We start from the raw sequence: 57671 nt of genomic DNA, 5'->3' as shown, positions 1-57671 counted from the left end.
GATGGAAGGCAACGAGCTGGCCTTCTTCCCGGTCTACCCGATGCTGATCCGGTTCGGCGCGGCGCTCGGCATCGACCCGGGCACCGCCGCCCTGACGGTGGCCTGGCTGGCCTCGATCGGCGCCGCGATCGCCCTGCACCTGCTCGGCACCAGCCTGTACGGCAAGCGGGCCGGCTGGGCGCTGGTGGCGATCTGCTGTTCGGCGCCGGTGTCGGTGGTGCTGTCCATGGGTTACTCGGAGAGCATCTACATCGCCCTGGTCGCCGGCATGTTCGTGGCCGCCCACCGCCGGGTGTGGTGGGCCGCCGGACTGCTGGGTCTGCTGACCGCGCTGTCCCGGCCGACCGGCGCGGCCGCCGCGATCGGCCTGGCGGTGGCCGCCCTGCTGGCCGTCCGGGAGAGCCGCGAGCAGGCCTGGAAACCGCTGACCGCGGCCGCTGTCGCGCTCGCCGGGGTGCCGCTCTACCTGGGCTGGGTCGCCTACCGGGTGGGTGACCTGACCGCCTGGTTCCAGATCCAGACCGCGGGCTGGGGCACCTCGTTCGACTACGGGAAGAGCACTGCCGAGTTCCTCTGGACGACGCTGCGGTCCGGCGACGGCTGGATCCCGGTCAGCATGGCGTTCATGCTGCTCGTGGCGCTTGCCGCGGCCGGGGTGGCGCTGGCCCAGAAGCCGTGGTTGCCGCTCGCCGTCTACGGCGTGGTGGCGATGATCCTGGTCTATGGCCAGGCCGGTTTCTACCACTCCAAACCACGGCTGCTGCTGCCCGTACTGTTGACGCTGCTGCCCGCCGTGGTGGCGGCGTCCAAGGCCCGGCCCAAGGTCGCGATCCTGTCCATCACCGCCTGGGCGCTGTTCGGACTCTGGTTCGGCGCCTACCTCGTCACCGTCTGGCCCTACACGCTCTAGTCACACCCCACCAGGAGGAACGCGTCCAGTGCCTGAGCTTCCCGAGGTCGAGACGGTCCGGATGGGCCTGGCGAAGTGGGTGACCGGCCGCACCATCGCCACCGCCGAAGTGCTGCACCCCCGCGCCATCCGCCGGCACCTGCCCGGCGACGCCCATTTCGCGGCGGTGCTGGCCGGCCGTACCGTGGGTGAGATCTCCCGCCGCGGCAAATACCTGTGGCTGCCGCTCGACTCCGGCGACGCGATCATCGGCCACCTGGGGATGAGCGGCCAGCTGCTGATGCAGCCCGCCGAGGCGCCGGACGAGAAACATCTGCGGGTCCGGTTCACGTTCACCGACGGCGGCCCGCAGCTGCGATTCGTGGACCAGCGCACGTTCGGCGGCCTCTCGGTCTCCGAGGGCGGCGCCGAGCTGCCGACCGAGATCTCGCACATCGCCCGCGACCCGATGGACCCGCTCTTCGACGACACGGCGTTCACGGCCCGGATGCGCGGCCGGCACACCGAGGTCAAACGGGCCCTGCTGGACCAGACACTGATCTCCGGGGTGGGCAACATCTACGCCGACGAGGCGCTGTGGCGGGCGAAACTGCACGGCACCCGCCCCACCGACCAGCTGTCCACACCCGCGGTGAAACGCCTGCTGGCCCACGTCCGAGACGTCCTGGGCGAGGCGATCAAGGTGGGCGGCACCAGTTTCGACGAGCTGTATGTGGACGTGAACGGCGAGAGCGGCTATTTCGACCGCTCCCTCAACGCCTACGGCCGGGAGAACGAGCCCTGCCACCGCTGCGGAGCCATCATCCGCCGCGAGCAGTTCATGAACCGCTCCTCGTTCAGCTGCCCCAAATGCCAACCCAGACCCCGTTTCTAGTACGGGATCAACCCAGAGCCCCGTGGGAATCACGCGAGGCGGTCCCGACCCCGGACCGCCCCGCGACCGCCGGGCCGGACGCGGTGGTGCCGGTCACTGCAAAAAGGACAGCACGCTAGAAGATCATCTATATAAAGTGCCCCGGTGACCCAGCAGGACACCAAGCCCGATCCCGACGGCGAGCCCCTTCCGCCGCCACCCGCAGACAACCCCCCACTCCCACAGCCCACCCCACACCAGCCCCCCATCCCAACCGCCCCACCCGGTCAGCCCCACCCACCCGCTCCAACCAGCCCGACCGCCCCGACCGAGCCCTCTTCGCTGACCGAGCCCTCTTCGCTGACCGAGCCTTCCTCGCTGACCGAGCCTTCCTCGCTGACCGAGCCTTCCTCGCTGACGGAGTTCCCCTCGCGGACCGAGGCAGCTCTGCCGCTCCAGCCGTCCCCACCGGCCCAGCCGGCCGCGCCGGCTGAGCTACCCACGCTGACCACGCCGGGCGAGCCGACCGAGCCGACCGCGTCGGGCGAGCCGACCGAGCCGACCGCGTCGGGCGAGCCGACCGAGCCGACCGCATCGGGCGAGCTGGCCGCGTCGGGCGCGTCGGGTGCGCTGGGCGCGGCGACCGCGTCGGGCGAGTCGACCACGCCGACCACGTCGGGCGAATCGACCACGCCGACCACGTCGGGCGCGTCGGGCGCGTCGGGCGTGGCGACTGCGCCGACCGTGCCGACCGTGCCGATCACGTCGGGCGAGCCGACCATGCTGGCCGCGCCGACCACGTCAGGCGCGCCGACCGCGCCGACCGCGCCGACCACGTCGACCACGTCGGGCGTATCGACCACGCCGACCGCGTCGGGTGCGCTGAGCGTGGCGACTGCGCCGGGCGCGTCGAGCTTGCCGGTTCAGGCGGTTCCGGTGGCCTTTTATGGCCAGGCGCCGCCCGGGTTTGCCGTACCGCCGCAGCCGGGGTTTGCCGTACCTCTGCAGTCTGGGTTCGCCGCGCCGCCGCAGCCCGGTCATGCCGCATCGCCGCAGCCTGGCGCTGGCCTCTATGGTCCGCCGCCGCCCGGCTGGTATGGGCCGCGGCCGGCCCCGCAGTGGGACGGCAAGACCAACAGGTTGTCCATCGCGGGCCTGATCACCGCGGTTCTCGGCTGCCTGTTCGGGGTGGTCGGCCTCGTCCTCGGGATCGCCGGCCTCGTCCAGAGCCGCCGCAACGGTGACCGCCTGGGCCGCAACCTCGGTATCGCCGCGGTGGCCGTAGCCGGCATGTACCTGGTTTTCATCGTCGGCCTCCTCGGCTCCGTGATGTACCAGAAGGCCACCAACCCGGAACGTGACGACACCGGGGCACTGAACGGCCCACGTTCCATCAGCGTCACCGACCTGCGCCCCGGCGACTGCATCGAGGACCTGAACTCACAGAGCGGCTCCAAGATCGACGCGGTGCCGTGTTCCCTGATGCACAGCAGCGAGGTGGTAGGAGTCTTCCAGCTCCCCTCCGGCACCACCGACCGAGATGCCGCCATCGACGCCGGTTGCTCGGACCACTACTGGATGTACACCGGCTCCCCAGCTCCCGAAGACCCGGCAGCCGCCGCACAGCTGTACTGGGTCGAGGTGGAAGACGGCCCCCTGGCCGGCCCGGACGTGATCTGCTTCGCCCACGAGGAGGCCAACGTGACCATGGGTTCCGTCCGAAGGCGCTGACCACCCGGGAGCCCGCGCGAAATGGCACACCCGAGCGGGCTCCCGTTCGTGCATCCGGAACCTGGCCAGGCGAACCGCGACAAGCCGGGTCAGGGCGAGGCTGCCCGGGCAGGGGCGGTTGCGATCCCCGAGCCGGAGGCGGTGGTGATGGTCACTGAGAACCGGACAGCGGTGCGAAGATCGCCTTTATAAGGTGCGCCGGTGGAACAACACGGTCAGCAAAACCGGCCCGGTGGCGAGGATCCGTCGCCGTCGTCGCCCTCCGACATACCACCTCCGTCGGCCTCCGAAGTAACACCTCCGCAGGCTTACCCAGCGCCCCCCGCCGGCTTTGACGGGCCTCCTCCCGCCGGCTTTGACGGGCCTCCTCCCGCCGGCTTTGGTGGGCCTGCTCCTGCGGGTTTTGGCGGGCCGCCGCCCGTGGGCTTTGATGGGCCGCCTCCCGCGGGGTTCGGTGGGACGCCTCCGCCGCCTGCCTACTACGCTCCGCCGCCTGCTGGGCCGCAGTGGAACGGCAAGACCAACGGGCTGTCGATCGCTGGGCTGGTCGCAGCGATGTTCGGCTGTGTGTTCGGCGTGGTCGGGATGGTTCTCGGGATCGTCGGGATCGTGCAGAGTCGCCGTAACGGTGACCGGCGGGGCCGGAACTACGGCATCGCCGCGGTGATCATTTCCGGGCTCTACCTGGTCTTCTTCATCGGGCTTGTCGGGCTTGCCATCTTCCGGGAGGCCACCGATCCGGTGCGTGACGACGCCGGAGTCCTCCGGGGCGAGCGGTCGATCGAGGTCACCGCGCTGAAGGTCGGTGACTGTGTCACGGATCTGGACGCGCAGAAGGGCAGCCGGATCGACGCGGTGCCCTGCTCGGCGGCGCACAGCAGCGAGGTGGTCGGTGTCTTCCAGGTCCCGGCCGGTACCGCCGACCGGCTCACCGCGGCCGATGAGGGCTGCCGGAAGCTCTACCAGACCTACACCGGAACCCCCGCGCCCGAGGACGACAGCGAGCCCAACCTGTACGTGGCCCAGGTGACGGCCACCGGATACGACGAACCGGACGTCCTCTGCTTCTCCCACCGCGACTCCGGCACCAGCACCGGCTCGGTGAAGAAGTAAGGACCGCAAGGCAGGCACGGTCGCGGGGCGAGGGACTCGGGGTGAGCGCCGGCTCCAAGAGCGAGGGGCGCAGGTTGAGGTGCGCGACGCAGGGCACGGCCGTGGGGTGCGGGGTAAGCGGCGGCCCAAAGGCGAGGGGCGCGGGGTGAGGTGCGCGATGCAGGGCACGGCCGTGGGGTGCGGGGTGAGCGGCGGCCCAAAGGCAAGGAGTACAGGCTGAAGTGCGCGATGCGGGGCAAGGGCGCGAGGCCCGGCCGCGGGTGAGCGGCGGCCCAAAGGCGAGGGGGCGCAGGTTGAGGTGCGCGACGGCCGAAATGGCGAGGGGCGCGGCGCGCAAGGCTAGGCCCGTCAAAGAGGTGAGGGCCGCGCGGTGAGCGCCGATCGAAAGTCGAGGGCGCGGGCGAGAGGGCGGGCGCGGGGCGGATCCGGCGCGGGTGGGCGTGCCCGGGCACCCGAGCTGTCGGTGGTGCTGCTGGAGGGGCGGATCCCGCGCGGGTGGGCGTACCCGCGCGGGAAAGGTTTCAGGCCGCGGCCTGGCCGGCGTGTTCGGCGCCGCGCCGGGGGGACGCGTCGGTGGCCAGGCCGAAACCGGCGCCTCTGCGGCCCATCAGGCGGCGGGCGGCGGTGAGCAGCGGTGCGGGCACCCCGTGCACGATGTGGCCGTCGCCGGGGCGTACCCCGTCGCCGTCCCAGCTCTGGTAGGACGACCACGGGCCTTCGAAGGTGCAGATCCGGACGCCCAGGTCCCGGTAGAGGGGATGGGTCGGCACACCGGGATTGATCACCACCCGGTGCAGGCCGCGCCGGGCCGCCAGGCGGACGGTCAGGGCTACCGGGCCGACGCCGCCGGATCCGGCGGGGGCGCGGTCCAGGAAGAGGCCCTCGACGCCGTCGGCGCGCCACGCGTCCACGTCGGCCAGCACGTCGGCGAGGGATCTGCTGCCCCAGTCCAGGTCGATGCGGCCGAGGGCCTGGTGCAGGCTGCGGCGGTCGCCGGGCTGTTGCCTGACGATCCAGGTCTCGGCGTCCAGTTCCAGTTCCTGCGACGGGTGGGCGTACGGGGGGAACAGGGTCTTCACGGCGTCCTCCGGAGGTCGGCGGCGGTCAGGGCGACGATGATCAGGCCGGCCAGGTGGGTGGCGGCGAGCAGCGCGACGGTGGCGGGCAGCAGCCCGGCCGGTGCGGCGAACAGGGCCAGCGCCGTGGCGGCGAGCGGCGGGATGCCGGCCAGGGTCGCGGCGATGCCGTGCCGGGACCGGGCGGCCAGCAGGAAGGTGATCGCGAAGATGCCGCTGAGCAGGGTGCCGGCGGCGAGCGCCAGGACCGCTTCGCGGGCCACGGGCAGGTCGGCCAGCCCGGCGGGCAGCCGGTACGCGGCGACCAGCAGCCCGCATCCGGCGGCGAACGGCGGCACCAGCGCGGCCAGGGTGATCGCGGTGATGTTGCGGACGTGCCTGTCGAACTGCTGGGTGCTCTCGGCCGAGTCCAGCGCGGCGTCGACCCGCGCGGTGTGCCAGCCGATCAGGCCTTCCATCAGCGGTACGGCCAGCAGCAGCGGTGCCACCGGCAGCGGCATCACCGCCGGGCAGCCCTGCCACAGCAGGGTCACGCAGACCGCCTGGGCGGCGCCGACGACCGCGTGCGCCACCCCGCGCCGGTGCTCGGCCGGGGTGAGGCGGGGGACACGGGCGCGGCCGGCGGTGAGCACGGCGGGCCGGAAGGCGCGGACCGCGGTCGCCACGATGGCGGCCGGGAGCATCGTCTCGACCGGCACCAGCGCGGCCTCGGCGAGTCCGGCGGCGTCGGCCATCGCCGCGGCGGCGAGCAGCCAGCACGGGGTGAACCAGCCGGCGACCGAACTCTCCGCCCGGGTGACCAGGGCGACGGTCACGGTGGCGAGGGTGAGCAGCCCGCAGACGCCGACGGTGGCGGCCAGCGCCCGGTCCGGCCCGAGCACCTGTTCGGGGGCGACCCACACCAGCGCGCACCACAGCCCGATCATGGCGGCGAACCCGGCGGCCACCACCCGGGCCGCGGCCGACCGTTTGCCCCGGCCGGCGAGGCTCACCCCGACGCTGGTCAGGCCCTGGGCGGCGGTCCAGCCGAAGAACAGCATCAGCGCGGTCACCGGCCAGGCCACCCGGCCCAGTGGTTCCGCCGCGGCCACCGCGACGCTCAGCGGTCCCAGGTAGAGGGCGCAGCGGACCACCGCGGTCCGCAGGTAGACGCTGTGGGTGCGCCGGGCGTGTGCCCACCGGCCACGGTCCTGGAAACCCCCTTCGGACTGCGCCGGTACGACCGGGTCCTCGTCGAGGCTGGGCAGCGGCTCCTCGTCGGTGGACGTCCGGGACCAGGCGTCCCAGGCCCGTTCGCGTTCCCCGGTGCCGCCCGCCGGGGTGCCCTCGTTCCACGTGGCCGGGCTGTCGTCGTACGGGAAGATCAGGTCGTCGTCGTGTTTTTGAAAGGCCGGCCCGTCCAGCGGATCGGTGCGGCCGTCCGGTGGCCCGGCCTGCCCGGGGTCGGTGGTCCACGGATCCCACACCGGCGCCGGGAACCCGACGTCGGTGAATCCGGCGGCGGCGAACGGCTCCTCGGCGGCGTGTTTCCCGCTGCGCCGGGCCGGCGCCGGATCCGCCTGGTTGACAGGTGTGTGCCGGTTCTCGGGCGAGGCCGAGGAGGAGGCGTTGAGACGCCGCCGGTTGCGGTTGCGGGCGGACCGGGTGACGGCGCCGCCCGTCTCGCGCGGGGGAGTGACGGTCATGAGGTCTCCCGAGTCAGCCAGCGGAGGGTCGCCGGCGGTGTGGTCCGGGGCGCGGGAATGGTCAGCGCCAGGTCGAAGGCCTCGGCCGGGGGCGCCGCGGCGAGGTCGGTGTAGAGAGCGCCGTACACCCGGGTGACCCGGTCGACGGTGTAACGGGTGAGGGCCCGGCGGCGGGCCGCCTCGCCGAGCGACCGTCTCCGCGGCGGGGACCGCAGCAGCGCGACGACCGCTATCGCCAGTTCGGCGGGATCCCCGGCGGGCACCAGGATCCCGGTGTCGCCGAGCGTCTCGCCGGCCGGCCCGATGTCCACGCCGACCACGGCGCGGCCCGACATCATGGCCTCCACCAGGCGGTACGGCGGGTCGGCCGGGCCCGGCACGTGGGCCACCACCTGCCCGACGGTGTACCGGTCCCGGGGGTCGGCGGGCAGCGGGTGCATCCGGACCGCCCGGCCCAGCCCGGTCCGTTCGATCTGCTCGGCGCAGTGCTCCTCGTGGGCGGCGGTCACCCCGACCAGGTGCAGCACGGCACCCGGCAGGGCCGCCGCGACCTCGGTGAACGCGTCCAGCATCAGGTTCAGCCCGCTGTCCGGTGCGCCGCTGCCGGCCCACACCACGGTCGGTGGCCCGTCCGGTTCGGCGGCGCCCGGGTACTCGCGCGGGTCCACCCCGGCGGGCACCTGCACGAGCCGGGCCGGGACCGCGCCGTGCTCCAGCGCCCAGCCGTGGTGGTAGGCGCTGAGCGGCGCGATCAGGGTGGCCTCGGCGTACCCGGTGCGGGTCACCGCCCGGCGGAACCGGCGCAGCACGGTACGGACCCCGGTGGACAGCCGGTCCTCGGCGGGCCGCTGCCGGAGCACCGCCGCGCGCGCCTCGGTGAGCAGCAGCGGTGTCCCGGTGCGCCACTGCCCGGCCAGTGCCGCGAGCAGCGGTGTCGTCCCGCCGACGCAGTGCACCAGGTCGACCTCGGGCAGCGGTACGGCGACCGCGCGCAGGGCGTGCCGGAGCAGGGTGGCCGCGGTCCGGGCGTCGCGCACGCTGAGCCGGGGCAGCGGCGCCCGGTCCGGTCGTTGCCGCCAGGCCTCCAGCAGCGCCTCGGTGAGCGGGAGGGCGGCCAGCGGGGTGGCGTCGACCTCCGGGCCGTCCGGCCGGCACAGTCCGGCGACGCGTCGTAGCCCGTCGGTGAACAGGGCGGCGACCGGGGGATCATCGCTGACCAGGCCCCGGCAGAGCAGGGCCGCGGCGTCGGCGGCGCCGTCCGGGGAGCTGCCGCGGCGGCGGTCGGAGCGGGCCTGGTCGTGGCCCAGCGCGACGGCACGGGCCGAGGCGACGTGGAGGGGCAGGGGGTACGCCGGAGCGGACGGAGGTTCACGGTCCGTGACGGTCAGCAACTCGAAGTGGAAGCGGCGCAGCCCCTCCACCAGGGTCCGGCACCATCCACCGAGGGCGTCCCGCCGGTACGGGTACCCGCCACCGGTGAGCAGGCAGATGCGCTCGCGCGACGGGGTCGGATTCACGCTGGGGGCAACGACACAACCGGCCGAAGTTACCGGAGCATGTCGGCTAGGCGACACAATTACGCACCTTTTCAGCCTATTTGTCAGCCGTCTTTGCCCGTTTATGCCCGAAAGGCCGCGACAGGCGGGCGGGATTCACGACCGGCCGGCGTGATCCGGGCGCGGTGTGGCCGCATCGATGTCGCGCCGATCCTTTGTGTGATCGTCCGGATGCGGTCCGCCGATAGTGCGCCGGACCGTAGCGATCCGGTTGCCGGACGGGAGTGATGCGAAGCGGACACCCGCATCAGATCTTGCAAAAACGGGCTACCCTCGACGAGATCGACATGCCCCCAAAAGTTGTATAAGGCCTGATGAGGTGCCCTGGTGGCGTGATTCACTGAGCTGAAGTGGGCAACCGGCACGGCCTCGGCTTGACGGAGGATGGGTATCAGCGGACTATGGAGTTGTCGCCAGTCGCGCCCACTCATGCCCCTGTTCGATCGGGGTTTGAGCTCTTGCACCTATCAGATTCCCGTGGTTTCTCCGGCGGGTTTCTGCGCTCATGCGTGCCCTTGAGTGTTTGGTGTGCCAGTTCGCACTTGAGATCAACACTGCGTACTGATCAATGCACTGGGCGCCACGTTGGCCGGCTTTTCCGGCAACGCAACACACAAAATACGAGACGCAACGCGTCACAAGGAGTCACGATGGCGAAGGCCCTCTTTGGCCACGTAGGTGCGGCGCCCGACCGGCGCCTCCTCGACGAGGTCACCCGACTGCGTTCCCGGGTCCAGGCCCTGGAGTTCGATGTCACCCGTCTCCAGGCGGAGAACGACCGTCTCGCCGCGGCTGCTGCCGAGGCCGACGAGTTCGCGCGGCTGACCGAGCCCGCCCTGACCTGACAGACGCCCCCCGCCGAATGCCGGAGGGTGCTGCGGGGTGACCAGTCGGCATTCACATCCCCCGTACGGAAGAAATCGCGCGCCTCCACTCACGTGGCGGCGCGCAGCTTTTTGACCACGTGATTCCGCTGCTCGGCAGCATTGACGGGTAGCCTGCGTCCCAGCAGACGTTCCGGCCGACCCACTCGGAGATCCGTGCACCTCAAGAGCCTGACGGTCAAGGGCTTCAAGTCCTTCGCCTCCGCCACCACGTTGCGGCTGGAGCCCGGCATCACCTGCGTGGTGGGCCCGAACGGCTCCGGCAAGTCCAACGTCGTCGACGCCATCGCCTGGGTTCTCGGCGAGCAGGGCGCGAAGGCTCTGCGCGGCGGCAAGATGGAGGACGTCATCTTCGCCGGTACGTCCGGGCGGGCGCCCCTGGGCCGGGCCGAGGTGACCCTCACGATCGACAACAACGACGGTGCTCTGCCGATCGACTACACCGAGGTCTCGATCACCCGCCGGATGTTCCGGGACGGCGCCAGCGAGTACGAGATCAACAACAACTCCTGCCGTCTGCTCGACATCCAGGAACTCCTCAGCGACTCCGGCATCGGCCGGGAGATGCACATCATCGTCGGTCAGGGCCGGCTCGACGCGATGCTGCACGCCAAACCCGAGGACCGCCGCTCGTTCATCGAGGAGGCCGCGGGCGTACTCAAGCATCGCAAACGCAAGGAAAAGGCGATCCGCAAGCTGGACGCCATGCAGGTGAACCTGAACCGCCTGGGTGACCTGACCACCGAGCTGCGGCGCCAGCTCAAGCCGCTCGGCCGGCAGGCCGAGGTGGCCCGCCGGGCCGCCGGCATCCAGTCCGACCTGCGCGACTCCCGGCTCCGGCTGCTCGCCGACGACCTGCACACGCTGCGCACCACGCTGGACAAGGAGATCGCCGACGAGTCGGCGATGCGGGACCGCCGCGGCCAGGTCGAGGAGGAGAACCGCGAGATCCAGCGGATGCTCGCCGACCTGGAGTTCGCGCACGCCGAAGACGCTCCGCTGCTGCAGGCCGCCCAGGACGCCTGGTACAAGCTGTCCACCCTGCAGGAGCGGTTCCGCTCCACCGAGCAGCTCGCCACCGAGCGGCTGCGGCACCTCGCCGCCACCCCCGACGACGAGCGCCCGGGCCGTGACCCGGAGATGCTCGAGGCCGAGGCCGAGCGGGTCCGCGAGCAGGAGGAGGAGCTGCGCGAGGCGCTCACCGAGGACCAGATGCGCCTGGCCGAGGCGGTCGAGAACCGGCAGGACCTGGAACGCCAGCTGGCCGGCGCGGAGGGCGAGCTGCGGGCCGCGGCCAAGGCGATCGCCGATCGGCGCGAGGGCCTGGCCAAGCTCACCGGCAACGTGAACGCCGCCCGGGCCCGCACCACCAGCGCGGCCGAGGAGATCGAGCGCCTGGCCGACGCGCACACCGACGCGCTGATGCGCTCCGAGGCCGCGCAGGAGGAGGTCGACCTGGTGTCGGCCGAGTCCACCGAGGCCGACCGGGACAACGCCGACCTCGACGCCCGGCACGACGAGGCCACCGCCGCACACGACCGGGCCGCCGCCGTGGTCCGCGAGCTGAACGACACCGAGCGCGCCGCCGAGAAGGACGCGGCCAGCTGGAAGGCCCGTGAGGAAGCCCTCGCCATGGGCCTCAAGCGCAAGGACGGCGCGGGCGCCCTGCTGGCCCGGGCCGGTCAGGTGCCCGGCCTGCTCGGCAGCCTCGCCTCGCTGCTGACCGTGCGTCCCGGCCACGAGGTGGCGCTCGCCGCCGCCCTCGGCGGGCTGGCCGACGCGGTCGCGCTGTCCGGCGTGGACGAGACCATCGAGGCGATGCGCACCCTCAAGATCGCCGACGCCGGCCGGGCCGACCTGATGGTCGCCGGCGCCGCCGGTCCCGGCATGCAGGGCTCGCTGGCGAGTCTGCGCCCGGACCTGCCGGACGGCGCGGTCTGGGCGCCCGAGGTGGTCGACTGCCCGGAGCAGATCCGGCCCGCGCTCAACCGGGCGCTGCGCGACGTGGCGATCGTCCCCGACCTGGCCGCGGCGGCCGCGCTGGTCGCCGCGAACCACGAGCTGCGCGCGGTCACCCCCGAGGGCGACGTGCTCGGCGCCTACGCGGCGGCCGGCGGCTCGGCCAAGGCGACCAGCTACATCGAGGTGCAGGCGGCGGTCGACGAGGCCAAGGCGAAACGGGCGGTGGCCGAGCAGACCATCGCCGAGGTCAAGGAACAGCTCGGCGCCGCCCGGGCCGAGGTGGCCGAGCTGAAGCAGACGGTCGCGGTGGCCGCCCAGGCCAAGCGGGCCGCCGAGGGCGAACGCAACGCCGCCGCCCGCCGGCTCGCCGAGCTGGGCGCCGCCGCCCGGTCCGCCAAGGGCGAGACCGAGCGGCTCGGCGCCTCCCTGCAGAAGGCGCAGGCGGCCCGTGAGACCGATCTGATGCGGGTCGCCGAGCTGGAGGAACGGCTGCGGCTCGCCGAGGACACCCCGCTGGACGAGGAGCCGTCCACCGAGGAGCGCGACCGGCTCGCCGCCCTGGTGCCCCAGGCCCGGCAGAACGAGATGGAGGTACGTCTCGCGGTGCGTACCGCCGAGGAACGGGTCTCCTCCATCGCCGGCCGGGCCGACTCGCTGATGCGCCAGGCCAACCAGGAGCGGCAGGCCCGGGAACGGGCCGCCGCCCGCCGGGCCGCCCGGGCCCGCGGCGCCGAGATCGCCCGCGCCGTCGCGCACGGCGCCGCCACCGCGCTGGAGCACGTCGCGGTCTCGCTGGCCGCCGCCGCCGAGCGCCGGGACCAGATCGCCAGCGAGCGGACCAGCCGCGAGGCCGAGCTGCAGGAGGTGCGGGCCAGTGCCAAGCGCCTGGTCACCGAGCTGGAGCGGCTCACCAGCGAGGTGCACCGGGACGAGATGGCCCGCGCCGAGCAGCGGATGCGCATCGAGCAGCTGGAGGCCAAGGCCGCCGAGGACTTCTCGCTCGACGTCGAGACGCTGATCAACGAGTACGGGCCGGAACAGCCGGTGCCGCCGACCCAGGCCGAGGTGGCGCAGGCCGAGAAGGACGGCAAGCCGGTTCCCGAGGCGACCCCGTTCCACCGGCCCACCCAGGAGAAACGGGCCAACAAGGCGGAGCGTGACCTGACCCTGCTGGGCAAGGTCAACCCGCTCGCGCTGGAGGAGTTCGCGGCCCTGGAGGAGCGGTACAAGTTCCTCTCCGACCAGCTGGAGGACCTGCGGGCCACCCGCAAGGACCTGCTCACCGTGGTCAAGGACGTCGACGACCGGATCCTGGAGGTCTTCTCGTCGGCGTTCGAGGACACCGCGCGCGAGTTCCAGACCGTCTTCCAGGTGCTCTTCCCCGGCGGTGAGGGCCGGCTCATCCTCACCGACCCGGACGACATGCTGACCACCGGCGTCGAGGTCGAGGCCCGCCCGCCGGGCAAGAAGATCAAGCGGTTGTCGCTGCTCTCCGGTGGTGAGCGCTCGCTGACCGCGGTGGCCATGCTGTGCGCGATCTTCCGGGCCCGGCCCTCGCCGTTCTACATCATGGACGAGGTGGAGGCGGCCCTCGACGACGTCAACCTGGGCCGGTTGATTACCCTCTTCCGACAGCTCCGTGAGAAGAGCCAGCTGCTCATCATCACGCACCAGAAACGCACTATGGAGGTCGCGGACGCCCTGTACGGCGTCACGATGCGCGCCGGCGTCACCCAGGTGATCAGCCAGCGGCTGGTCCGCGACCCGGACGACGACGAGTAGAGGAACCAGATGCGCGACCGCGCCCAGGCCCTGTTGATCGACCTGGACGGCGTGCTGCGCCGCTGGGATCCGGCCCCGATGATCGCTGTCGAGGTGGAGTACGGCCTGAAACCGGCCTCCTTCCTGGAGACCTCGATGTCGTGGGACATCTACCAGCCCGCGATGGCCGGCGAGATCACCCACGCCGAGTGGATGAAGCTGGTCGCCGACCGGCTGCCGCTGGACGGGCCGGAGGCCGTCGCGGCGGTCGCCGCGTGGCAGGAGTACCGCGGCGAACCCGACCCGGACGTGCTGGCCTTCGTCCGCGAGGTGCGGGCCGGCGGCCGGAAGGTCGGTCTCGCCACCAACGGCACCGACCTGCTGCCCGCCGACCTCGACCGGCTGGGGCTCACCGGCGAGGTCGACCTGGTGATCAACTCGTGGGATCTGAAGGTGCACAAGCCGGCGCCGGAGTACTTCGAGAAGGCCTGCCAGGCGCTCGGTGTCCTGCCGAAACACGCGCTCTTCGTGGACGACGACGACCGGGTGGTGCTCGGTGCCCGGTCCGCGGGGCTGCCCGCTTACCGCTGGACCGGAACCGAGCACCTGCCCTATCTGCGCAAGGTGCTCGACCTGTCCTGAGGGTGGTAGTCCACCGACGCGACGTTCTGCAGGGCGCCCTCTTTCGTGGTGCCCTCGATCAGGGCGGACGCCCGGTGCCCGTCCAGGCGCAGGGTGCCGATGGCGTTGCCGAAGTACGGCTTGGCCATCCGTTTCCAGCGCAGGTCCGGCCGGCGGACCGAGCCGGTCCGGGCCAGCCCCCGGGCCACCTGGGCGACCGCCCGCGACCACGCGATCTTCATCAGCGGCCGCATCGGCAGCGGCACCTCGTTGTGGATCGGTGAGCAGGTGAGCTGGTAGACCGGCGTGGTCATGGCGTGCCCGAAGTCGGCCCTGGCCACGTAGGAGTGGTGCACGTCGCCGGAGAGCACGCTGATCGAGGCGGGTGCGGCGTAGGCGCCACCGGCCCCGATCCGCTTGCCCTCGCCCAGCTGGCCCTCGCCGAGCCGGCGGAACAGCTCGCCCAGGGCCGCGAACGACTTGCCGAACGCGGCCCAGTGCTCCAGGTCGAAGGCCCGGCGCACCTTCTCCCCGAACGCGGCGGCCCGCGGGTTCGGCGATTCGGCGAGCTGCTCGTTCCACGCCTCCAGGTAGTGGATGGCGGGTGGCATCAGCCACGGCAGCGACGACCCGATCACCAGGTGGTCGTAGTCGCCGTGGGCCTGGTCGACGAACCAGTTCCACTCGGCGGCCGGCAGCATCGACCGGGCGCCCGGGGTGAGCACCCGGTTGCAGCGGTTGTCCAGCACCACCAGGCGGGTCCGGCCCATGTCCAGGGCGTAACTCCACTGGTACGGCACGTCGGTGTTCTCCGCGGCCTCCGGATCGTCCACCTGCAGCCCGAACTCGTGCAGCAGGTCGGTGGCGTCCTCGACCGAGGTCACCTTCTGCAGCAGCGGGTCGGCGGCCAGCTCGTCCGGGCTCAGGTTGCCCAGGTGCTGGTAGATCCAGTACGAGGCGAGCCCGGCCGAGATCCGTTCCCGCCACCACGGCTCTTTCGCCATGTCGGCACGCCACGACGACGAGGTGTTCCAGTCGTCGATGATCTCGTGGTCGTCGAAGATCATCACGCTCGGCACGGTGGCGAACAGCCAGCGCACCTCGGGATCCCGCCACGACTCCAGATACAGCTTGGTGTACTCCTCGAACGTGACCACCTGGTCCTCCGGACCCTGGTGACCGGCCTTGCGGCGGCGCTTGAGGAACTTCTGCACCTTCGCCGAGGTCTCGTCCGCGTAGACCTGGTCGCCGAGCAGCACCAGCAGGTCGGGCCGGGCCTCGGGATCGGCCATCAGCCGCCGGGAGTAGGCGTCCAGCGCGTCCGGCGGCAGGTTGCGCCGGCTCGACTGCGGGGTCGCCTCCCGGCACGAGCCGAAGATCAGCGACACCGGCTGGTCCCGGTCGTCGGCGGCCCGGGTGCGGATCACCGGCGGCGGGTACTCCCCGTCCGGTTCCGGCCAGGCCTGCTGGTCATCCAGGAACAGGCGGTACGTGTTGGCCGAGTCGGGAGCGAGTCCCTCGACCGTGACGATCGAGTAGTGGTGGCCGTACGCCGAAAAGGTCCGTGCCGACCCGGCACCCGCCTGGTCGACCTCGACCCGCACCGTCGCCGGCTCGGTGGTCTCCATCCAGAGGGTGGCGCGGTCACCGTCGACGCGCCGCAGCACCGGGCCGATGAGAAGTTGAGCGGTCAATGGGGGGATCCTCTACAGCGTAATCAAGGGGCGACCCATCCTCCGTCAATCCGCACCGGAACCGCCAGTGCGCTACCTCCGCCACATGCGCATCACTCATCTGTCAGGATTCGGGCATGGAATACGTGGTGACCGCAGTGATCCTGCTCGTCGTCCTGATCGTGGGCGCGGTCGGACTCGTGGTGCCGAAGATGCGCCGTCGCGATCTTCCGCCGCCGCCCACGGTGCCGACCGTGCCGCCGGTCGACCAGGAGATCCCGCCGCTCGTCGAGAAACCCGCCCCGCCGGTCGTGGTGGAGGAACCGGTCGTCGAGGCGCCGGTTGTCGAGGCCCCCGTCATCGAGAAGCCGGAGCCCTCGGCCGGCCGTCTGGTCCGGCTCCGGGCCCGGCTGGCCCGATCGCAGACCGCTCTCGGCCGCGGTCTGCTCAGCGTCCTCTCCCGGGACCACCTGGAAGAGGAGGACTGGGAGGAGATCGAGGAGAGCCTGATCACCGCGGACGTCGGGATCGAGGCCACCCAGGTGATCGTCGAGCGGCTGCGCGAGCGGGTCCGGGTGCTCGGCTCCCGCACCGTCGCCGAGGTCCGTGAGCAGCTCGTCGAGGAGCTCGTCGCCGCTCTCGAACCGGAGATGGACCGCAGTCTGAAGACCGCGCCGCACGACGGCCGTCCCGCCGTCGTCCTGGTCGTCGGGGTGAACGGCGCGGGCAAGACCACCACCTGCGGCAAGATCGGCCGGGTGCTGATCGGTGACGGCGGGACCGTGCTGTTCGGCGCGGCCGACACGTTCCGGGCCGCGGCCGCCGACCAGATCCAGACCTGGGGCGAGCGGGTCGGCGCCGAGACCGTGCGTGGCCCGGAGGGCGGCGACCCGGCCAGCGTGGCGTTCGACGCGGTCAAGCGGGGCATCGACTCCGGCGTGGACACCGTGCTGATCGACACCGCCGGGCGACTGCAGAACAAGGTCGGCCTGATGGACGAGCTGGGCAAGGTCAAGCGGGTGGTGGAGAAGCACGGGGCGGTCGACGAGACGCTGCTGGTGCTGGACGCCACCACCGGGCAGAACGGGCTGGAGCAGGCCCGGGTGTTCACCGAGGTGGTGGACGTCACCGGGGTGGTGCTGACCAAGCTGGACGGCACCGCCAAGGGCGGCATCGTCATCGCCGTGCAGCGCAAGCTGGGCATCCCGGTGAAGCTCGTCGGCCTCGGTGAGGGCCCCGACGATCTCGCCCCGTTCGAGCCGAAGGCCTTCGTGGAAGCTCTTATTGGATCTGACGCGTAGGATTTCAGGAGTTCTGGACCCACCGGGAGGCATTTAGTGACGCAGGAGCCGTTGCGGGAGATCCCGCTGCACGGTGGCAACGTCAGTACTGTCTCCCGGATCGGTGACACGGTCCGGCGCAACGCCGGGCCGTGGACACCGGCCGTGCACTCCCTCCTGCTCCACCTGGAGCGGGTCGGGTTCACCGGCTCGCCGCACGCCCTCGGGATGGACGAGAAGGGCCGCGAGGTCCTCTCCTACCTGGACGGCGAGTGCGGGGAGTACCCCCTCGCCCCCCACTGGGTGACCGAGGAGGCGCTGGTCACCGTGGCGACCATGCTGCGGATGTTCCACGACGCGCAGTACGGGTTCGTCCCCCCGCCCGGCTCGGTGTGGCGCTCGTTCGGGCCGCCCCCGCCGGACACCGAGGTGATCTGCCACCACGACGCCGCGCCGCACAACGTGGTCTGGCGGCCGGACGGCACCCTGGCCCTGATCGATTTCGACCTGGCGTCGCCGGGCTCACGGCTCTATGACGTGGCGTACGCGGCCTGGACCTGGGTGCCGCTCTTCAGCGACCGGGACTCGTACACGCTCGGCTGGAAGCGCCCGAACCGCCCGCGCCGGCTGCGGCTGTTCGCCGACGCGTACGGGCTGATCCCCCGGGACCGGCACCGCCTCGTCCGGACGTTGCGCAAACGGATCGTCGACCACGTCGAGGGCATCCGGCGGATGGCCGCGGCCGGTGATCCGGCGTTCGTCCGGATCGTGCACAAGGGCCACCTGCGCCGCCCGATGCGGGATCTGCGGCTGCTCGACTACGAGCGCCACACCCTGGAGTACGCCCTCCGCTAGCTGCTGTCGCGCGATCCGCGCGACAGAAGCCGGGCCCCCGAGGGGCTGTGAGAGTTTCTTCACACGTCGGAAACACGCCGTCACTCACCGGTAATCGCCTCACGCCCGTGTGCGAAACAGGGGACCGGAAAGCTTCCGCGCATCCGGCCAGGGGCGATGTAGCCACGCTGCGCCGCGAGAAGGGGTTCCGACTTTAGGAGGCCGGCGTGCCTGAACCGACTATTGATACCGGCAACACCGCCTGGCTGCTCATCTCCAGCGCGATCGTGTTGCTCATGACCCCTGGCCTGGCGCTGTTCTACGGCGGCCTGAACCGGTCCAAGGGTGTTCTGAACATGATCATGATGAGCTTCAGCGCGATGGGGCTCATCTCCATTCTGTGGTTCTTCTACGGATTCTCTCTCGCCTTCGGGTCCGACGTCGGCAGTGTGATCGGCAACGTCGGTGACTACCTGGGCACCAAGACCTTCCTCGGCGAGGGCGACCTGTGGGGCGCGTCCGCCGAGAACCCGAGCGGCACCGGCATCCCGCTGTACGTCTTCATGGCGTTCCAGATGATGTTCGCCATCATCACCGTCGCCCTGATCAGCGGCGCGATCAGCGACCGGGCCAAGTTCGGCGGCTGGCTGGTCTTCGCCGGCGCCTGGGCCACCCTGGTCTACTTCCCGGTCGCCCACTGGGTCTGGGGCGGTGGCTTCATCGGCGCCGGCCTCGGCGCGCTGGACTTCGCCGGTGGTACCGCGGTGCACATCAACGCCGGTGCGGCCGCGCTGGCTCTGGTCCTGGTCCTGGGCAAGCGGGTCGGCTGGCCGCGTGAGGCGATGAAGCCGCACAACGTGCCGTTCGTCGCGCTCGGCACCGGCCTGCTGTGGTTCGGCTGGTTCGGCTTCAACGCCGGCTCCGAGCTGACCGCCGACGCCGTCACCGGTCTCGCCTTCCTGAACACCCAGCTCGCCACCGCCGCGGCGGTCCTCGGCTGGCTGCTCGTCGAGAAGATCCGCGACGGCAAGCCCACCCTGGTCGGCGCGTCCTCCGGCGCCATCGCCGGTCTGGTCGCCATCACCCCGGCGTGTGCCTTCGTCGCCCCCTGGGCCGCGGCGCTGCTCGGCCTGGTCGCCGGCGCCGTCTGTGCCCTGTCGATCTCGCTGAAGTACAAGCTCGGCTTCGACGACTCGCTCGACGTGGTCGGCGTCCACTTCGTCGGCGGCTGGATCGGCTGCCTCTGGATCGGCCTCTTCGGCACCAGCGAGGTCAACGCGCTGGTCGAGAACCAGGGCCTGTTCTACGGCGGTGGTGTCACCCAGCTCGGTGTCCAGGCGCTCAGCGCCCTGATCGTGACGGTCTACTCGTTCGCCGTCGCCTTCGTCCTGGGCTTCGTGATCAACAAGACCATCGGCTTCCGTCTCGACAAGGACGCCGAGATCGACGGTATCGACCTCGCCGAGCACGCCGAGAGCGCCTACGACCTCACCCCGGCCGGTGGCAGCGGCGGCGGCAGCGCCTTCGCGATGGCGGGCATCAAGCCCGGCGCCGCGAAGACCGGGGACGACGCCCCGGTCGGCGAGAAGATCTCCGGTTAAATTCTGATGGCTGCACCGATGGAAGGACTGAGCATGAAGCTGGTGACCGCAGTCATCAAGCCCTACCAGCTCGACGCGGTGAAGGAGGCTCTGCACGCCCTGGGCGTCGCCGGTCTCACCGTGAGCGAGGTACAGGGATACGGCCGTCAGAAGGGCCACACCGAGGTGTACCGGGGTGCCGAGTACACCGTCGAGTTCCTCCCGAAGATCAAGGTGGAGGTGCTCACCGACGAGATCGACGTCGACAAGATCGTCGACGCGGTGGTGACCGCCTCCCGCACCGGCAAGATCGGCGACGGGAAGGTCTGGGTGACCTCGGTGGACGAGGTCGTCCGGGTCCGTACCGGCGAGCGCGGCCTCGACGCCCTCTGATCCGATGACGAATCCGTTGAGTGAGCCGCCGGCCCCGCCCGCACGCCCGGCAGCGGGCGGCTCACTCGACGAGCTGCAGGGCCACATCGGGTCCGCCGCCCGCGACGAGCGGGCGGCGGCGCTCGACAGCTGGCTGACCACCCTCTTCCCGTCCCACCTGCCCGGCGTCAGCCTGATCGCGGTCGGTGGGCTCGGCCGGCGCGACTGCGCCCCCTACAGCGACCTCGACCTGGTGCTGCTGCACAACGGCACCGCCGGGATCGACCGGATCGCCTCCTCGCTCTGGTACCCGATCTGGGACGCCCGCCTCGGGCTGGACCACTCGGTGCGTACCCTCCCGGAAGCCCTGTCCGTCGCCCACGACGACGTGAAGGTCTCCCTCGGCCTGCTCGACGCCCGGCACGTCGCCGGCGACGCGGCCCTCTCCGCCGAACTGATCGCCGCGGTCGCCGACCAGTGGCGGCGCACCGCCGTCCGGTCCATGCCCCAGCTGCGCGAGATCACCACCAGCCGGTGGACCAGCCACGGCGAGCTGGCCTTCCTGCTCGAGGGCGACCTCAAGGAGGCCAGCGGCGGCCTGCGCGACATCACCCTGCTCCGCGGCATCGGCCGGGCCGGCATCGCCGACACCATGCGCCCCGCGGTCCGGGCCGCCACCCTGCGCCTGCTCGACACCCGCGACGCCCTGCACCTGGCCGTCGGCCGCCGGGTGGACCGGCTGGTCGCCCAGGAGCGCAAGGCCGTCGCCGACCTGCTCGGCATCGAGGACCCGGACACGCTGCTGCGCCGGGTGTCCGGCGACGCCCGGACCATCGCGCACGCCGTGGACGACGCCTGGCGGGCCGTCGACCGGCTGCGCAACCGCCGCCGCACCGGCCCGCCCGGAACCCCGGCCGCCCGCCGCCCGGTCGCCCGCGACGTCGTCGAACAGGACGGTGAGCTGGTCCTGGCCCGGACCGCGATCGGCCCGGTCCCGGACCCCAGCCTCTCGCTGCGGGTGGCCGCCGCGGCCGCCGTCGTCCGGCTGCCGATCGCCCGCGCCACCAGCGAATGGCTCGCCTCGTTCTGCCCGCCGCTGCCCACCCCGTGGCCACCCGCCGCCCGGGCCGCGCTGGTCTCGCTGCTCGGCTCCGGCGCGGGACTGCTGCCCGCCTGGGAGACCTGCGACAGGTACGGGCTGATCGACGCGTGGCTGCCCGAGTGGGCCCGGATGCGCGGCCTCCCGCAGCACCACCCGATCCACCGGTACACCCTGGACCGGCACCTGGTGCAGGCCGCCTACGAGGCCACCGCACACACCCGCGAGGTGGACCGGCCGGACCTGCTGCTGATCGGCGCGTTCCTGCACGACGTCGGCAAGGGCCTGCCCGGCGACCACAGCATCGTGGGCGCCCCGATCGCCGCCGACATCGCCGCCCGGATCGGCCTGCCACCCGCCGACGTGGCCATGATCGAGAAGATGGTCCGGCTGCACCTGCTGCTGCCCGACGTGGCGACCCGCCGCGACCTGAGCGACCCGAAGACCATCTCCGCCGTCGCCGAGGCGGTCGGCGACACGCAGACCCTGCACCTGCTGCACGCCCTGGCCCGCGCCGACTCGCACGCCACCGGACCGGCCGCCTGGTCGGACTGGAAGGGCCGGCTGATGGCCGAACTCGTCGACCGGGTGCACACCCGGCTGGACACCGGCGCCCTGCCGCAACCGCCGGAACCCGACCCGGAGCTGCTCGACGGCACCCTGCCGGTGGTGCACCTGGACGGCGACCGGGTCGCGGTGGCCGCCGCCGACCGGCGCGGACTGCTCGCCGGAGTGGCCGCCTGCCTGGCCATGCACCGGCTCGACGTGGTCGCCGCGAACACCATCACGGTGGACGAGCGGGCGATCGTCGAGTTCTACACCCAGCCGCGGTACGGATCGCCGTACGAGCCGGTCGCTCTCGCCGCCGACCTGCGCCGGGTCGGCGCCGGGGACGTCTCGGTGACCCAGCGGGTCCGGGCCCGCGCGATGAGCGCGCGGGGCGGGACCGCCTCGCCCCGGGTGGTCTGGCAGCGGGACATCGCCACCGACGCGGTGGTGCTGGAACTGCGCGCCGCCGATTCGCCGGGGCTGCTCTACCGGGTCACCCACGCGCTCGACGAGGCCGGCGCGGAGATCCGCGCGGCCCGCATCTCCACCCTCGGCAGCGACGTGGTCGACGCGTTCTACCTGGTCGGCGCCTGGGCGTCGGAGGAGGAGCGGGACCGGGTGGAAGCGGCGGTCCTGGCCGCGGTCTAGCGTCACCGTTGTCGCCGTCCCGGCGTTGATCCGAAAGGACATTGCCGGGTACGGACGGAGAGTCGATGGTTGAGGCGCAGCCGGTCGGGTTGCTGGACGATCATGTCACCCTCGCCGGTGCCGGGGCGGAGCTGTCGCTGCCGAACACGGCGATGCGCAACCGCTCGGTGGCGGCCCGCCGGGTGCTGGCCCGCGCGGCCGGGATCGGCCTGGACGAGGTGCTGGCGGCCGCCCGGCGGGGGGACACCCGCCGGATCCGCCGCCCGGTGAACCCGGCGCTGCTGGCCGGGCTGGCGCAGACCATCGCCCTGCAGGACGAGCTGCCGGAGGACCGGGCCGACGCGCTGGCCCTCTACGCGCTGATCCGAACCGGACGCGGCGCCGGCTCGCTGCCGCCCGCCCACCAGGCCCTGCACGTCCAGCTGGTGCACGCCTGGCAGGGGCCGGCCAACGCCCGGCAGCTGCTCGGCGCCTACCGGAACATCCCGGCCGCGGCCCGGCAGACGCTGGAGATCGACCTGGCCAATCCGCACGCCGGCGGGCTGGTGGCCGAGGAGGCCTGGCTGGCCCGGTTCGCCGAACTCTTCCCGGAGCCGGCGCCGATGCTGCTGGCGGCCCCGGAGCGGGAGCCGTTCGACCGGCTCGCCGGTGCGGCCGGGCACGCGTGCGAGACGGCCGGTGAGCGGGTGTCGGTGGTGGTCACCGCGTACCGGCCGGGGGAGGGTCTGCTCACCGCGGTCCGTTCGATCGCCGCCCAGTCCTGGCCGGACCTGGAGATCGTGCTGGTCGACGACGCGTCGCCGGGCGAGTTCGACGCGGTGCTGGCCGCCGCCGCCGACCTGGACCCGCGGGTGCGGCTGATCCGGATGCCGGTCAACGGCGGCACCTACGCGGCCCGTAACGCCGGGGTGGAGGCGGCCCGCGGCGACTTCGTCACGTTCCAGGACTCCGACGACTGGTCCCACCCGCGCCGGATCGAACTGCAGATGGCGCCGATGCTCACCGACCGGGCGGTGCTCGCCACCACCTCGGAGGGGATCAGCGTCTCGGACCGGCTGGTGATGACCCGGCCGGGCATCCGCCGGAGCCGGGTCAACGTGTCGTCGCTGCTGTTCCGCAAGGACCAGGTGATCCGGCGGATCGGCTGGTTCGACCGGGTCCGCAAGGCCGCCGACTCGGAGTTCCTGGAGCGGATCCAGGCGGCCTTCGGCCCGGGTTCGGTACGCCGGGTCGCCACCCCGCTGGCCCTGATCCGGCTCTCCGAGGGGTCGCTGTCCCGGTCCGAGATCCGCGCCTGGTGGATGCATCCGGCGCGGACCGCGTACATGTCGGCGTACCGCTGCTGGCACGCCTCGTCCGGCTCGCCGCACCTGCCGCCCGGCCCGGACCGCCCGTTCGTGGCCCCGGCCCACCTCAGCGGCCTCGCCGTCCCGCGGCGCTTCGACGTGGTGGTGGCCGCCGACTGGCGGTTCCTGACCGGCACCCAGCGGTCCGCGCTCGCCGAGATCCGGGCGCTGCGCTCGGCCGGGCTGTCGGTGGCGATCCTGCACCTGGAGGCGCTGCGGTCGGTGGACCGGCAGCGCCGCTCGCTCAGCCCGGACGTCCAGCGGCTGATCAACACCGGACAGCTGGACCAGGTGCTGGAGACCGACGAGGTGGACGCCGAGGTGCTGCTGGTCCGCCAGCCGGAGGTGCTCCAGTTCGCGCCCGAGGACGGCTGCCGGATCCGGCCCCGGCGGCTGCTGCTGGTCGCCGACCGGGCGCCGGCCCGCCGGGACGGCAGCGACCGCCGCTACACCGTCGAGGCGGTCGGCGAGGCGGCCCGGCGGCTGTTCGCGGCCGATCCGCTCTGGTGCCCGGCCGACCCCGGGGTGCGCCCGCTGCTGGCCGGCACCGACTTCCCCGGGGCGATGACCCCGTTCGACCTGCCGGCCGTCGTCGAACCGCGGGACGTGGCCCGGCCGATGCCCGCCCGGCGCGGCCCGGCCGTCGTCGGTGTCGACCTGTGCGACGCCGGGGTCTGGCCCGGCGACCTGGAGGCGGCGCTGACCGTGCCGCACCGGTGCCGGAGCGCCGACGTGCGGCTGCGCCTGCCGGAGAGCCCACGGCGCCCGTCCGGGCTGCCCGCCGCCTGGCTGGTCTACGAGCCGGCCGACCTGGACTCCCGGACCTTCGCCGCCCAGCTCGACTTCTACCTGCACTTTCCCCCGGAGCACCTGGCCGAGACCACCTCCCGGCCCGCCCTGGAGGCGGCCGCGACCGGCTGTGTGGTGCTCGTCCCGGACCACCTCGCCGCGGCGTTCGGTGAGACCGCCCTGCCCTGCGCGCCGGAGACGGCGTCCGCGGTGATCGAGGGGCTCCGGCGGGATCCGGTCCGCTACGCCGCGCAGAGCGCCCGGGCCCGCGCCGCGGTGGCCCGCGACCTTCGGCCGGCCGTCTTCGCCGACCGGATCGCCGGACTCGTCCGGGCCACCACCCCGGCACCCGCCCAGCGGGGGCGTAACGGGCCCGGTCCCCGCCCCGTTACCCCGGAGGAAGTGCACCGATGAGGAGTCCCGCATGAACAAGATGAGCCGAGTCCGCCGCCGTCTGCCGCGCCTGACCGGCCGGCAGGCCGCGGTGCTGACGGTCACCGGCGTCCTGTGCGCGGGCACCGCGGCCGCCGCGCTCCTCGGGCACCCCCGGGTCGCCACCACCCTGCTCGCGCTGCTCGGCGGGGTCGTCGTGGCCGGGCTGATGGTCCTGTTCCGGCGCCTCGCCGCCGTGCAGCGGGCCGGCCTGACCGCCCAGCGCGACCTGCGGACCACCGTCGAGGAGATGCAGCGCCGTCTGGTCGCCGCGGTGGAACGGGAACGCCTCACCGCCGGTGACCGGCACCTGGAACTGGCCGAGGCGATCGCCCGGGTCAAACAGGTCACCGACCGCAAGGCCGCGTCGTCGCAGCTGCTGGCCCTGCCCCGGGAGTTCGAGGCGACCGTGCAGCTGTTCCAGGGCTTCACCCCGCGCGCGCCGATGCCGTCGTCCGGCGACTACGCGCTCAACCCGACCGACCTGCTGGAACTGCTGCACCTGATCCGCAGCCGCAAGCCGCGCCTGGTGCTGGAACTCGGCAGCGGCACCTCGTCGGTGTGGATCGCCTACGCACTGGAGCAGAGCGGCGGCCGGCTGGTCTCGCTGGACCACGACGCGGGATACGCCGGGAAGACCCGGGCCGCGCTCGCCGCACACGGCCTGGACCGGATCGCCGAGGTACGCGACGCCGCGCTCACCCCGGTCGGCATCGACGGCCGGGACTACCCGTGGTACGACCCGGAGACCCTGACCGACCTGCACGACATCGACTTCGTGCTGATCGACGGCCCGCCCGCCTCGACCGGCGCGGACGCCCGCTACCCGGCCCTGCACATGATCGAGAAGCGGCTCGCGGACCGGGCCACCCTGGTCTTCGACGATGCCGGCCGCCCCGACGAGCAGGCCGCGATGGCCGCCTGGACGGAGCGGTTCGACGGGCTGACCCGGGAGGGTGAGCTGCTCGGCCGGCACGCGGTGCTGGCGTTCGCCCGGCCGCCGGCGCTGGCTGCCGCACACGCCTGATGACCGTCACGCTCGCCCGGCGCCCCGTCGACCAGGCGCCGGGCGGCTCCCGGCACACCTACCGGGGTGACATCGAGGGCCTGCGCGCCGTCGCGGTGCTGCTCGTGGTCCTCGCCCACGTCGGAGTGCCGGGCACAGCCGGCGGGTTCCTCGGTGTCGACGTCTTCTTCGTCGTCTCCGGCTTCCTGATCACCGGCCTGCTGCGGCGCGAGATCGCCGGCACCGGGCGGCTCGACCTGGCCCGGTTCTACGCCCGCCGGATGGTGCGGCTGCTGCCGGTCGCCACCCTGGTGATCGTGGTGACGCTGGCCGGCGCCTGGTTCTGGTCGCCGCCGGTCCGGTTCGCCACCTTCGCCGGCGACGCCCTGGCCGCGTCCACCTGGACGATGAACCTGCGCCTGGACACGGCCGGCACCGACTACTTCGGGGATCCCGCGCCGTCGCCGTTCCAGCACTTCTGGTCGCTCGCCGTCGAGGAGCAGTTCTACCTGCTCTGGCCGCTGCTCCTGCTGGCCCGCAGCCGGGTGCTGCTGGCCGGCGTCACGGTCGCCTCGTTCGCCTGGTCGCTCTACGCCACCTCGTACTTCGGATCACCGAGCCGGGCCTGGGAACTGGGCGCCGGGGCGCTGCTCGCGCTGCTCCCGTTCCGGCGGGAACCCTGGCTCGGCTGGGCCGGGCTGGCGATCATCACGGCCGGCGCGCTCAGCTTCGACGAGACCACCCCGTGGCCCGGCGTCGCCACGCTCGTCCCGGTGCTCGGCACCGTGGCGGTCATCGCGGCCGGCGGCAACCGGCTGCTGGAGACCCGGCCGATGCGGTGGCTGGGCCGGATGTCGTACGGCTGGTACCTGTGGCACTGGCCGCTGCTCGTGCTCGCCGCCCCGGTCAGCCTGCCCGACCGGGGCGGTGCCGCCGCCGTCGCGCTCGGGCTGGCCGTGCTCAGTCATCACCTGCTGGAGAACCCGGTCCGGCGGCACCGGTTGTGGAGCGTACGGCCGAAACTGGGTCTCGCTCTGGGTCTGGTCCTGGCCGCCCTCGCCGCCGCTCTGGCCGGGGCGGGCATGGTGCGACCGCCCGGCATCCCCACCCACGGCAGCGCCCCCGACACCGGCCGGGTCGTCGCCGCCGCCGGCAATCCGGCCGCCCGCCTGCACCGGCTGCTCGTCGACGCGAACACCGCCACCGACCTGCCCGGCAACCTCACCCCCGACTTCGAGGAGGCGGTCGCCCAGCGGCTCGCCCCGCAACGCGACGGCTGCCACGTCGGGCTCACCGGGCCGTTCCGGCCGCGCGGCGACTGCTCCTACACCACCGGCAGCCGGACCGTCGTCCTCTTCGGTGACTCGCACGCCCTGCAGTGGTTCCCCACCATGGAGGAACTCGCCCGCAAACGCGGCTGGCGGCTCTACAGCTTCACCCGCAGCTCGTGCAGCCCCGCCGGGATCGCCCTGGACGAACGCCGAGCCCAGAGCCGCTACGTGGAATGCGACAGGTGGCGCGCCGACGTGCTGGCCCGGATCGCCCGGCTCCAGCCGGCCATGCTCGTCGTCTCGTCCAGCGTCAACTACCGGCAGGTGCTGACCGGCGCGCCGGCCGACCCGGACGCCGTCTGGCAGACCGGCTGGGTGCGCAGTCTCGCCGCGCTGAAACGCGCCGCCGGGCAGGTGGTGGTGCTCGGCGACACCCCGTTCCTGAAGGTGGCGCCGGCCGACTGCCTGAGCAGCAACGCCACCAACATCGCCGGCTGTGCCGACCCGCGGGCCGAGGTGCTGCCGGAGCCGCGCTGGCGGGAGATCCAGCGGGCCACGGCCGTCGCCGCGGGCGTCCCGGTCGTCGACCCGGTGCCGTGGCTGTGCGCCGACCGGTGCCCCCTGGTCGTCGGCGACACCATGGTCTACCGCGACAGCAACCATTTGACCGAGGCGTACGCCCGGCTGGTGGCCCCGGTTCTGGAACCACACTTGCCTTAGGGCCGTTGTCGAGTGCTCTTCTCGGCAGCGGCTTGGCCTTCGGCTCTGAACTGGGATGAAAGGGTGCGAGCCCTCGCCAGGGGTGATGGCGAGGGCTCGCGTGTCGCGGGGCGGGGGCGCCGCGACTGACCGGGCTCCCCCTACCTTTCGGCCCGCGCCGGGCCGACTCGATGCCCGCCGGGTTGCCTTCCGGTCACCCTTCGGTTGCCTCAGGTCAGCGGGACGACCTCGCCGGAGGGGAGGGCCAGCATGATCTCGCCGGTGATGACCTCGGTGCTGGAGGTCGGGGTGGGGCGCAGCAGGGCGGCCACCGCGTCGGCGTAGTGGCGGTGCTGGTGGTGGTCCTCCAGGAAGCGCAGCGCCCGCTCGGACTGGGTGAGCAGGGCCGCCGGGCCGCGGTGCAGGCTCTCCACCACGGTGGCCACCTCCGCCGGGTCGGCGTAGAGGGCGGCCTGGCCGTAGACCACGGCGTGGCCGGGTGGCAGGACCGGGACGCAACCGGCCGCCATCGCGGTCAGGATCTCCGGGCAGGTGGCCGTCTCCGGGACGTCGGACGGCAGGTACAGGTAGAAGTCCAGCTGGTGCAGGAAGCCCCGCAGGTGCACGTCGGCCGCCTGGTAGACGAGCCAGCCGTCCGGCACCGGTCCGGCCGGCGGGGTGAGGGCCAGGATCCGCACGTCGACGCCGGTGCCGCCGAGGGTGTCGACGAGGCGGCGCCAGTCGCCGGCGCCGCCGCTGTGGACGCGGCCGATGACCGGGCGGTCGGCGCGCGGGCCGGAGCGGTGCAGGCGCCAGCGGCGCAGGTTGACGGTGCCGGGTACGTCGGTGCCGGTGACCCGGGTCAGGACGGCGCCGAGGTGCTCGCGGCCGGCCGGGTCGGTGGGCGCCCAGTGCGGTTCGACGCTGAACAGGCGGCGGGCCTCGCCGGCGCAGTGCGCGGCGGCCGGCAGCCACGCCGGGTCGGCCTCGATCACCACCTTGGCGGCGCGGATCCCGGAGGCGGTGCCGGGGGCGAACCCGAGGACCGCCGGATCGTGCACGAGGACCAGCCGGGCGTGTACGTCGTCGGCGAGGACCACCTGGTCGACGATCCCGGTGTTGATCATCTGCTGGAGGTCGGGGTCCAGTCCGGCGGGTTTCCCGGCCACCCCGGCCAGCGTGTCCAGGTGCAGGACGGCGACGGTGCGGCCGGGTTCGACCAGGGCGAGGACCCGTTCGGCGACGGACCAGGAGGCGTCGCTGTGTGCGCGCCAGTCACCGGCGAGGATCACGTCGTAGCTGGAGCGGCGCAGTCCGGCGTCCCCGGCCAGGCCGCGCGGGGCGGCGAAGGCCCGCATCCGGGGCAGGCGCGGGCGCACCGCGGTCTCCACACCGTCGGCGACCCGGCGGTGCCAGGCCTGGAAGGCGGACAGGTACGCGTGCCGGGCCGGGCTCATCCAGCCGGGCCCGATGTCGGTGCCGGACAGCGACCCGGAGCTGAGCCGGATCAGCGCGAGCGGTTCGCCGGCCAGGTGCCGTACGGCGGGGCGGCCGAAGACGGCGCGGGCGCGTTCCACGTACTCGGCGTCGGCGCCCTTGCGGACCGGGTCCAGGTAGCCGAGCCGGGCCAGGGCGAGTTCCCGCCGGATCATCAGCGAGGACAGGTTGTACGACCGGAACTCCGGGAAGCCGGGCCGGGTGATCACCAGGTCCTGGGTGACCCGGATCGCCGACGACGTGGTGGCGATCAGGGCCGGTTCGGCGAGCAGCGGGGCGGCCTGCCGTTCCAGGCGCAGCGGGTGGGACCAGTCGTCGGAGTCCTGGAACGTGACGAACTCGCCGCTGGCGATGTCCAGCCCGGCGTTGCGGGCCCGGTAGGTGCCGCTGTTCGCCGGGATCCGGATGATCCGGACCCGGGGGTCCAGGGCGGCGGCCCGGGCCAGCACCTCCTCGTACCCGCTGCCGGAGCCGTCGTCGACGACCAGGATCTCGTGGTTGGTCCAGCTCTGCGCGACCAGGGACCGGACCGCGGTGATCAGTTCCGGTCCGGGCCGGTACGTGGTGACGATGGTGCTGATCCGGTGCGCGGACCCGTGCCGGGGCACCGGCCGGGCGCCGATCCGGTCGAAGCCGGTGGCGCCCTCGTGGACCAGCGCGAACCCCGGATCGGGGAGCAGATCGGCGAACCGCCCGGTCCAGTCCTCCTGGGTGGCCAGGTCGACGCCGAGCGCCGCCCGGATCGGGGCGGGCACGTCCGGGTAGTCGGCCAGCAGCCGCGCGGCCCGGACCAGGTCACCGGAGGCGAACGCGATCTGTGTGTGCAGCCCCTGGTGTTCCGGGGCGACCCCGGCCGGCCCGAACGTGCGCAGCAGCGAGTCGAACAGCACCAGCCCTTCGGCCCGGTCGGCGGGGTGCAGATCCTGCAGGCAGATCACCCGGGCGAGTTCACCGAGCGCCCACGGGTCGGAGTCCGGGAACAACCGGCCCTCGCGGGCGGCGGCGACCAGCTCGTCGGCCGGGCGGCGGGCGGCCGCCCAGGCTAGCAGGGCCCGGGTGGACGCCGAGCGGGTGTGCAGGGCCGCCGCGGCCGGGCCGGTGGGCGCCACGGCGGTCAGGTTCCGCCAATGACGTTCCAGCAGCTCCGTGCCGTACGCGTCCGGTGTGCTGTGCTGCCTGCGCAAGGACCCCCCTCAACTGTCGCCCGGATCAACGCGCCGGGGGTGGGGTGCGTGACGCGGGGGCTTCGCGGTTCGTTGAGGTGACCATGACCGCGACCGTGTACGACGTGGCGATCCTCTCGGACTTCCGCTATCCGGGCGGCACCTCGGCCAGCATCGCCGCGGAGGTGCGCGCCCAGGCCCGGGCCGGCCTGACCACGGTGCTGGTGCATGTCCGGTCGCCGCATCTGAAGGCGCAGCGCCCGTTCCATCCACTGCTCACCGAGCTGATCCGGGACGGTTCGGCGACCCTGGCCGCCGAGGGCGAGGAGGTGACCGCCCGGCTGCTGGTGGTCCGGCAGCCGCGGATCTTCACCGAGGATCCGGCGGTGCGCCCGCTGGTGCGTTCCGGCCGGGCCGTGATGGTGCTGAACCAGGCGCCCGGCGATGCCGGGGATCCGGCCCGGTACTACGGGTACGCCGAGGTCCGGGAGCGGGTCGAGGACCTGTTCGGGGCCGGGATCGAGTGGGCGCCGATCAGCCCGCAGGTGCGCGCCGAGGTGCTGCGCGCGGATCCGGCGGCGGTGCTGACCGCGGACGACTGGCACGAGATCATCGACGGCGCCGAGTGGTGGCGGGAGCCCGGTGCGCCCGCGCCGGGGGTTCCGGTCATCGGCCGGCACGGGCGGCCGGACCCGGTGAAGTGGCCGCGGACGAAGCAGGAGCTGCTGCAGGCGTACCCGGACTCGCCGGACGTGCGGGTGCGGGTGCTCGGCGGCGGTGACCTGGCCGTGGAACGGCTCGGCCGCAAGCCGGCGAACTGGGAGGTCCTGGAGTTCGGCACGGTCGAGCCGGCCGAGTTCCTGCACGGGCTGGACTTCTTCGTCTACTTCCACGATCCGGACCTGATCGAGGCGTTCGGCCGGACGATCATGGAGGCGCTGGCCGCCGGGGTGCCGGTGATCGTCGGCGAGCACTTCCGGCCGATCTTCGGCGATGCCGCGCTCTACACCACCCCCGAGGGCGTGCTCCCGCTGGTCCGGGCGCTGTGGGCGGACCGCGAGCGGTACCGGCAGGTGATCCTGAACGGGCGGGAGTTCATCGAGACGCGGTACGGCTACCCGTCCCACCTGGCCCGGCTGGCCGACCGGGGGATCCGCCCGGGCGCCCCGCCGCCACCGGCCCTGTCCGCCCCGGCGCCGCCCCCGCCCCGGTCGGTGCTGCTGGTCAGTGACAACGGCGTCGGTCTGGGACACCTGTCCCGGTTGATGGCGATCGGCCGGCGGCTGCCCGGGGACACCCCGGTGGTGCTGGCCACCCAGTCGCACGGCGCGATGGTCGCCCACCGGGAGGGTTTCCTGACCGAGTACATCCCGTCCCGCAGTGTCCTCGGGCTGCCCCGGCAGTCCTGGTCGGAGCTGCTGCGCAGCCGTCTGGAGCACCTGATCGACCTGCACCGCCCGACGGTGGTCGCGGTGGACAGCGTCCCGCACGACGGCATCGTGGCGGCGACCCGGGCCCGGCCGGACGTGACCTGGGTGTGGGTGCGCCGGCCGATGTGGCGGCGGGACACCGGCGCCGAGTGGATCGAGCGCCGATCCGCTTTCGATCACGTGCTGGAGCCGGGGGAGTTCGCCGGTCCGGCCGACGAGGGCCCGACCGTCGCGGACCGGGACGGCGTCCACACGGTCGGCCCGATCACCTATCTGGACCCGGCCGAGCTGGTCGCGCCGGACGAGGCCCGCGCCGCCCTGGGGCTGGCCCCCGGCCGCCCGGCCGCGCTGCTGCAGCTGGGCGCCGGGAACATCAACGACATCGCCTCGCCGATCGCCCGGATCGCCCGGCACCTGCGCACCGCCGGGTTCCAGGTGGTGCTGGCCGAGTCGGCGATCGCCACCGAGCCGATGCCGCAGCCGCCCGGCACGCACCTGGTCCGGGTCTACCCGATCAGTCGGTACCTGCGCGGTTTCGACCTGGTGGTGAGCGCCGCGGGTTACAACTCGTTCCACGAGCTGATCGCGTTCGGCATCCCGGCGGTCTTCGTGCCGAACCGGGAGACGGCCCTGGACGACCAGGTCTGCCGGGCCCGGTTCGCGGCGGCCGCCGGCGCGGCGCTGATCGTCGAGGACCCGGACGGCGAGGACCTGGACCGGGTGCTGTCCCGGGCGGTCCGGCAGGACGTCCGGGACGCCCTGAGCCACCGCTGTGCGGAGGTGGCGCGCCGCAACGGCGCCGGTGATGCCGCGGACTGGCTGGCCGATCTCACCCTGGAGAAGACGGGAAGCTGATGCCCGACGAGGACGACATGCAGTCGCTGGTGGTCCGGCTGCGCACGATCGAGCAGGAACGCGACGCCTGGCGGGCCCGCTGTGACGGGCTGACCGGGGAACGCGACGAGCAGCGGGAGGCGGTCCGGCGGCTGCGCGGCAGCGGCTCGTACCGGCTGGGCCGGGGGCTGGTGACGCTGGCCCGGGATCCGATGCGGCTGATGCGCCGGGCCCGCAAGCAGGTGCCGCGCCGGAAGACGGTCAAACGGCCGCTGCCGGTACGGATCTACGTGGCGATCGGGCTGGACCAGCCGACGTTGCGGGAGTTCGTCCACACGGTCCGCCGGCTGGTGCTGGTGACGCCTGATCACCGGGCCGTGGTGCTCACCGACAATCCGGAGTTCTCGCTGCTCCGCAAGGCCGGGCTGATCCTGGAGTACCTGCCGGACCGGCAGACCTGGGAGCGGCACCGGCCGGCGCACCCGTGGGACGTGGTGCTGTCCGAGCGGCTGTCCCGGCTGTACGCCGAGCACCACGCGACCACGGTGACCTTCATCGACCCGGAGAACCCGCCGACGCTGGCGCGGATGCTGGACACAACCCCGCCGGTGCGGGAGTCGTTGCAGCAGACATGACCGCCCAAACCACGATATTTCCGGACTTGTCGGTGGGGTCTCCGCCGACCGCGCGGTGGGGGCACGTCGCCCGCCGCTGCGCGCTCGTCCCGATCATCGTGCTCACCCCGCTGCTGGCCGTCGCCCCCACCCGGGACCACCGGTTCAACGTCTACTGGCACGGCGGCCTGTTCCGGGACGACCCGGCCGCCATCGTGTCGCACACCATCGCCAGCGGCGACGCCTACCTGCGGCTGGGCAACTTCCGCCCGCTGGGCCGGATGCTGGAGAAGAGCCTCGACCTGCTCGCCTTCACCGGTGTGCAGCAGCTCGGCCTGCCCGCCTCGGTCATGCTGCGGGCCGTCTCGATCCTCGCCGCGGTCGCCCTCACGTTCGCCGCGGTCCTGCTCGCCGAGAGTGTGCTCACCCGGGGCCGGCTGATCGGCTCCACCCCGTCGACGGTGGCGCTGCTGCTGCCGTACGCGATCGGCGCCGGTTTTGTCGCGGCCGGCCAGGACAGCACCACCGTCCTGTTCGGCGGCCTGTACTGGGGCACCGCGGCCCTGGTCCTCACCGTCGCCGCGACCGCCTGCCAGATCGACAGGTTCCGCTGGTGGCACGGGGTGCTCGCGGTGACCGCCGGCGCGGCTCTGGCGGTCTTCAACGAGCCCGCCTACTTCGCCGTCCCGATCGCCACCGCGGCGGTGCTGGTGCGCGGCCGGTTCGTGCTCGGCCTCACCCCGCGGGAGCTGCTCGGCTCGGCCGGGGTGCGGTTCGCCGCCCTGCTCTGGGCCGGTTTCCTGCCGGTCGCCGGGGTGGTCCGCTGGATCATCCGCGGGTTCTGCGCGGGCGGCGGCTGCTACCAGGGCTCCGACCTGATCGTGGACGGCCGGACGATCCTGCTGCTGCCGGTCCGGATGACCGCCTGGCTGCCGCCGTTGCAGTGGCAGGCGGCCACCGCCGGTGGGCGCGGCGGCTGGCTGTGGGGGCTGGTGCCGGTGATCGCGCTGGTCCTGCTGGCGGGGCTGGCCGTACGTACCGCCAGGGATCTGAAAAAAGCGCCGCGCCCGGCGAACCGGGACCTGACCGCCCTCGCCCTCCTCGCCGTCGTGATCCTGGCCTGCGGGGCCCTGCTGGCCGCCCTGAGTGTCGCGGTGCGCTCCGCGATGAGCGGCCGGGAGCTGTGGGAACAGGGCTGGCGGGACTCGGCGCTGACGGTTCCCGGCGGCATGCTGCTGGCCGTCGCGCTGCTGGTGCTGGCCGGTCCCCGGCTGCTGCCCTGGTCGCTGGCCGCCCTGGTGGTGTGCGGCGCGGTCTCGGCCACCGCGAACCGTGCCTACGCCGACACCGCGGCCACCGTCCGGGCCGCCCAGCTGGACAACCGGATCGCCGCGGCGATGGGCTCGTTCGAACGGGGCCGGGCCGGGAACAGCCGCCGGTGCGCCCTGCTCGACGAGGCGCTGCGGGCCAACGTGGGCAAACCGTTCCTGCAGCGCCGCTACACCGTCTCGCTGGACGTGGCGTCGCAGTCCCTGGCGAGCATGCCGTTCTGCGAGCGGGGTGCCGCATGATCTCGGTGGTCGCGCCGATCTGGAACGAGGGCCCCGGCGTGGACCGGTTCGTGGCCCGGCTGTCCGAGGTGCTCGGGGACGCCCAGATCGACTTCGAGCTGGTCCTCGTCGACGACGGCTCGTCCGACGACTCGTGGGCCCGGATCAATCACCAGGCACTGGTCGACCCTCGGGTGCGCGGCCTGCGGCTGTCCCGCAACTTCGGCAAGGAGGCGGCCCTGCTCGCCGGTCTGGAACACGCGAACGGCGACGCGGTCGTGGTGATCGACTCGGATCTGCAGCATCCGCCGTCGGCGATCCCGCCGATGGTGCGCCGCTGGCAGGAGGGCGCCCACGTGGTCGAGGCGGTCAAACGCAACCGGGCCGGCCAGTCGATCGGCAACCGGATCTCGGCGAAGCTGTTCAACCGCACCTTCACCCGTCTCACCCGGGTCGACCTGGTCGACGCCACCGACTTCCGGCTGCTGGCCCGGCCGGCCGTGGACGCGCTGCGCCGGATGCCGGAACACTCCAGCTTCTTCCGCGGCACCAGCAGCTGGATCGGGTTCACCAGGGCCACCGTCGAGGTGGAGATCGACCACCGGGAGGGTGGCGCGTCCCGCTGGACCGCCCGCCGCCTGGCCCGGCTGGCCGTCAACGGGCTCACCTCGTTCACCTCGGCCCCGCTGCACCTGGTCACCCTGGCCGGGCTGGGTTTCGCGGTGTTCGCGCTGATCCTGGGCGTGCAGACGGTGATCCGCTGGATCAGCGGCGGCTCGGTGGCCGGCTTCACCACGGTCATCCTGCTGCTGCTGGTGACCGGCACGTTCGTCCTGATCGGCCTGGGCGTGATCGGCGAATACCTGGCCCGCATCCACGAGGAGGTCCGCGGCCGCCCCCGTTACCTGATCCAGGAACGGGCCGGCGCCGACGTCCCGGACCGCTGGGTGGTCGAACAGCGTGCCGAACGTTGACCGCCTGGCCAGGTACGCCGTCAGCGGCGGCCTGAGCGCCCTCACCCACTTCACCGTGGGCCTGGCCGCCACCGGGTCCGGGGTGCCCGCGGTACCGGCGTCCACTGCCGGTTTTGTGGCCAGCATCGCCGTCTCGTACCTGCTGCAGCGCGCCTGGGTCTTCCGCTCCACCTCCGGCCACACGGTCACCGGCCCCCGGTTCCTGACCGTGACGGCGGCGGCGTTCACCCTGAACACGGCGGTCCTCTGGGCCGGGACGTCGCTGCTCGGCGCCCCGTTCGCGGTGGCCCAGGCGGTGGCGATCCTGCTCATCCCGGCCTTGAACTACGCGATCAACTCCCGGTGGACCTTCGCGTAGAAACCCATTTTCCGGTACGGGCGCTCTCGGCTCTGTGGCGGCCACGCCGGGTGATCCCGACACCGGACCGCCCGGCGACCGCCGGGCCGGATGCGGTGGTCACCGTCACTTCACGGCGAGGCGACCCGCGAGTCACCGGGCCCGGGACCGTGCGGGGCACGCATGAGCCGCCGCCGGGGGACGGTCGAGAGGGAATGCCCACGTCTGCCGCCAGTAGTCACGCGACTCTGCCCACGCGTACCGAAAAAGGGTCTTGACCTGCCGCTTTTGAAGGCCTCTAAAGCCGGTGGGCCTCGCGGACCGTGGTCACGCCGCGGGTGTCGAAGAAGCGTTTGGCCAGGCGGGCCAGGTGGTCGGGGTCGTAGTCGCGGTGGTTCTGGACCAGGATCACCAGGTCGGCGGAGGCGGCGGCGCCCTCCAGGTCGTCGGTGCGGGAGACCGGGATGCCGTCCAGGTCCCAGGTCGTCACGTGCGGGTCGTGGTAGGCGACCGTGGCGCCCAGCGCGGCCAGGTGGCGGGCCAGCGGCGCGGCCGGGGACTCCCGCTGGTCGGCGATGTCCGGCTTGTAGGTGATGCCGAGCAGCAGGATCGTCGCGCCGCGGACCGCCTGGCCGTCGGTGTTCAGCAGGTTCTGGGCGCGCCGGGCCACGTACGCCGGCATGGTGGTGTTGATCTCCTGGGCCAGCTCCACGAACCGGAACGGGTAGCCGAGCTTGGTGCGCACGTTGTGGGACAGGTAGTTCGGGTCGATCGGGATGCAGTGGCCGCCGACACCGGGGCCGGGATAGAACGCCTGGAACCCGAACGGCTTCGTGGACGCCGCGTGGATCACGTCCCACAGGTCGATGTCGAGTTCGTGGCAGAACCGGGCCATCTCGTTGACCAGCGCGATGTTGACGTGCCGGTAGGTGTTCTCCAGCAGTTTCGCGGTCTCCGCCTCCCGGGTCGACCGGGTCCGCACCACCGTCTGCACGAACCGCCGGTAGAACGCCTCGGCGGCGCCGGTGCAGGCCGGGGTGTAACCGCCGACCACCTTGGGGGTGTTGTGCGCGCCGTAGACGGCGTTGCCGGGGTCGATCCGCTCCGGGGAGAACGCCAGGTGGAAGTCGACCCCCGCGGTCAGCCCGGAGAGCTGCTCCAGCAGCGGCCGGACCTCCTCGTCGGTGGTGCCCGGGTAGGTCGTCGACTCCAGCACCACCAGCATTCCGGGGCGCAGGTTGCGGCCGATCGCCGCGGTGGCGCCGAGCACCGCCCGCAGGTCCGGCCCGTCGCCTTCGGACAGCGGCGTCGGCACGCAGATCACCGCGGTCCGGGCCTGCCCGATCAGGGTCTCGTCGGTGGTCGTGGTGAATCCACCGGCCACCATCGTGGCCACGTCGGCGTCGGACAGGTCGTCGACGTGCGACCGGCCGGCGGCCAGCGCCTTCACCACGGTCTCGTCGATGTCGAAGCCGAGGACCGGCATGCCGGCCCGGATCGCCTGCTGCGCCAGGGGCAGCCCGACGTACCCGAGTCCCAGGATGACCACGTCGTAGCTCATGAAAGTCTCCATTTACAAGGAAATATCGGGCAGCTTCATCGGAATGTCGGGTGACCCGACCGGCTGCCGGGGCGCCACCGCCCGCGGACTCCGGTGCTGCAGCTCGAACGGGGAGGTGAACGGCAGATAGGCCGGCAGGAACTCGGCGACCAGCGCCTCCTGGTCGGCGACGGCGGCGCTGTGCGCGTCCACGTCGTTGAGGCAGAACGCGTCCACGTTGCGGCCGCGCAGCAGCCGGGCCAGTTGCAACGGGGTGACCGGCTGGGCCAGGTCGGTGTAGAGGTAGCGGATCTTGCCGGGGGCGGCCTTCCCGGTCAGGTACGCGTAGTACTGCTGCAGCGAGGAGAGCAGCGAGAGGTCGTCCGGGTGCCGGAACTGGTGCCCGGCGGTGGCCGTCACCTGCTCGGCGAACCGCTGTTCGATCTCGGCGATGACGCTGCGCCGCGACGGGTGCGGGGTGTGCATCATCTTGCGGGTCAGCATCCGGCCGAAGGTCTCCTGGATCAGCCGCCTGTTGTTCTTGGCGGCCGAGTCGGCGGGCCGGTCGGCGGGCCCGCGGGGCGCGGTGTCCACCCGGGCCGCCGAGGCGAAGAACTTGGTCAGCCCGCCCGGGGTGAAGAACTGGCCGGGCACCACCGGACGGCCCAGGATCACGTCGTCGTTGAGGTAGAGGAAGTGCTCGGCCAGCCCCGGGATCCGGTGCAGCCGCGACTCGATGGCCTGCGAGTTGAAGGTCGGCAGGGTGCCGGTGTCGCCGAAGATCTCCCGGTGCGACACCACGGTCAGCCGCGGATGCGCCCGGTCCAGCCAGTCCGGCACCTGGTCGTCGGTGACCAGGAAGACCCGGCGCACCCAGGGCGCGAAGCAGTGCACGGCGCGCAGCGAGTAGCGCAGCTCGTCCCGGCTGGTGAACCGGGAGTCGTTGGCGGCCTGCACGCTGACGTCGCCGAGCCAGGTGTTCTCGGCAAGGGCCCGCGCCTTGCGCCGCTGCCACTCCGGATCGGAGCCGTCCACCCAGGTGTAGACCACGTCGATGGCGAAGTCGATCCGGTCCGGGTCGACCGAGGTGAAGACCCGGCGGGTGCGGTACGTGGTGACGTCGTCCGGTGAGCAGAACGGCCCGAACACCGGCTCGGTGGCGATGGTGACCGGTTCACCGGCCGGGATCGAGTCGGCCACCGGGTTGCGGCGCGGCGCCACCAGCCGGTCGCCCTGTTCCCGCCAGAACTCGACCTCGCACGCCAGGTCGTGCCCGAGGACCATGTTGCCGCCCGGGTCGGTGACCGGCCAGCAGACCGCCACCACCAGCGGTTCCCGGCGGCGTGGCCCGGGACGGACCACCCGCAGCGAGCCGTGGTCGGCCGGGAGCAGCCGCCGCAGCAGGGCCAGCACGGCGGCCCGGTCGGCGCCGCGGACCGCGACGGCGGTCCGGTTCGGATCACCGGACGGCACCCGGAACCAGTCGACACCCGCCTCGTCCAGGGCCGCGGCCACCCGGTCCAGGTTGCGGCGGCGTACGTCGCAGGGCGCGGCCGCCGGGTCGACGCGGGCGGTCAGGACGCCGGCGCCGGTACGGACCCGCATCCGGCCGTCGGTGATCCGGGCGCGCACCGGGCCGAGCGGCATGAAGGTGCGGGCGATCCGCAGCCGCCGTTCCGGGGCGACCCGGGGCAGCACGCGAGCCTCGACGGTCTCGAAGATCCGCCGCCGGACCGGCCACGGGGCCATCCGCAGGACCTGTCGCAGGGCCACGCCGTTCGTCCTTTCGCCGCATATCCGCCAAATATTCAACGTGCTGCGGAAAGAGAAGTTGCGGTATATATGCCCGGTTGTTCCCCCTAGGGGGAACGGGTCAGGGGCACGGCCGATGCGGTTGTTGCGCGCGCCGGGCATCGTGGAAGGCGTCGACATGACGACGGCGGGAGGCCGGCGATGGGTAAGGCAATCGCAATTCTGGTAGCGGTGGTCGCCGTGGGCTGGGTCGCCAGTTCCCTGCTCGGACCGCTGATCTACTACCTGATCGTGGGCGCCCTCGTGGTCGGCGGCGGGGCCTACCTCTACTCCCGCGTCAAGCGCGGCATCGCCCCCGGCACCCGCACCCAGCGGCGGATCGAGGCCGCGGCACGCACCTACCGCATGCGGAACCGGTGAGCCGACGCCGGTGCGGCTAGGCTTGCGGTCTACGCCATCTCTTACGACCAACGGGAAGTCGCACCGTGTTTGACACTTTGAGTGACCGCCTGTCCGGGATCTTCGGCAAGCTCCGCGGCAAGGGCAAGCTCACTGATGCCGACATCGACGCCACCGCACGCGAGATCCGTCTCGCGCTGCTCGAGGCCGACGTCGCGCTTCCGGTGGTCAAGGCGTTCATCGCCAGCCTGAAAGAACGTGCCCGCGGCGCCGAGGTCTCCCAGGCCCTGAACCCGGCCCAGCAGATCATCAAGATCGTCAACGAGGAGCTCATCCAGATCCTCGGCGGCGAGGGGCGGCGGCTCCAGTTCGCCAAGCAGCCGCCCACCGTCATCATGCTGGCCGGTCTCCAGGGTTCCGGAAAGACGACCCTGGCCGGCAAGCTCTCCCGCTGGCTCAAGGGCCAGGGTCACCAGCCGCTGCTGGTCGCCTGTGACCTCCAGCGCCCCAACGCGGTCAACCAGCTTCAGGTGCTCGCCCAGCGCGCCGGTGTGGACGTCTACGCCCCGCAGCCCGGCAACGGCGTCGGCGACCCGGTGCAGGTGGCCCGCGACTCGATCGAGCACGCCAAGCGGACGGCGAAGGACATCGTCATCGTCGACACCGCCGGCCGTCTCGGCATCGACGCGGAGATGATGCAGCAGGCCGCCGACATCCGCGACGCGGTCCAGCCCGACGAGGTCATCTTCGTCATCGACGCGATGGTCGGCCAGGACGCGGTGCGCACCGCCGAGGCCTTCCGCGACGGTGTCGGCGTCACCGGTGTGGTGCTGTCCAAGCTCGACGGTGACGCCCGCGGTGGTGCCGCGCTCTCCGTCCGGCACGTCACCGGCCAGCCGATCCTCTTCGCCTCCACCGGTGAGAAGCTGGAGGACTTCGACGTCTTCCACCCCGACCGGATGGCCGGCCGGATCCTGGACATGGGTGACCTCCTGACCCTCATCGAGCAGGCCGAGCAGGCCTTCGACGAGGACCAGAAGGAGAAGATGACCAGCAAGCTGCTCGGTGGCGAGCAGTTCACGCTGGAGGACTTCCTGGACCAGCTGATCGCGGTCCGCCGGATGGGCCCGATCGCCAACATCCTCGGCATGATGCCCGGCATGGGCCAGCTCAAGGGCCAGCTGGACGATCTGGACGACAGCCACTTCGACCGGGTCACCGCGATCATCCGCTCGATGACGCCGGGTGAGCGCACCAACCCGAAGATCATCAACGGATCCCGCCGGCTGCGCATCGCCAACGGCTCCGGCGTCACCGTGATGGACGTCAATCAGCTTCTCAACCGCTTCACCGAAGCGCAGAAGATGATGAAGCAGATGACCGGCATGATGGGCCTGCCCGGCAGCCGCCGCAGCGCGACCAAGAGCCAGAAGAACAAGCGCAAGGGCACCAAGGGCGGCAACCGTCCCCGGGTCGGCGGCCGTCCCGGTGGTGGGATGCCGGCCGGATTCCCCGGTGGCATGCCCCAGCTCCCGCCGGGCATGGACCCGAGCGCGCTCGCCGGTGGTGCCGGTCTGCCGCCCGGTTTCAAGCTGCCGAAGCTCGATTTCAACAAGCTCAGCAAGCCGAAGGACGACGATCGCTGATCGAATTCACCCGCAGGTGTGACGTCATGGGGCAGTAGGCCCGCGACTACTGCTCCATGACTTTTGTTCTGCCCGCTCAGGGCCGCTGGACCGTTGACGACATGGCGATCCTGCCGGCCGGTTTCCGCTACGAGTTGACCGACGGGACCGTCGAACTGCGGGATCGGGCCCCGCTGGCGAGCCTGGCCGGTGTCGCCGTGATGGGCGCCCTCAAAGTGGACTGCCCACCGGCGCTGCGGGTGGTCCCGCGGGCGCCGCTGCTGCCCGCCCCGCCGACCGTCACGGTGCTGGGAGAGGCCGGCCCGGTGCTGGTGGCCGATGTGGCCCAGCCGGAGTGGACCTTCATCGACCTGCACACCCGGATCCGCCTGCTGGCCGCGCTCGGCGTGCCCCGGTACTGGGTGGTCGAGCCGATGGGCTGGCACGAGCTGGCCCTGACCGTCTTCGGCACCCCCGACGAGGAGGGTTACGTCCTGGAGGCGAGCGCCCGGGGCGTCTTCACCACCGACGTCCCGTACCCGGTGACGCTCGATCTGCCCGCGATGGCGACCCGGTGGCCGGCGGTCCGCGAGTTCGACAGGTGGTCCTGAATGTCAGCTGTGGTCGGTAAGCTGAAACTGCCGGCACACGTCCAGGTGATACGGGACTACCTGACTTGTACTAACTAGGTATGGAGCAAATATCATGAACGGCGATCCCTTCGAGGAGGAAACCATGACCGCTGCATTGACGTTTGCCACCCCTGACCTTGCCGATCTGCTGAAGCGGCGTGATCTGACCGTCGACGACGTGGCCCACCTTCCTGAGGATCTTCACTATGAGTTGATCGACGGAAGGCTCGTCTTGTCCCCCTCTGCGATGCCCCTGCATAACTGGATCGGCCAACGTGTCGCGACCGCGTGCGAGGTCAACCAGCCACCGGGCGTCATCATCAGCACCGATCAGTCGGTGATGCTCGATTCGCACAACGAGCGGCGACCCGATGTGGTGGCCATCTTCGACGAAGGCGCCGGGGTCAGCCCCGTGCTCGTGACCGACGTGCTCTTCGCCTTCGAGATCATCTCGCCGTCCTCCAAGTCGGTCGACCGGAAGGACAAGCGGAAGGTCTACGCGACCGCCCGGATCTCCCGGTACTGGGTGATCGACCCCCTCGCTGAGCGGGTGAGTCTGACCGGGTTCGTGCTCGGCCCGGACGGGCAGTATCGGCAGACCGTGCACACCGACGAGCCGCTGACGATCGAGGAGCCCTGGAAGATCACGCTCGACCCGTCGGCGTGGACCGACCGGCGAGATCGTCTCGAGCGGGCCAGGCGTGATCGGTGACCGGACATCCGGTAGTACTGATGCATGGCGTTTCATGTGCGCGGGACGGTTCTGCCGGACGGTGAGGTCCGGGACCTGTGGCTGGTGGGGGACCGGGTCACCTTCGAGCCGGTGAGCGGTGCCGAGACGATCAGTGACGGCGGGTTCGTGCTGCCGGGGCTGGTCGACGCGCACTGTCACCTGGGGATCGCGTTCGGGGCGAAACCGATCGAGAGCGTCGGCCAGGCGCGGGAGCTGGCCGTGCAGGATCGGGACGCGGGTGTGCTGGCGATCCGGGACGCCGGCTCCCCGTTCCCGTACCCGGAGCTGGATGACGAACCGGATGTGCCCCGCCTGGTCCGGGCCGGGCGGCACGTGGCCGCGCCGAGGCGCTATCTGCGCGACATCGGCGTGGAGGTGGCCGGCGCCGAGGTCGCCGCGGCGGTGACCGAGCAGGCGAAAGCGGGCACCGGCTGGGTGAAACTGGTCGGCGACTGGATCGACCGGAGTGTCGGCGATCTGGCGCCCAGCTGGGACGCGGCGACGATGACCGCGGCGGTGGAGGCGGCGCACGCGGCCGGGGCCCGGGCGGCGGTGCACACCTTCTCCGAGGAGGGTGTGGAGATCATGGTGCGGGCCGGCGTCGACTCGGTGGAGCACGGCACCGGCCTGACCACGGATCTGGTCGACGAGATGGCCCGCCGGGGGACCGCCCTGGTCCCCACGATGATCAACATCAGGACGTTCGGGAAGATCGCGGACAGCGCGCGGGGCAAGTTCGACGCCTACGCCGACCACATGATCGCCCTGCGGGACAGGTTCCCCTCGGTGGTGCTGGCCGCCCACGAGGCCGGGGTGCCGATCTACGTGGGCACCGACGCCGGCGGCGGCATCCGGCACGGCCTGGCCGCCGAGGAGATGCTCTACCTGCACGAGGCCGGGATCCCGGCGACGGATGTGCTGGCCGCGGGCTCCTGGCGGGCCCGGGAGTGGCTGGGTCTCCCGGGCCTGGTCGAGGGCGGCCTGGCCGATCTGGTGGTCTACGAGACCGATCCACGCGCGGACCTGCGGGTGGTCCGCGCACCGAGCCGCATCGTCCTCAAGGGGCGCGTCATCGGGTGAACCGCCAGATCAGCACCTCCGCCCCGGCCGGGCAGGTGAGGAGGTCGGTGTTCCAGTCGCAGCGGCCGGAGATCTCCGGCATGGTGCCCAGCTTCACCGACCGGAAGTCGATGTTGGAGACGCCGCGGGCGGTGAACCGGCCGTCCCCGGCGTCCCGGGTCAGGGTGAGCGCGTTGCCGTCGTCGACAAAACCGCCGATGCCGTTGTCGGAGTAACGGGCCTCGCCGGACTCGTCGTAGAGGGCGGTGCCCTTGTCGCCGCCGCCGCTGGTGAAGACGTGGCCGAGCCGGGTCGCGTTGAACCCGATCAGCGGCACCGCCCCGGTGGTCCGGAGCACCGTCCCGTCCGGCTGGGCCAGAAGGGTGAGCCGGGCCGCGGCGCCGTTCTCCTCGTAGACGCAGAGCCGGTCGGTCCCGCAGCCGAAACTCCTGGTCACGGACCACGGCGCCGGTGGACGGTAGAGGGTGCCCGCCGGGCTTCCCACGCCGTCCGGCTCGGTCACGTAGGCCCGTCCCTCGTACGCCGAAAGGTCCTGGATCCCCGCTCGTCCCCGGTTGACCGCCAGGATCTTGCCGGTGCGGATGTCCCGGGTCTCGATCCGGCCGCCGGCCGACGCCAGGATCAGCCGGTCGTCGGTGACCGGGTAGACCTTCTCGCTCGACGGATGGAAGAGCCCACCGGCCTCGTCCGGATCCCCGGCGGCCCGCATCCCGGTCATCAGCCGGTTGCCCGTCGCCGGCGCCGACCACAGCCGCTTCCCGGTGATCAGGTCGTATCCCTCGATCGTGCCGGTCGCGCCGACCAGCCGGGCCAGCACCTCCGTGTGCAGCACCAGCTGGTCATCGATGGTGTGCGGCAGTTCCCAGCGCCGCGCACCGGTCCGGGGATCGTGGAACTCCAGGGCCCGTTCGCCCTCCGCCTCCTTCTCCAGCAGGAGGATCACCGAATCCGGGGTGGTCGCCACCCCGCGGTAGAAGCCCCGGTCCGGCCCGGCGAGATCGCTGAGCGTCCAGAGGGTCTTCCCGGTGGTGACGTCCCGCGCGGCGGTCACGTGCCGGCCCTCGGCGTCGACGGAGAAGCCGATCACCCGGTTCCCGGAGATCCGCGCCCCGCTCCAGGCCCGGCCGTCGGCGATCCGGAACGGCTCGCCGACCGGCGCGAGACCCCGGATCCGGGCCGGCGAGGTGGCCGGCAGAATCGGCTCGGCCCGCTGCTCCCGGTTCACCACCAGGCCGGTGCCGGCGAGGATCAGCAGCACCGCGGCGGCGGCCAGCACCGCCCGGTTGCGATTGCGGCGCCGCCGGCCGCGTTCCCGGGCGGGTTCGGCGCCGGCCAGCGGGATCGTGTCGGCCTGCCGGCCCAGCGCGGTGAACAGTTCATCCAGGTCAGCGGACACGGTGGGCTCCTTCCGTGTTCTCTCTACGCTCCTCGGAAGCGTTCTCTCTGCGCTCCTCGGAGGCCAGGGCGGCGGCCAGCGCGGCCCGGCCCCGGGACAGCCAGGACTTGACGGTGTTCTGGGAGCTGCCGGTCTCCTCGGCGATCTCGGCGATCGACCGGTCCAGCAGGTAGTGCAGGGCGAGCGCGCGCCGGTGCCGGTCCGGCAGTTCACGCATGGCCCGGACCAGCAGGACCACGTCCTCCGACGGCGGGTCCACCGGCGGTATCGGGGGTTCGGCGGCGGCCCGGGCCCGGCGGATGCCGATCCGGCGCCAGCGGTCCGCGGACAGCCGGTTCACCACCAGGCGCAGCCACGCCTCCGGGTCGTCGTACCCGGCCAGCCGCTTCCAGCGCTGCCATGCCCGGGCGTACGCCTCCTGCACCAGGTCCTGCGCCTCGGCGGCGTCACCGGTCAGGCCGTACGCGTATCTCAACAGCCGCCGGGACGTGTCCCGGTAGAAGTCATCGAAGTCCATCTCCCACCCCGTCCTTCTCCGTTGAGGAACACGGGATGCCCACCCGCCCGGTTGCGGAACGGACGCGACTACGATGCTTCCTCATGGCTCGCGTGCTCACTCCCCGTGCGGAGGACTTCCCCCGCTGGTACCAGGACCTCATCGCCAAGGCGCAACTCGCCGACAACGGCCCGGTGCGCGGCACGATGGTGATCCGGCCGGTCGGCTGGGCCATCTGGGAGCGCATGCAGGCCGACATGGACCTGCGCATCAAGGAGCTGGGCGTGCAGAACGCCTACTTCCCGATGTTCATCCCGGAGAGCTACCTGCGCCGCGAGGCCGACCACGTGGAGGGCTTCTCCCCGGAGCTCGCCGTGGTCACCCACGCCGGTGGCAAGCAGCTCGCCGAGCCGCTGGTGGTCCGGCCCACCAGTGAGACCGTGATCGGCGAGTTCATGGCCAAGTGGGTCGACTCGTACCGGGATCTCCCTCTGCTCCTCAACCAGTGGGCCAACGTGGTCCGCTGGGAGCTGCGCCCGCGGACCTTCCTGCGAACCACCGAGTTCCTCTGGCAGGAGGGGCACACCGCGCACGCCACCGAGGCCGACGCCCGGGAGCACGCGCGCGACGTGCACAAGAACGTGTACGAGCAGTTCATGACCGACCTGCTGGCCATCCCGGTCGTCCCCGGCCGCAAGACCCGGGGCGAGCGGTTCGCCGGCGCCACCAACACGATGACCGTCGAGGCCATGATGGGCGACGGCAAGGCGCTGCAGATGGGCACCTCGCACGAGCTGGGCCAGAACTTCGCGAAGGCCTTCGACATCAGCTACTCGTCGGCGGAGCGCACCGTCGAGCACGCCTGGACCACGTCGTGGGGCACCTCGACCCGGATGGTCGGCGGCCTGATCATGGTGCACGGCGACGACAACGGCCTGCGGCTGCCGCCGCGCCTGGCGCCGATCCAGGTCCAGATCATGGTGGTCAAGGCCGGCGAGGGCGTCACCGAGGCCGCGACCCAGCTGCGCGACGACCTCAAAGCCGCTGGTGTACGGGTGAAGCTGGACGACCGTGCCGACATCCCCTTCGGCCGTCGCGCCGTCGACGCCGAGCTGCAGGGCATCCCGATCCGGGTCGAGGTCGGCCCGCGTGACCTGGCCAACGGCAACGCCGTGGTGGCCCGCCGGATCGACGGCTCCAAGTCGCCGATCGCGCTGGCCGAGGTGGCGAACGCGGTGGTGGCCGCGCTCAAGGCCGACCAGCAGCGGCTGTACGACGACGCGCTGGCGTTCCGCGAGGAGCGCACCGTCGACGTGAAGACGCTCGGCGAGGCGATCGAGGCCGCGCAGACCGGCTGGGCCCGGGTGCCGTGGTCCGCGGTCGGCGAGGCCGGTGAGAAGGAGGCCAACGGCAAGGCCGTGACGGTCCGCTGCCTCACCCGGCCGGACGGTTCGATGCCGGAGTCGGACGAGGAGACGGACCTGATCGCGTACGTCGGTCGTTCGTACTGAGAAATGGGTTTTGAACCGGGTCGTCTGGTCCTGCACCGCGACACGCATCACGGCCGGATCGCCTTTGTGCACCCCGGCCGGGTGATCTCGGACGACGAGCGCGGGCTGCTCATCTGGGTGGCCCGCGGCTCGGTGATCGCGGTGGAGCGGTCGCTGGACGGCCGTGGTCCGCGGGACTTCCCGTTCGACGGCTGGATGGCCGCCGACCGCGAGCCCCGGTTCGCGCAGTGGAACGGCCCGGGGGTGCTGCGGTTCTTCCCGCCGGGGGAGAACCATTCGGTCTGGTTCTTCCGGGACGACGAGGGCTCGTTCACCGGGTACTACGTCAACCTGGAGGAGGCCTCGGTCCGCTGGGACGACGGCGCCGCCGCCGGGATCGACGTGATCGACCAGGATCTGGACATCGTCGCCCGTGCCGACCGGACCTGGGTCTGGAAGGACGAGGACGAATTCGCCGAGCGGCTGGCCTTCCCGGAGCTGTACTGGGTGCCGGACGAGGCGGCGGTGTGGGCCGAGGGCCGCCGGGTGATCAAGCGGATCGAGGCGGGGGAGTTCCCGTTCGACGGCACCTGGTGTGATTTCCGCCCGGACCCGTCCTGGGAGACCCCCACGGAGCTGCCGGAGGGCTGGGACCGGCCGGTCGTGGCCCGTTCCTAGGGTCGGTTGGTCGTTACCGCCGGTCGTCTGGCAGAATGGCTCGTTGGTATCCGGCATGCGACAGGCGCCCTCTAACCCCTGATCGTGACGCCAATCCACGAGGCTTCGGTCCCCGCAATCCCCACGTGGGTTCCGGTCGGCTTCACCCACGTACTTACCAGGAGCGAATACACCGTGGCCGTTAAGATCCGGCTCCTGCGGATGGGCAAGATCCGCAACCCGCAGTACCGCATCGTCGTCGCCGACTCGCGCACCAAGCGCGACGGTCGCGCCATCGAGTACGTCGGCATCTACCAGCCGAAGGAACACCCCTCGGTCATCCAGGTGAAGTCCGAGCGTGTGCAGTACTGGCTCTCGGTCGGCGCGCAGCCGAGCGAGGCCGTGCAGCGCATCCTCGAGAAGACCGGTGACTGGCAGCAGTTCAAGGGCCTGCCGGCCCCGCCGCCCCTCCTGGTCGCGGAGCCCAAGGTCAAGCCCGAGGCGCCCGTCGAGGCCGAGGCCGAGACCAAGCCGGCTGCCACGCCGAAGAAGGACAAGGCCAAGACCGAGGCGAAGGCCGACGAGGCCAAGGCTGAGACCGCTGAGGACCCGGCCGGTGCCGGCGCCGACGCGAGCTGACGGGGCGCTCCGGCCCGCGCTGGAGCACCTCGTCAAGGGCATCGTCGACAGCCCGGACGACGTCCGGGTTCGTCTGGTCGACTCGCGCCGCGGCAAGCGGCTCGAGGTCCGCGTGCACCCCGACGACCTGGGAACGGTCATCGGGCGTGGCGGGCGGACTGCCAAGGCCCTGCGTCAGGTGATCGGGTCGATCGGCGGTCGTGGCATCCGGGTCGACATCGTCGACGCGTACTGATCGATGCTGCTAGTCGTCGGCCAGATCGGTAAACCGCACGGCATCCGGGGCGAGGTCTCGGTGGTCGTGCGGACCGACGAGCCCGAGGAACGCTTCACCGCCGGTTCGGTGTTCATCACGGAGGTCCCCCGGGACCGCCGGGTGAGCGCCGGCCCGGCGGCCGCGCCCGCCTCCGGTGCTCGCTTCGAGGTGCCTCAACAGCTCACCCTCGAGTCGATCCGCTGGCATCAGGGCCGCGGCATCGCCGTCTTCGAGGGCATCCACGACCGCAACGTCGCCGAGGCGTTGAAGGGCGTGTTCCTCCAGGTGGACAGCGCCGGGGTGGCGCCGCCGGAGGACCCCGAGGAATTCCACGACCATCAGCTCGTCGGGTTGCGGGTGGAGTCCGTGGACGGCGTGGAGCACGGCACCGTGCAGCGCATCGATCACGCGCCCGCCTCGGACCTGATCGTGCTCGCCAAGAAGGGCGGCGGGACGGCCCTGATCCCGTTCGTCACCGCGATGGTCCCGACCGTGGACGTCCCGGGCGGCCGCATCGTGGTGGATCTCCCGGAAGGCCTCCTGGATCTGTGAAGGTCGACATCGTCTCGATCTTCCCGGACTACTTCGCGCCGCTCGATCTCTCGCTGATCGGCAAGGCGCGGACCACCGGGACACTCGACCTGACCGTGCACGATCTGCGGACGTGGACCTCCGACGTGCACCGGACCGTGGACGATTCCCCGTACGGCGGTGGCCCCGGCATGGTGATGCGCCCCGAGCCCTGGGGTCAGGCACTGGACGCCGTGGTGTCGGACGGGGCGACTCTCGTCGTACCGTCGCCGGTCGGGAAGCCCTTCACCCAGGCCGACGCCCAGCAGCTCGCCGGCCTGGACCACCTGGTCTTCGCCTGCGGGCGGTACGAGGGCATCGACCAGCGGGTGATCGACGAGGCCCGGGACCGGATGCCGGTGCGTGAGGTGTCCCTCGGCGACTACGTGCTGTTCGGCGGCGAGGTCGCGGTCATCGTGATCATGGAAGCGATCACCCGGCTGCTGCCCGGCGTGCTCGGCAACGCCGACTCGCTCACCGAGGAGTCGCACGCGGCCGGCCTGCTGGAGGCCCCGGTCTACACCAAGCCGCTGGCGTGGCGCGGCCGTGAGGTGCCGGACGTGCTGCGTTCCGGTGACCACGGCCGGATCGCCCGCTGGCGCCGCGAGCAGAGCCTGCTGCGCACCGCCGACCGCCGGCCGGACATGTACGACGCGTACCCGCCGGACCTGCTCGACAAGTGGGACCGGAAGGCCATCGCCGAGGCTGGATTACACCTCCCGGCTCCGGGTGTGGCAGAGTAGTGAGGTTGCCGTCTCTCTCCTGCGCCGCAGGGCGGAGACGAGGGCCCCGAGCTTGTCGTCCGGGGTCAGAATCACCCATCGCGCGCCGAACTCCCGACGCGCCCCAGAGTACGAGGATGCAGCGATGAACTCCCTGGACGCTCTTGACGCCCAGTCGCAGCGCACCGACCTTCCGGACTTCCGGGCCGGTGACACTCTCAAGGTGCACGCCCGGGTCGTCGAAGGTAACCGGTCCCGTGTCCAGGTCTTCCAGGGCGTCGTGATCGCCCGCCAGGGCTCCGGCCTGCGGGAGACCTTCAAGATCCGCAAGATCAGCTTCGGCGTCGGCGTCGAGCGGACCTACCCGTTCAACAGCCCGGCGATCGACAAGATCGAGGTCATCACCCGCGGTGACGTCCGTCGCGCCAAGCTCTACTACCTGCGTGAGCTGCGCGGCAAGAAGGCGAAGATCAAGGAGCTGCGGGAGAAGCAGACCGTCTGATCTCCGCGATGCGACCGGGACGGGTGCGGGCGAACTATGCTTGCCCGCGTCCCGGGTGCTTGAGTTGGTGAACCATTCCAGTCCTACCGCCCGTAAGTTCCCCTAGCCGGGAAACCCGGGCGGTAGTGCTGTATCCGGGGGCGGTTCGGCCGTTAGGCGGCGGGAGATGCGAAGCGTGGATCCGATGGAAGGCTATCGGCCGGCACGACGGCGGCGTGGCATTGTACGGAAGGAGATGCCTCTCTGGCAGGAACTTCCTCTGCTGCTCGTCGTGGCGTTCTGCCTGGCGGTATTGATCCGGACCTTCCTGGTCCAGGCCTTCTACATCCCTTCCGGGTCGATGCAGAGCACCCTGGAGATCAAGGACCGGGTGCTGGTCAACAAGGTCGTCTACGACATGCGCGACCCGCTGCGCGGCGAGATCGTGGTGTTCCGCGGCACCGAGAACTGGGTGCCCGAGGTGACCGAGCCGGTCAGCGACGCGTTCCTGGCCAAACTCGGCCGGACCATCGGTGACCTGGTCGGGGTCAGCCGGCCCGGCGAGAAGGACTTCATCAAACGGGTGATCGGGCTTCCGGGTGACAAGGTCGCCTGCTGTGACGAGAAGGGCCGGATCACCGTCAACGGGGTCGGCATCGACGAGGAGTACATCGACGAAGGCTTCAACTCCGATCTGAGCCAGCCGCCGATCCCCGGTCAGTGCACCAGCCGTCGATTCACCGAGGTCACCGTGCCACCGGGGCAGATGTTCGTGATGGGTGACCACCGCGAGGTCTCGCAGGATGCCCGCTGCCAGGGCCCCGTCCCGATCGACAACATCATCGGCCGGGCCTTCGTGGTCGTCTGGCCCAGCGAACACTTCACCGGTCTGGACATCCCGGACGTCTGGCAGCAGTTCGGCGAGCAGTACCCGGCGGCCGCCTCGGCGCATCCGGTGAAGGCCCGCGAGTCCGCGCCGATCGTCGCGGTGGACCTGTTCCCCCTTCTGTTCGGTGTGGTTTTATCCGCGCGTTCCGGTATGTCGTTCGCGACCCGACGACGTAGGCTCCGAGCGTGATTGACGAGCAGACCGAAAAGCGCAAGGGATCGTTCTGGCGCGAACTCCCCATCCTGCTGGGGGTGGCGATCCTCGTCGCCGTCCTCGTCCGCGCCTTCGTCCTGCAGACGTTCTACATCCCGTCGCCCTCGATGCAGCACACCCTCGAGCTGTGGGACCGGGTCCTCGTCAACAAGCTGGTCTACAACTTCCGGGAGCCCCGCCGCGGCGAGATCCTGGTCTTCAAGGCGCCGACCGCGTGGCAGTCCGGCGCCGACGGTGAGGACTTCATCAAGCGCGTCATCGGCCAGCCGGGTGACAACGTGGTCTGCTGCGACACCCAGCGCCGTCTCGTCATCAACGGCCAGTCCCTCGACGAGCCGTACGTCTACGTGGAGTCCGACGGCACCCGCAACCAGGTCGCCGACCAGGACTTCGACATCACCGTGCCGGAGGGCCGGCTCTGGGTGATGGGTGATCACCGGGAAGCCTCCGGTGACTCCCTCGAGCACTACGAGCAGAGCATCGCCACCGACGAGGCCGGCAAGATCCAGGAGGCGACGATCCCGATCGACTCGGTCGTCGGCCGCGCCTTCACCATCTTCTGGCCGCTCGACCGCGCGACCCTGCTCTCGGTGCCGGAGGAGTTCGAGACGGTCCCCGCCGCGGGCAAGTGACGCTCGCGCAATAGGCTTGGCCCCGTGACCGAGGTGAAGAACCGCCGCGCCGGCCGTGTTCTCCTTGTCAACCCCGCCGGCCGAGTCCTGTTGCTGCACGGCGGAGATCCGGCGCGCCCCGGCTACCGCTGGTGGTTCACCCCCGGTGGCGGCCTCGACGAGGGCGAGACGACCCTGGACGCCGCCTGCCGCGAGCTGTTCGAGGAGGTCGGGCTCCGGGTGCCGGCCGATGCGCTGGGTGCGCCGGTGCACAGCGAGGTGACCGAGTTCTCGTACGGCGGGCGGGCCTACCGGCAGGAACAGGACTTCTATCTGCTCCGGGTGGACGACTGGCGGGTCGACACGGCCGGGATGGACGAGGACGAGCGGTTGACGATCACCGAGCATCGGTGGTGGTCGGCTGACGAGATCGAGTCGAGCGACGCGGAGATCTTCCCGGTCGACCTGCCCGATCTGCTCCGTTCCCTTCCTTCACCGACTTCCCTTTCTTCATCGCCTTCGATTCCGTCGCCGCCTTCGGTTCCGTCGCCTCGTTCGCTTCCGTCGCCTCGTTCGGTTCCGTCGTCGGGAGGGGCCTGACATGTTGGCCCCACCGCGCACCGTGGTTCGGCGGGAAGCCGGGCTCTACGCCCTGGAGCAGGCGTTGCAGCGCCGCGGTTTCCGGCACGTGGCGGGCGCCGACGAGGCCGGCCGGGGCGCCTGTGCCGGGCCGCTGGTCGCCGCCGCGGCGATCCTGCCCGAGGGCAAACGGGGCGAGATCCCCGGCCTGGCCGACTCCAAGTTGCTGACCGCGGCCGCCCGGGAGCGCGTCTACGCGCAGGTGGTGGCGAAAGCGCTGGCCTGGTCCGTGATGATCATTCCACCGGCCGAGGTCGACGCCCGCGGTCTGCACGTCTGCAACCTGGCCGCGATGCGCCGGGCGCTGGCGTCGCTGGAGGTCCGCCCGGATTATGTGCTGACCGACGGGTTCCCGGTCGACGGCCTGGGCGCCCCCGGTCTCGCGGTCTGGAAAGGCGACCGGGTCTCCGCCTGCGTCGCCGCGGCCAGCGTGCTGGCGAAGGTCACCCGGGACCGGTTGATGATCGAATTGGACGAGAAGTTTCCGGACTACGGTTTCGCGGTGCACAAGGGCTACATCACCGAGGAGCACAGCACCGCGTTGAACCGGCACGGGCCGTGCGCCGAGCACCGGTTCTCGTACGTCAACGTGGCCGCCGCCTCCGGGCGCGGCAACCGGCCGCCCCGGGCCCGGCGTCCCGCGTCGCCGGCCGCTCCTTCTTTGTTCGACGATGTATCCGTTACCGAGCCGCTGCTGATTCCGGGGACCGCTGAGGGTACCGTCGGCGTGGCGTCGAGCGAGCAGCCTCAGCCGTCGCCGTCAGTGGGGGAAGATAAGGCCATGGAGGGCGAGACACGATGAGCGCAGAGGATCTCGAGAAGTACGAGACCGAGATGGAGCTGCAGCTCTACCGGGAGTACCGCGACATCGTCCGCCAGTTCTCCTACGTGGTGGAGACCGAGCGCCGGTTCTACCTGGCCAACCAGGTCGACCTGCACGTGCGCAACTCCGACGGCGAGGTGTATTTCGAGGTCGAGATGCACGACGCCTGGGTGTGGGACATGTACCGCCCGGCCCGCTTCGTGAAGAACGTGCGGGTGATGACGTTCAAGGACGTGAACGTCGAGGAGCTGGAGAAGCCGGACATCTCCCTACCCGAGGACGGCGGCTTCGGCTCGTAATCCACAGTCCGCGGCTGTCCACAGGGCCAGCCGCGGGATTCCGGCGGGGCGGGCAGGCTTTCCGGCATGTCTGTCGTCGCCATGCTCCTGCCGCTGATCTTCGTCTGGCCGGTGGGGCCCACCGCGGTCACCCGGCCCTTCGATCCGCCCGATCAGCCCTGGCTGCCCGGGCACCGGGGTGTCGATCTGGCCGCCCCGGCCGGGGCGGTGGTGCGGTCCGCGGGGGCCGGCACCGTCGTCTTCGCACAGCGGCTCGCCGGGCGGGGCGTGGTGAGTGTCGCGCATGCCGGTGGGCTGCGGACCACCTACGAGCCGGTCACCGCCGACGTCAGCGCGGGGGATCCGGTCGCTGCAGGTGATCCGATCGGGGCTCTTGAGCCCGGCCATCCGGGCTGTCCCGGGGTGTGCCTGCACTGGGGGTTGCGGCGCGGCGACGTCTACCTCGATCCGCTCCTGCTGCTCGGGCTGGGGCGGGTGCGGCTGTTGCCGCTTTCTCCCGGTGCTTCGGCGCTTCCCTCGGGCGCCTTGTCCCCTTTCTCGGGCGCTTTGTCGCCTCTTCCTGTCGGCTCACCTTTGGCTGGCTCACCTTTGGCTGGCTCACCGTTGGTAGGCCGCCAGCAGGGCGGGCAGGCGTTCGGCCAGGGTGTCGAATTCCTCCGGCCGGTTGTAGACCTGGCCGCTCAACCGCAGCATGCCCCGGCCGCCCCAGGCGCTGACCTGGACCTCGGCGGCGAGCTTGTCGGCGATGTGCAGCCGCAGTTCGTTGGCCTCCGGCTGGGTGGTGGCCAGCCCGGCCGGCAGCGGCACCACCCGCATGGCCACGCCGGGTCCGCCCGGGTGCGGCAGATCCCCGCGCCCCAGGCCCAGGGCCTCACCGACAACCCGTTGGGCGTACGCCGCCAGAGCCTCGTTGTGGGCCCGGACCTCTTCCAGCCCGAGCGTGCGCAACGCGTAGACCCCCGCCGGCGCGGCCAGCCAGGGGGTGTAATCGATCGTCCCCTGGAACTCGACCGACAGCGGGAAACCCTGCTCCTGCTCCCAGGAGACGACCAGCGGATCGATCCGTTTCCGCCAGGCCGGCGCCACGTGCAGCAACGCCGTGCCCCGGGGCGCCCAGGCCCACTTGTGCAGGTTGCCGACCCAGAAATCGGCGCCGATCGCGGACACGTCCACCGGCAGCATCCCCGGCACGTGCGCGGCGTCCACCAGCACCGGGATGCGGTGCTCATGGGCGGCGGCGACGATCTCGCGTACCGGAAAGAGGGTCGCCGTGGCCGACGCCAACTGGTCGATCACCAGCAGCCTGGTCCGTCCCGGTCGCAGCGCGGCCCGCACCCGGCTCACCATCTCGCCGGCCGGCACGCCCAGCGGCACCGCCACCGTCCGGGCCGAGGCCCCGCTCCGGCGGCACTGCCGGCGCACCGCCATCGTCACCGAGCCGTAGGAGTGGTCGGTCAGCAGCACCTCGTCCGCGCTGCCCAGCGTCACCGACTGCAGCACCAGTGACACCGCGGCGGTGGTGTTCGGCACGAGAGCGCTGCCGTCCGGGTCGGCGCCCAGGAACCCCGCCAGATGCCGTCGGGTGTGGACGATCCGGTCCATCAGCCCGGTGCCGTAGAAGCGCAGCGGATTGGCCTCCATCTCGTCCCGGAGCCGCTGCTGGGCGCGCTGGACACTGATCGGGAGGGCGCCGAACGAGCCGTGATTGAGATAGGACACCGTGGGGTCCAGGGAGAACAGCAGGCGGGCGCCGGGGAGGGGCCGGGGCTTGCTCATACAGTGGATCGTACGATGTCAGGCCCGTGGATGGGCTTGGTTGAACGCGGCCCGGAGCCGTTCGGTCGACACATGGGTGTAGATCTGGGTGCTGGCCAGCGAACTGTGCCCGAGCAGCTCCTGCACGGCCCGCAGATCGGCGCCGCCGTCCAGCAGATGGGTGGCCGCCGAGTGCCGCAGGTCGTGCGGGCTGGTGTGCGGCAGTCCCGCGGCCCGGGCCGCGTCCCCCACGATCCGCCGCACGACGGTCGGCTGCAGACGCCCACCCTTCACACCGAGAAAGAGCGAGTCCCGGCTGGCCCGCGTCACGAGTTCGGGCCGCCCCAGCCGCAGATATTCGTCCAGAGCCCGCCGAGCCGGATCCCCGAACGGCACGGACCGCTCTTTGGCCCCCTTACCGAAGACCCGAACCACTTGCCGCCCACGATCGACATCACCCCGGTTCAGATCACAGAGCTCACTGACCCGAATCCCAGTCGCATACAACAACTCAAGAACAGCCCGATCCCGAATCCCCACAGCCGTCCCAGCCCCACCACCCTGGCCACCGTCACCCCGGTCACCATTACCCTGGCCGCCGTCACCTAGGCCATCGACGTCTCCGACGTCCCCCTCGCGGCGACCCTCGTTCCCGCCGTGATCGCTGACGTCTCGGCTGCCGGCGTTCCTGCCGTCCTCCTCGCCACGGCCCTCGTTCCCGCCCTTGTCACCCTTGCCGTTGGCCTCCGTCGCGGTCCTAGGTTCGGTACCAGCCTCCGCGCCGGGATCTGCGCCGGGATCCGTGTCGGCTTCGGTTCCGGTGGTGGCTGCTTCCGATTCCGAGGCGCTGGCCTGTTGCCTCGCCGGGTCTCTTCCCTCGGCCAAGGTGTGGGGGGACATCAGGGTTGCGGCCTGGTCGGCGCGTAGCACGGTCGGCAGTGAGCGATGGGCGCGCGGGCTGGCCAGTTGGGCGCCCGGATCGGCGGGGGCGCGGCCGGTGCGGTGTGCCCAGCCGGTGAACGCGCGGATCGACGCCGCCCGTCGCGCCTGTGAGGTCCGGGCCGCCCCCGAACCCATCCGGGCTGCCAGCCAGCCCCGGAGCACCACGATGTCCAGGTCGGCGACAGTGCCCCGGCCCTCGTACGCCGCATGATCCAGCAAAGAGACCACATCACCGACGTACGCCCGGACCGTGTGCTCCGATCGCCCCTCCACCAGCGCGAGGTGCCGGCCGAACTCGTCCACAGTTTCACGCAGGGCCCGGGGCAGCCGCTCGTGCAATTCACGGATCCGCATCGCTCCGACCGTCCACCCCGCGGGTTTCCGAGTCAAGTCTGCGATCCGGCGTTTCTGTCGTACCCCGGGTCTAGCCTCCGGGTCATGGCACGCTGGGAGGAAATCGAGAGAGAAGCCCCGGAGTTCGCGGCCCGAGTGCGGGCCCTGTTCGAAGCCGGGACCAACAAGACCATCGCCACACTGCGCCGCGACGGCTCACCCCGGATCAGCGCGTCCGAGGCCGAGTTCATCGGCGGCGAGATCACCTTCGGCATGATGCCCGATTCGCTGAAGCTGAAAGACGTCCGCCGTGACCCGCGCCTGGCGATGCACAGCCCCACCTTGGAGCCCCCACCGGGCGACCCGTCCGCGGGCCCCGGCGACGCCAAGCTGTCCGGCCGTGCGATCGAGACCCCACCCCCACCGAACACCCCACACGTCGGCGCGGGCTTCTTCAAAATCGACCTCGAAGAGGTGGTCCTGACCTACGTGGGCACCCCCGCCGACCACTTGGTGATCGAGTCCTGGCACCAGGGGAAAGGCCACCGCCGCCGAACCCGGGCCTGACCC

The 57671-nt window shown here is 71.8% G+C and carries 50 protein-coding genes and 1 pseudogene (1 of these 51 running past the window's edge); 39 read left to right on the top strand and 12 right to left on the bottom strand.

The annotated features are described in order from the left end of the window. A protein-coding gene (locus tag Aco03nite_RS10710) for a glycosyltransferase family protein (protein WP_239145057.1) crosses the window boundary here: on the top strand, nt 1–910 show its 3' portion. The gene continues 188 nt to the left of window position 1, outside the view; only the last 910 of its 1098 coding nucleotides appear in the window; its start codon lies beyond the left edge, outside the window; the stop codon is at nt 908–910. Between the two features lie 28 nt (nt 911–938). Then, a complete protein-coding gene (gene mutM, locus Aco03nite_RS10705) occupies nt 939–1784 on the top strand; it encodes a bifunctional DNA-formamidopyrimidine glycosylase/DNA-(apurinic or apyrimidinic site) lyase (RefSeq protein WP_203794799.1) in 846 nt (281 codons plus the stop codon). Nucleotides 1785–2050: 266 nt separating this feature from the next. On the opposite strand, the gene Aco03nite_RS10700 is transcribed toward mutM, so the two are convergent. Then, nucleotides 2051–2626, bottom strand: coding sequence for a hypothetical protein (locus Aco03nite_RS10700; RefSeq protein WP_203794797.1), 576 nt, complete (start codon nt 2624–2626; stop codon nt 2051–2053). A gap of 25 nt (nt 2627–2651) precedes the next feature. Between Aco03nite_RS10700 and Aco03nite_RS10695 the strand changes: the two genes are divergently transcribed. Then, entirely contained in the window at nt 2652–3494 is an 843-nt protein-coding gene (locus Aco03nite_RS10695; RefSeq protein ID WP_203794795.1) for a DUF4190 domain-containing protein, read from the top strand. A 567-nt stretch (nt 3495–4061) separates the two neighbouring features. Beyond that, nucleotides 4062–4607, top strand: a complete 546-nt coding sequence (locus Aco03nite_RS10690; protein WP_203794794.1) for a septum formation family protein — start codon at nt 4062–4064, stop codon at nt 4605–4607. Nucleotides 4608–5128: 521 nt separating this feature from the next. Here the strand turns inward: Aco03nite_RS10690 and Aco03nite_RS10685 are convergent. Genes Aco03nite_RS10685 through Aco03nite_RS10675 form a run of 3 tightly spaced genes read right to left on the bottom strand, consistent with a single transcriptional unit; the run spans nt 5129 to nt 8885 of the window. Next, entirely contained in the window at nt 5129–5686 is a 558-nt protein-coding gene (locus Aco03nite_RS10685; RefSeq protein ID WP_203794792.1) for a spherulation-specific family 4 protein, read from the bottom strand. Then, nucleotides 5683–7368: a hypothetical protein gene (locus tag Aco03nite_RS10680; protein WP_239145056.1), complete on the bottom strand. Its 1686-nt coding sequence runs from the start codon at nt 7366–7368 to the stop codon at nt 5683–5685. The genes Aco03nite_RS10685 and Aco03nite_RS10680 overlap by 4 nt, the downstream gene beginning before the upstream one ends. Continuing rightward, nucleotides 7365–8885, bottom strand: coding sequence for a DUF3492 domain-containing protein (locus Aco03nite_RS10675; RefSeq protein WP_203794790.1), 1521 nt, complete (start codon nt 8883–8885; stop codon nt 7365–7367). Before Aco03nite_RS10675 ends, Aco03nite_RS10680 begins: the two co-directional genes overlap by 4 nt. Nucleotides 8886–9574: 689 nt before the next feature. Between Aco03nite_RS10675 and Aco03nite_RS10670 the strand changes: the two genes are divergently transcribed. From Aco03nite_RS10670 to Aco03nite_RS10660, 3 genes are all read left to right on the top strand, one after another. Continuing rightward, on the top strand, nt 9575–9769 hold the full coding sequence (locus Aco03nite_RS10670; protein WP_203794788.1) for a hypothetical protein: 195 nt from the start codon (nt 9575–9577) through the stop codon (nt 9767–9769). Nucleotides 9770–9964: 195 nt separating this feature from the next. After that, on the top strand, nt 9965–13552 hold the full coding sequence (gene smc, locus Aco03nite_RS10665) for a chromosome segregation protein SMC (RefSeq protein ID WP_203794786.1): 3588 nt from the start codon (nt 9965–9967) through the stop codon (nt 13550–13552). A gap of 9 nt (nt 13553–13561) precedes the next feature. After that, a complete protein-coding gene (locus Aco03nite_RS10660) occupies nt 13562–14173 on the top strand; it encodes an HAD family hydrolase (RefSeq protein WP_203794784.1) in 612 nt (203 codons plus the stop codon). Here Aco03nite_RS10660 and Aco03nite_RS10655 read toward each other — a convergent pair. Next, entirely contained in the window at nt 14143–15846 is a 1704-nt protein-coding gene (locus tag Aco03nite_RS10655) for an alkaline phosphatase D family protein (RefSeq protein WP_239145055.1), read from the bottom strand. The two genes, Aco03nite_RS10660 and Aco03nite_RS10655, sit on opposite strands and share 31 nt — an antisense overlap. Before the next feature lie 116 nt (nt 15847–15962). Here Aco03nite_RS10655 and ftsY point away from each other — a divergent pair, with 116 nt between their 5' ends. The 8 genes from ftsY to Aco03nite_RS10615 all read left to right on the top strand — a co-directional run bounded on the left by ftsY (nt 15963) and on the right by Aco03nite_RS10615 (nt 27751). Further along, the gene (gene ftsY / locus Aco03nite_RS10650) at nt 15963–17126 is read left to right on the top strand and encodes a signal recognition particle-docking protein FtsY (RefSeq protein WP_203794782.1); all 1164 of its coding nucleotides are present in this window, start codon (nt 15963–15965) and stop codon (nt 17124–17126) included. A 36-nt stretch (nt 17127–17162) separates the two neighbouring features. Next, nucleotides 17163–17960: an aminoglycoside phosphotransferase family protein gene (locus tag Aco03nite_RS10645; protein ID WP_203794781.1), complete on the top strand. Its 798-nt coding sequence runs from the start codon at nt 17163–17165 to the stop codon at nt 17958–17960. A gap of 206 nt (nt 17961–18166) precedes the next feature. Continuing rightward, complete coding sequence (locus Aco03nite_RS10640) at nt 18167–19540, top strand: ammonium transporter (RefSeq protein WP_203794779.1); 1374 nt, start codon at nt 18167–18169, stop codon at nt 19538–19540. Between the two features lie 33 nt (nt 19541–19573). Further along, on the top strand, nt 19574–19912 hold the full coding sequence (locus Aco03nite_RS10635) for a P-II family nitrogen regulator (RefSeq protein ID WP_203794777.1): 339 nt from the start codon (nt 19574–19576) through the stop codon (nt 19910–19912). A 4-nt stretch (nt 19913–19916) separates the two neighbouring features. Further along, a complete protein-coding gene (locus Aco03nite_RS10630; protein ID WP_203794775.1) occupies nt 19917–22187 on the top strand; it encodes a [protein-PII] uridylyltransferase in 2271 nt (756 codons plus the stop codon). 65 nt (nt 22188–22252) lie between these two features. After that, complete coding sequence (locus Aco03nite_RS10625) at nt 22253–24736, top strand: glycosyltransferase family 2 protein (protein ID WP_203794773.1); 2484 nt, start codon at nt 22253–22255, stop codon at nt 24734–24736. Between the two features lie 10 nt (nt 24737–24746). Then, the gene (locus tag Aco03nite_RS10620) at nt 24747–25781 is read left to right on the top strand and encodes an O-methyltransferase (RefSeq protein ID WP_203794771.1); all 1035 of its coding nucleotides are present in this window, start codon (nt 24747–24749) and stop codon (nt 25779–25781) included. Continuing rightward, nucleotides 25781–27751 (top strand): acyltransferase family protein, encoded by a 1971-nt coding sequence (locus Aco03nite_RS10615; RefSeq protein WP_203794770.1) that lies wholly within the window; start codon nt 25781–25783, stop codon nt 27749–27751. Before Aco03nite_RS10620 ends, Aco03nite_RS10615 begins: the two co-directional genes overlap by 1 nt. Before the next feature lie 209 nt (nt 27752–27960). Here Aco03nite_RS10615 and Aco03nite_RS10610 read toward each other — a convergent pair whose 3' ends face one another. After that, the gene (locus Aco03nite_RS10610; RefSeq protein ID WP_203794768.1) at nt 27961–30411 is read right to left on the bottom strand and encodes a glycosyltransferase family A protein; all 2451 of its coding nucleotides are present in this window, start codon (nt 30409–30411) and stop codon (nt 27961–27963) included. A gap of 83 nt (nt 30412–30494) precedes the next feature. Between Aco03nite_RS10610 and Aco03nite_RS10605 the strand changes: the two genes are divergently transcribed. Genes Aco03nite_RS10605 through Aco03nite_RS10585 form a run of 5 tightly spaced genes read left to right on the top strand, consistent with a single transcriptional unit; the run spans nt 30495 to nt 36150 of the window. Then, entirely contained in the window at nt 30495–32675 is a 2181-nt protein-coding gene (locus tag Aco03nite_RS10605) for a glycosyltransferase (protein WP_203794766.1), read from the top strand. Then, nucleotides 32675–33289 (top strand): hypothetical protein, encoded by a 615-nt coding sequence (locus Aco03nite_RS10600; RefSeq protein WP_203794763.1) that lies wholly within the window; start codon nt 32675–32677, stop codon nt 33287–33289. The genes Aco03nite_RS10605 and Aco03nite_RS10600 overlap by 1 nt, the downstream gene beginning before the upstream one ends. Nucleotides 33290–33315: 26 nt before the next feature. Continuing rightward, nucleotides 33316–34839, top strand: coding sequence for a hypothetical protein (locus Aco03nite_RS10595; RefSeq protein WP_203794762.1), 1524 nt, complete (start codon nt 33316–33318; stop codon nt 34837–34839). Beyond that, nucleotides 34836–35792 carry a glycosyltransferase family 2 protein gene (locus Aco03nite_RS10590; protein WP_203794761.1) on the top strand — a complete coding sequence of 319 codons (957 nt, stop codon included), beginning with the start codon at nt 34836–34838 and terminating at the stop codon, nt 35790–35792. Before Aco03nite_RS10595 ends, Aco03nite_RS10590 begins: the two co-directional genes overlap by 4 nt. Continuing rightward, nucleotides 35779–36150, top strand: coding sequence for a GtrA family protein (locus Aco03nite_RS10585; RefSeq protein ID WP_203794759.1), 372 nt, complete (start codon nt 35779–35781; stop codon nt 36148–36150). The genes Aco03nite_RS10590 and Aco03nite_RS10585 overlap by 14 nt, the downstream gene beginning before the upstream one ends. 277 nt (nt 36151–36427) lie before the next feature. Here the strand turns inward: Aco03nite_RS10585 and Aco03nite_RS10580 are convergent, their stop codons facing one another. After that, nucleotides 36428–37690 (bottom strand): nucleotide sugar dehydrogenase, encoded by a 1263-nt coding sequence (locus tag Aco03nite_RS10580; protein WP_203794757.1) that lies wholly within the window; start codon nt 37688–37690, stop codon nt 36428–36430. A 12-nt stretch (nt 37691–37702) separates the two neighbouring features. Further along, nucleotides 37703–39442 carry a stealth family protein gene (locus tag Aco03nite_RS10575; RefSeq protein ID WP_239145054.1) on the bottom strand — a complete coding sequence of 580 codons (1740 nt, stop codon included), beginning with the start codon at nt 39440–39442 and terminating at the stop codon, nt 37703–37705. 180 nt (nt 39443–39622) lie between these two features. Between Aco03nite_RS10575 and Aco03nite_RS10570 the strand changes: the two genes are divergently transcribed. From Aco03nite_RS10570 to Aco03nite_RS10550, 5 genes are all read left to right on the top strand, one after another. Further along, entirely contained in the window at nt 39623–39841 is a 219-nt protein-coding gene (locus Aco03nite_RS10570; protein WP_203794754.1) for a hypothetical protein, read from the top strand. Between the two features lie 65 nt (nt 39842–39906). Further along, entirely contained in the window at nt 39907–41466 is a 1560-nt protein-coding gene (gene ffh / locus Aco03nite_RS10565; protein ID WP_203794752.1) for a signal recognition particle protein, read from the top strand. 56 nt (nt 41467–41522) lie between these two features. Continuing rightward, entirely contained in the window at nt 41523–42056 is a 534-nt protein-coding gene (locus Aco03nite_RS10560; RefSeq protein ID WP_203794750.1) for a PDDEXK family nuclease, read from the top strand. 124 nt (nt 42057–42180) lie between these two features. Next, complete coding sequence (locus tag Aco03nite_RS10555; RefSeq protein WP_203794749.1) at nt 42181–42789, top strand: Uma2 family endonuclease; 609 nt, start codon at nt 42181–42183, stop codon at nt 42787–42789. Nucleotides 42790–42813: 24 nt separating this feature from the next. Continuing rightward, nucleotides 42814–43890 (top strand): amidohydrolase family protein, encoded by a 1077-nt coding sequence (locus Aco03nite_RS10550; RefSeq protein WP_203794747.1) that lies wholly within the window; start codon nt 42814–42816, stop codon nt 43888–43890. Here the strand turns inward: Aco03nite_RS10550 and Aco03nite_RS10545 are convergent. Together Aco03nite_RS10545 and Aco03nite_RS10540 are read right to left on the bottom strand one after the other, a co-directional pair. Then, entirely contained in the window at nt 43880–45286 is a 1407-nt protein-coding gene (locus Aco03nite_RS10545; protein ID WP_203794745.1) for a PQQ-binding-like beta-propeller repeat protein, read from the bottom strand. The two genes, Aco03nite_RS10550 and Aco03nite_RS10545, sit on opposite strands and share 11 nt — an antisense overlap. Then, complete coding sequence (locus tag Aco03nite_RS10540) at nt 45276–45803, bottom strand: SigE family RNA polymerase sigma factor (protein WP_203794743.1); 528 nt, start codon at nt 45801–45803, stop codon at nt 45276–45278. The genes Aco03nite_RS10545 and Aco03nite_RS10540 overlap by 11 nt, the downstream gene beginning before the upstream one ends. 83 nt (nt 45804–45886) lie before the next feature. Here Aco03nite_RS10540 and proS point away from each other — a divergent pair, with 83 nt between their 5' ends. The 13 genes and pseudogenes from proS to Aco03nite_RS10475 form a co-directional block, all read left to right on the top strand. Beyond that, entirely contained in the window at nt 45887–47293 is a 1407-nt protein-coding gene (gene proS, locus Aco03nite_RS10535; RefSeq protein ID WP_203794741.1) for a proline--tRNA ligase, read from the top strand. Between the two features lie 3 nt (nt 47294–47296). After that, the gene (locus tag Aco03nite_RS10530; RefSeq protein ID WP_203794739.1) at nt 47297–47950 is read left to right on the top strand and encodes a ribonuclease FAU-1 family protein; all 654 of its coding nucleotides are present in this window, start codon (nt 47297–47299) and stop codon (nt 47948–47950) included. A 174-nt stretch (nt 47951–48124) separates the two neighbouring features. Continuing rightward, on the top strand, nt 48125–48568 hold the full coding sequence (gene rpsP / locus Aco03nite_RS10525; protein WP_203794737.1) for a 30S ribosomal protein S16: 444 nt from the start codon (nt 48125–48127) through the stop codon (nt 48566–48568). Next, nucleotides 48546–48803 carry an RNA-binding protein gene (locus Aco03nite_RS10520; RefSeq protein ID WP_067698687.1) on the top strand — a complete coding sequence of 86 codons (258 nt, stop codon included), beginning with the start codon at nt 48546–48548 and terminating at the stop codon, nt 48801–48803. Before rpsP ends, Aco03nite_RS10520 begins: the two co-directional genes overlap by 23 nt. A 6-nt stretch (nt 48804–48809) precedes the next feature. Next, nucleotides 48810–49376, top strand: coding sequence for a ribosome maturation factor RimM (rimM, locus tag Aco03nite_RS10515; protein WP_203794864.1), 567 nt, complete (start codon nt 48810–48812; stop codon nt 49374–49376). Continuing rightward, complete coding sequence (gene trmD, locus Aco03nite_RS10510; protein WP_203794735.1) at nt 49373–50137, top strand: tRNA (guanosine(37)-N1)-methyltransferase TrmD; 765 nt, start codon at nt 49373–49375, stop codon at nt 50135–50137. The genes rimM and trmD overlap by 4 nt, the downstream gene beginning before the upstream one ends. A gap of 124 nt (nt 50138–50261) precedes the next feature. Continuing rightward, nucleotides 50262–50618: a 50S ribosomal protein L19 gene (gene rplS, locus Aco03nite_RS10505; RefSeq protein ID WP_203794733.1), complete on the top strand. Its 357-nt coding sequence runs from the start codon at nt 50262–50264 to the stop codon at nt 50616–50618. A 166-nt stretch (nt 50619–50784) separates the two neighbouring features. Then, nucleotides 50785–51675, top strand: coding sequence for a signal peptidase I (gene lepB / locus Aco03nite_RS10500; protein ID WP_203794731.1), 891 nt, complete (start codon nt 50785–50787; stop codon nt 51673–51675). Then, on the top strand, nt 51672–52331 hold the full coding sequence (lepB, locus tag Aco03nite_RS10495) for a signal peptidase I (protein ID WP_203794729.1): 660 nt from the start codon (nt 51672–51674) through the stop codon (nt 52329–52331). Before lepB (Aco03nite_RS10500) ends, lepB (Aco03nite_RS10495) begins: the two co-directional genes overlap by 4 nt. Before the next feature lie 24 nt (nt 52332–52355). Further along, complete coding sequence (locus tag Aco03nite_RS10490; protein ID WP_203794727.1) at nt 52356–52910, top strand: NUDIX hydrolase; 555 nt, start codon at nt 52356–52358, stop codon at nt 52908–52910. Nucleotide 52911: 1 nt separating this feature from the next. Then, nucleotides 52912–53751, top strand: a complete 840-nt coding sequence (locus Aco03nite_RS10485) for a ribonuclease HII (RefSeq protein ID WP_203794725.1) — start codon at nt 52912–52914, stop codon at nt 53749–53751. Then, the gene (locus tag Aco03nite_RS10480) at nt 53748–54071 is read left to right on the top strand and encodes a DUF2469 domain-containing protein (RefSeq protein ID WP_203794723.1); all 324 of its coding nucleotides are present in this window, start codon (nt 53748–53750) and stop codon (nt 54069–54071) included. The genes Aco03nite_RS10485 and Aco03nite_RS10480 overlap by 4 nt, the downstream gene beginning before the upstream one ends. Nucleotides 54072–54137: 66 nt before the next feature. Continuing rightward, a pseudogene (locus tag Aco03nite_RS10475) lies at nt 54138–54563 on the top strand (murein hydrolase activator EnvC family protein); the annotation flags it as partial. A 105-nt stretch (nt 54564–54668) separates the two neighbouring features. On the opposite strand, the gene Aco03nite_RS10470 reads toward Aco03nite_RS10475, so the two are convergent. Beyond that, nucleotides 54669–55847, bottom strand: a complete 1179-nt coding sequence (locus Aco03nite_RS10470; RefSeq protein ID WP_203794721.1) for an aminotransferase class V-fold PLP-dependent enzyme — start codon at nt 55845–55847, stop codon at nt 54669–54671. Between the two features lie 18 nt (nt 55848–55865). Then, nucleotides 55866–57122 (bottom strand): tyrosine recombinase XerC, encoded by a 1257-nt coding sequence (locus Aco03nite_RS10465; protein WP_203794719.1) that lies wholly within the window; start codon nt 57120–57122, stop codon nt 55866–55868. Between the two features lie 84 nt (nt 57123–57206). Between Aco03nite_RS10465 and Aco03nite_RS10460 the strand changes: the two genes are divergently transcribed. Continuing rightward, entirely contained in the window at nt 57207–57668 is a 462-nt protein-coding gene (locus Aco03nite_RS10460) for a pyridoxamine 5'-phosphate oxidase family protein (RefSeq protein WP_203794717.1), read from the top strand. The last annotated feature ends 3 nt before the right edge of the window (nt 57669–57671 follow it).

Origin of the sequence: Actinoplanes couchii (assembly GCF_016862075.1) — a bacterium.
Classification (GTDB): domain Bacteria; phylum Actinomycetota; class Actinomycetes; order Mycobacteriales; family Micromonosporaceae; genus Actinoplanes; species Actinoplanes couchii.
This window is presented reverse-complemented; position numbering and strand designations above follow the sequence as displayed.

Coding starts and splice junctions, on each gene's coding strand:
- Aco03nite_RS10680 (WP_239145056.1), bottom strand. CDS start 7,368: ATGACCGTCACTCCCCCGCGCGAGACGGGCGGCGCCGTCACCCGGTCC.
- Aco03nite_RS10670 (WP_203794788.1), top strand. CDS start 9,575: ATGGCGAAGGCCCTCTTTGGCCACGTAGGTGCGGCGCCCGACCGGCGC.
- Aco03nite_RS10660 (WP_203794784.1), top strand. CDS start 13,562: ATGCGCGACCGCGCCCAGGCCCTGTTGATCGACCTGGACGGCGTGCTG.
- ftsY (WP_203794782.1), top strand. CDS start 15,963: ATGGAATACGTGGTGACCGCAGTGATCCTGCTCGTCGTCCTGATCGTG.
- Aco03nite_RS10635 (WP_203794777.1), top strand. CDS start 19,574: ATGAAGCTGGTGACCGCAGTCATCAAGCCCTACCAGCTCGACGCGGTG.
- Aco03nite_RS10630 (WP_203794775.1), top strand. CDS start 19,917: ATGACGAATCCGTTGAGTGAGCCGCCGGCCCCGCCCGCACGCCCGGCA.
- Aco03nite_RS10625 (WP_203794773.1), top strand. CDS start 22,253: ATGGTTGAGGCGCAGCCGGTCGGGTTGCTGGACGATCATGTCACCCTC.
- Aco03nite_RS10620 (WP_203794771.1), top strand. CDS start 24,747: ATGAACAAGATGAGCCGAGTCCGCCGCCGTCTGCCGCGCCTGACCGGC.
- Aco03nite_RS10615 (WP_203794770.1), top strand. CDS start 25,781: ATGACCGTCACGCTCGCCCGGCGCCCCGTCGACCAGGCGCCGGGCGGC.
- Aco03nite_RS10605 (WP_203794766.1), top strand. CDS start 30,495: ATGACCGCGACCGTGTACGACGTGGCGATCCTCTCGGACTTCCGCTAT.
- Aco03nite_RS10600 (WP_203794763.1), top strand. CDS start 32,675: ATGCCCGACGAGGACGACATGCAGTCGCTGGTGGTCCGGCTGCGCACG.
- Aco03nite_RS10590 (WP_203794761.1), top strand. CDS start 34,836: ATGATCTCGGTGGTCGCGCCGATCTGGAACGAGGGCCCCGGCGTGGAC.
- Aco03nite_RS10580 (WP_203794757.1), bottom strand. CDS start 37,690: ATGAGCTACGACGTGGTCATCCTGGGACTCGGGTACGTCGGGCTGCCC.
- Aco03nite_RS10570 (WP_203794754.1), top strand. CDS start 39,623: ATGGGTAAGGCAATCGCAATTCTGGTAGCGGTGGTCGCCGTGGGCTGG.
- Aco03nite_RS10560 (WP_203794750.1), top strand. CDS start 41,523: ATGACTTTTGTTCTGCCCGCTCAGGGCCGCTGGACCGTTGACGACATG.
- Aco03nite_RS10555 (WP_203794749.1), top strand. CDS start 42,181: ATGACCGCTGCATTGACGTTTGCCACCCCTGACCTTGCCGATCTGCTG.
- Aco03nite_RS10550 (WP_203794747.1), top strand. CDS start 42,814: ATGGCGTTTCATGTGCGCGGGACGGTTCTGCCGGACGGTGAGGTCCGG.
- Aco03nite_RS10540 (WP_203794743.1), bottom strand. CDS start 45,803: ATGGACTTCGATGACTTCTACCGGGACACGTCCCGGCGGCTGTTGAGA.
- proS (WP_203794741.1), top strand. CDS start 45,887: ATGGCTCGCGTGCTCACTCCCCGTGCGGAGGACTTCCCCCGCTGGTAC.
- Aco03nite_RS10530 (WP_203794739.1), top strand. CDS start 47,297: ATGGGTTTTGAACCGGGTCGTCTGGTCCTGCACCGCGACACGCATCAC.
- rplS (WP_203794733.1), top strand. CDS start 50,262: ATGAACTCCCTGGACGCTCTTGACGCCCAGTCGCAGCGCACCGACCTT.
- lepB (WP_203794731.1), top strand. CDS start 50,785: ATGCGAAGCGTGGATCCGATGGAAGGCTATCGGCCGGCACGACGGCGG.
- Aco03nite_RS10485 (WP_203794725.1), top strand. CDS start 52,912: ATGTTGGCCCCACCGCGCACCGTGGTTCGGCGGGAAGCCGGGCTCTAC.
- Aco03nite_RS10480 (WP_203794723.1), top strand. CDS start 53,748: ATGAGCGCAGAGGATCTCGAGAAGTACGAGACCGAGATGGAGCTGCAG.
- Aco03nite_RS10470 (WP_203794721.1), bottom strand. CDS start 55,847: ATGAGCAAGCCCCGGCCCCTCCCCGGCGCCCGCCTGCTGTTCTCCCTG.
- Aco03nite_RS10465 (WP_203794719.1), bottom strand. CDS start 57,122: ATGCGGATCCGTGAATTGCACGAGCGGCTGCCCCGGGCCCTGCGTGAA.
- Aco03nite_RS10460 (WP_203794717.1), top strand. CDS start 57,207: ATGGCACGCTGGGAGGAAATCGAGAGAGAAGCCCCGGAGTTCGCGGCC.